Origin of the sequence: Pleomorphochaeta sp. DL1XJH-081 (genome assembly GCF_049310885.1) — a bacterium.
Taxonomy (GTDB): domain Bacteria; phylum Spirochaetota; class Spirochaetia; order Sphaerochaetales; family Sphaerochaetaceae; genus CAYZJV01.
The window spans coordinates 1-54,366 of the sequence record NZ_JBMDYO010000010.1 but is presented as its reverse complement, the minus strand read 5'-3'; the positions used below and the strand labels follow the sequence as shown (position 1 = coordinate 54,366).

Below are 54,366 nucleotides of genomic sequence, written 5' to 3'. Positions count from 1 at the left end.
TGGTGTGCGGCGATATATTCGATACCATCTCTCCAGGAAACAAAAGCCAAGAGATCTACTACTCGTTCTTACGTAAGGTGATCGATTCTGGTTGCACTCATGTAGTCGTCACAGGAGGAAACCACGACTCACCCTCGATGTTAGATGCCCCCAAACAGGTTTTGGAAAGCATTGGTGTCCATGTCTTCGGTTCTTGCCCAAAGGAGCCCGAAGAAGAGGTGATCCTCCTTAGTGATATACATGGTCAGCCTCAGGCTATTGTTTGTGCGGTTCCCTTCCTTCGTGATCGTGACGTCCGCGATAGTATTGAAGGCTCACCGAATGAGAAAGCCCAACGTCTGGTTGCGGGAATAGGCGCCCATTATGCTCTTATCCAGGAGAAAGCGAAGGCTCTGCGGAAAAAGATCGGTAAAGATCTTCCTCTTATCGTGACAGGTCATCTTTTCACGACAGGAGGTAAGATCGCCAATGGTGATGGGGTACGAGACCTGTATGTGGGAACAGCGGCTGAAGTGTCCTCATCCTTATTCGATTCCGAGGCCGATTATGTTGCCTTGGGACATCTCCATGTACCACAAATCGTGGGGAAAAGGGAGACGGTGCGTTATTCGGGGTCTCCACTTCCCATGGGATTCGGCGAGGCTAACCAACAGAAACAGGTAGTACTAGTCGATTTTCAACCCGATTCACTTTTTCCTGTTATCGAGACAATCGATGTTCCCACATTCCAGAAGCTACAGAAAATATCTGGAAGCCTGGAAGAGATCGAGACCCAATTGCAAACATTGACCGCTGTAGATCGTAGTGTGTGGGTCGAAGTCTCCTACGATGGGACCCTTTCTCCTTCAGTCCTGAGAGAACATCTGGATAGAATTGTCGAAGGCAGTGGTGTCGAAATCCTTCGTTTGGAAAATATCAGGCTGACCGACCATGTCCTGCATCCCGACTCTTGGCAGCAAACCTTGGATGATCTAGATGAGCGGGAGGTTTTCCGAAGAAGATTGTCCTCTGAGGATTTGGAGAATGGGGAGGCTGAATTGCTTACTACTTTGTATGAGAAGATTCTCTTCTCTCTTCAGGAGGAGCAAACGTGAGAATCCTGGGATTACGTTTTTCCAACCTAAATTCACTATACGGAGAATGGGAGATTGACTTCAGTTCCAGGGAGTTCGTGAATGATGGGATCTTCGCAATAATTGGACCCACCGGTTCGGGAAAATCGACAATTTTGGATGCCATCTGCCTTGCGCTCTATGGGAGAACACCACGATTGGAGTCTATAGGTGGGCAGTCGAATGAAATCATGAGTAGGCAGCGGACGAATTGCTATGCCGAAGTCACATTCGAAACTCGTCACGGTGTTTACCGATGTTCGTGGGAACAACATAAGGCAAATAACAGAATCGATGGTAACCTAGTGAATTCCCAGCACGAGATTGCCGATATTACAGAGGGAAAGATTCTCCATAGCAAAAAACGGGAAGTTGCCCAGGCCGTAGAACGCCTTACCGGAATGACCTTTGAACGTTTCACTCGATCCATGTTGTTGGCCCAAGGAGATTTCGCCGCATTTCTCCATGCCGATGCAGACCAAAGGTCTCCCATCCTAGAACAGATTACCGGTACAGAGATCTATTCTCGGATTTCGCAGCTAGTCCATACGAAGCGGCGGGAACAGCTGGAGGAGCTTGAAAAACTGATAGCGGAGGCGAAGGCTTTCAAACCATTGGCGCAGGATGAACGCGAGAATCTGGATAACGAACTGACCATAATCTCTCATTGGGAGCAGGCTATCGAGCGCTACTATACCGCTGTGAATTCCGCCATAGGAGTATTGGATCTAATAACATCTTTACAGCGTGACCGTGATAGCCTATATGCTGTGCGAAAAGAACTGGAATTGGAGGAAAAGAGTATTCTTCCAATCCGTGAATCTTACCTACTCTCACTGCAAGCCCTTGAAATTCAACCTCTGTACGATTCGTTGCAAGCCCTTCTTGATTCAGAGAGGAGAGAGTGTGATCGACTACAGAAAATCAATCTCGAGTTATCCACTACCACAGATCTATTGGATACGGCACAGGCCGAGGCGGACAAGACAGAAAAAGAGCGGGATGAAGCGCGCGGTAGATTGATAGAAGCACAGCCTATCTTGTTACAAGGCCGCAAGCTTGCCAACGATCTTTTACACATCCAAACGAATGCCGATGAAAAAAGAAGGGATCTCACGGTAGCGCTGGTAAAACGAAGGACCTTGCTGCATAAAATATCTCGGTATTCACATGAACAACAGGAATCGGAAAAGACTATAAGTCGAATCCGCTCGTGGTTGGGATCACACATCGAAGACAGACAGCTCGATTCGCTATTACCTAAGATAAGGGAGCTCTCGGTGCGATTGGTTGCATTACAATCACAGCTTTCTCTTGAAAGAGAAAGATCCGAATCCATCGAGAGAACGTTGGCTATTCTGAGGTCTGATAGGGATGAGCTCTCTGTAGCGATTGGAAGAACGGACGATGAAGAGAAAATTCTTCTTCAACGGATGGAAGGGATAAAGAATCATATTTCCAACCTTCTTGCCGATACAACAAGGGCAGAACTTGAAAAGGAGATGGAACACCTTCAGGAGAAAATTCTCCTTCTGGCTCGGATAACAGCACTGGAAAAACAACGCGAGCAATTGGAAGCGGGAAAGCCTTGTCCCTTATGTGGCTCAATCGAGCATCCTTTCCTTGAGGGTAATGCTCCCAACCATGATGAGAGTAACTCCCGTTTGCAGGAAATTCATGTATTGCTAGGCCAGCTGGGAAAAGAGGAGAAAAGTCTCCAACAATTGGAACAGTCATTAGGCCAATTGAGACAATCGGGTAGCGGACAGAAGGCGACGCTATCATCGCTCGAAAAGCAGATCGCGTCATTAGATATTCAGGTTCAAGACACTATAAGTCATCAATCGGAGAGCCAGAGGCAGTGTGACCACCTCTGGGATCAGATTCGTGTTATGATCGCTCCTTTTGTCGATGGAAATCCGACAGTCGAATCCCTCGAATCTACTATCCAAATACTTGACCAACGAGCCCAATCCTACGGTGATCAAAGTAGGGCTTTGGAGGTGGAAGTGGGGAAGAAGGCTCAAGCCGATAAAGAGCTTTCCCTGCAATATGAATCCAAAGTCGATTCTGATAAAGGCATTGCAGTTATTCGTAGGCGTTTACGAGAATATAGATCTGAAGTAGATGCACTGAGTCACTCCTTATACGAGTTATTTGGAGAGAAGAGTGTAGGGGTATGGGAACAAACGCTTCAAGAGGCTCTCAATGAAGCCGATACTGCCAATGAGAAGCAGCAGAAAGCGCTATCCGAACTTTTGCAAAAGAAACAATTGGCCGAACAAGCGTATTCTACGACAAAGGAGCGACTTTCGGATTACTCGGTGTCTGTCGGACAAGCGAAAGAGATGTTCGAAAAAGCTCTGCTTGGGAACGGATTCGAGAAAGAAGAGGATTTTATCCAATCGAGGATTGATGCTGAAAAGCGCCAGGAGTTGAAAAAGACGATCGATGATTTCGATCAACGTAGGATTGATACCCATAGGCGGATCTCACAGATCGAGCGGCAACTTGCTGATACAGAGTCAAAAAAAGATGGGCATTGGACAATGGAGAAACTCCAAGAAGTGCTTGCATATGCCAAGAATGAACGTTCTCGGCTAAGCCAGCGTAAGGGAGCTATCAGTGAACGACTTGCCAATGATGGGGAAATGCGGACTCTGTATTCCCAAAAAGGCGAAGCGATTGAAAAACAGAGACAGGTTTTCTGGGAATATGATCGTCTCAATACACTTATTGGCAGTCATGATGGAAAGAAATTCCGAAACTTTGCCCAAGGTTTGACCTTTGAACTTCTCATTGCTCATGCGAATGAGCATCTGAAAACCCTAACAAACCGCTATCTTTTATCCCCGGACCCCGAGAGGCCTCTTGATGTTGCGGTAGTCGATCTCTACCAGGCAGGACAGATTCGTTCATCCAAGAATCTTTCGGGAGGAGAAAGCTTTCTCGTCAGCCTTGCCCTTTCTCTCGGACTCTCAACGATTGCTAGTAGTAAAGTGCAGGTCGATTCACTGTTCTTGGATGAAGGTTTCGGTACGTTGGATGAGCAAACACTGGAAATGGCTCTTGATGCACTCAGTGCACTACGCAACCAAGGCAAACTCGTGGGAATCATCAGCCATGTAGGGGCTTTGCAAGAACGGATTCCTGTCCAGATTTCGGTAGTCCCCCTATCGGGAGGAATGAGCCGGCTACAAGGTCCAGGTTGCTCTCTGTTATCTTGAAGATGTTACCTTTGGACTTCTCGTACCACGGAGAAGGCTGAAAAGTTGTACACGGTTAGAGACTTCCAATTTTGTATAGATATTCTTTACATGCGTCTTCACAGTATTTTCGCTGATGAAAAGTCGTTCGGCGATTTCTCGGTTTGTCTTTCCCTCCACCAAGAGAACTATGATTTCCTGTTCCCTAGCTGAGATTCCGTGTTCATCCAGATAGTGTTGGGGAATCTGTCCTTCTGGACATGGTTTGTCAAAATCCTGAAAGTAGTGTCGACTTATGAAGAAATAGAGGTACACCACGAAGACCGAGAAGCTCAGATAGGCAATCTTGAAGGTATGGTCACGGAAGAACAGGAGATCGAGCGGAAATGTCACGATAAGGGGAAGAAAGGTGAAACTGATACCGCTAAGCAGTTGTTCCTGTTCCCATCCACTAGAGCGTTTCCTATATATCAAGGCTACTACGCCATGGATGACCATTAACATGCTACCTGAGAAGAAATGGAAACCAAACGTATAGTTCATAGCAACGACCCAATTGCCATTGCTTCTTCCCAAGATGAAGAACAAGCTGAGGATGAGAAATGCCAAAATAATGATATTCAGCGTGCGATGGCCAATCTTGCGTTGCCGTGTTTCAATGGGAAGCAGTCCGATCATATAACGGCTCATCACATAGAGTAGTACTGTGGTAAGGAGTATGGAGACCAGTGTGATCCATAATGCAAAGATCTCATATAATCTCCCAGTCAACTGGTCCATTTTACCGTGGAAAATGGCACAATAAGTATTTCTATGTTAAAGAAATATCAAAGATGCACCTTTAGTTTTAATGATGCAAATTAGTAAACATATGTTAAGTAATTAATTACTCTTTGTCACCTCTATTCGATTAGTTCTTCAACCTTTTTATCACTTTGCTCCATGTTGCAATGGGTGTTCTTACGGACCCTGTTCCCGTGCTCATCAACCTCGATGTTGGCTCTAATTTTATTCATTTCTTGGACAATGTCGAAGATCTACTTTCTTGTTGGTTGGGCTTTAGCAGTTGCGGCATCTACCAATTTTCCTGCTATTATGTTGGTTCTGTTTTGGAAAAGGACAACTTCAGTGGGAATTACTAATTCAATTTTCGCTGGGATTGTAGTATCGATGGTGGTCATCATAATTGGACCGGATATGTTTGAGTTGTACGGACTAGGCAGAGAAAATGCGATCATTCCTCTTACTCAACCAGCAATCATTGCCATGCCAATAAGTATGATTGTTGGTATTGTTGTATCCTTATTCACTTTTAACAAATTTGATAAATCAGAGTAAAGTATCTTGCGTAGAAACTTAAAAATGGTGATAAATATTTAATTAGTATGAGTTTATATAGTAATGTTCAGACTTGGGGAACAAAGGGGAAAGCCTAAAACAACAAGAAATATTGCGCTTGTAGGTTGATACCGAAGTACCGATGATCCGTGCGGATTCGTCAAGGGATGATACTTGTCCCTTGACGATTGTCCGCAATGCTCCCGACGATAATGGGAAAATGTTCTCTTCTAGACCACCTTGGCGAGAAAATACTGCAAGACCTGCAGGTTTGCGGTCAACTCCGGATGAAAGGCCGTCACCAACATGGTTTTGTTTCGAGCCGCTACCTTGTTGCCGTCGACCGATGCCAGTATTTGGATATCGGGACCTTCCATCTCGATGATGGGGGCACGTATGAAGGTCATGGGGATATCTCCGATTTCCAAGAACTCGCCGGTGGTGTGGAAACTTCCCATCTGCCGCCCGAATGCGTTCCTTTTCACCGATATGTCCATGCTGCAAAAATATGGCTTCGGCTCATGGGTTATCTGTCTCGCAAGGAGGATCATCCCGGCGCAGGTTCCGAAAACGGGAAGACCGGTATCGATCATCTTCTTGAGTGGAAAGAACAATCCTGTTTCATGAAGGAGTCTTCCCATGACCGTGCTCTCGCCACCGGGGATTATCAATCCGTCGGGGCCTTTGTTCAGATCCGTTGCCTTTCTGATTTCAAAGTTCGGTATACCCAAAGTGTCCAAGGCACGAGAGTGTTCGGCAAATCCCCCCTGAAGCGCCAATACCCCGATTTTCATGCCCCGCGCTCCGCCATAAGCAGGCTGATTTCCTGCTCATTGATGCCGACCATCGCATCCCCCAGGCCTTCCGATACGTGTGCCAGCAGGTCCGGATCATCGAAGTTGGTAACAGCTTTGACTATCGCCTGGGCGCGTTTCGCCGGGTTGCCCGACTTGAAGATACCTGAACCGACGAAGACGCCCTCCGCACCCAATTGCATCATAAGCGCCGCATCTGCCGGAGTGGCTATTCCACCTGCCGCAAAATTGACGACCGGGAGTTTCCCTAGATCAAAGACCAGACGAACCAATTCGTATGGTACCTGCAATGTCTTCGCGGCCTCGAAGAGTTCATCCCCCCGCATGTTCCGGATATTCCGGATCTGTTGGTTGATACGTCGCATATGGCGGACAGCTTGGATGATATCGCCTGTTCCCGGTTCTCCCTTGGTTCGGATCATGGACGCACCTTCTCCGATTCGTCGCAGGGCCTCACCCAGGTCTTTTGCGCCGCACACGAACGGAACATCGAACGTGCTCTTGTCGATATGGAAAACATCGTCCGCTGGAGAAAGTACTTCACTTTCGTCAATGAAGTCTATTTCGATAGCTTGCAGTATTTGTGCCTCGACAATATGCCCGATCCGCACCTTCGCCATGACCGGGATTGTGACTGCCTCTTGGATTCTTTTGATCATGCCGGGATCGCTCATGCGTGATACACCGCCAGCAGCCCGAATGTCGGCGGGTATCCGCTCAAGGGCCATGACGGCGCATGCCCCCGCATCCTCGGCAATCTTCGCTTGGTCAGGTGTCGTCACATCCATAATCACTCCACCCTTGAGCATTTGCGCGAGATTCTTGTTGAGTTCGTATCTGTCGTTCATATCGTTACGTCTCCTTTGCATATCCCTACTGTTGCACAATTGCCCTACTATAGGGTAAGACTGAGTGTATAAAAAGTATCAGAAATAGTATATTTTATGGTACCAGATTGGGAGTTGAAGAAATGGAACACGTCCTCCTGCAGCTAGAAAGAAGAGGAACAATGAATCTGTCGGATCAGATATACTCGTGGATGAAAAGCGAGATTGCCTGTGGCAATTTCGCCTGCAATGAAAAATTGCCATCGAAAAGGAAATTGGCAGCCAGCCTGCAATGCAGTCTGAACACGGTCCAGGCGGCGTATAACCAGCTTGTCGATGAGGGATATCTGATTTCGCGGGAAAAGAGCGGTTATTTCGTAGCCGAAATGGACGGTGTGGTGGATCTTGGCGAGCGATTCCAGGATGTGCCAAAACATATCCCAATGCAGCAACGATTCGACTACGACTTTTCCTACCAAGGGGTGGATCGGGAGCATTTCCCTTTTGCACGTTGGCGGAAAGTCATGCGTGAGGGTATCAATGGGGATGACGCGGATCTGTTGGGAGTGGGAAATCCCAAGGGACAATTTGGATTGCGGACCAGTATTGCCAGATATCTTCGGTATTCCAGGGGAGTTGTCTGCTTGCCCGAACAAATCGTAGTAAGTTCGGGAACAGAGTCCCTGCTGCAGTTGATCATGCAACTGTTCGAGGCTTCGACCGTGTATGGCATAGAAAACCCTGGATATGAAAAGCTCAGTCTGCTCTTTAGGAGCAATCGTGCACGTTACACACCATTGCCCCTCGATGAACAGGGATTGCTGCCCGAATCATTGGAGCAATCTCCGGTCGATGTCATATGTATCACCCCGTCGCACCAATTCCCGACCGGATGCATCATGCCTATCGGAAGACGTATCCAATTGCTCAACTGGGCCTATGGGAATGCGGGAAGATTTATCATTGAGGATGATTATGACAGCGAATTCAGATATTCGGGCAATCCGATTCCATCGTTGCAAGGACTTGATCGGCAGGGAACGGTTGTGTATCTCGGTTCATTCTCAAAGTCGTTGTCCCCGGCACTACGAATCAGCTACATGGTGTTGCCCGAGAAACTTGTGGGAATATTCGACGAGAAATTGAATTTCCATGTATGTCCGGTGCCGACTTTCGAGCAGAAGGCCCTGCAAGAATTCATGGACAGTGGACAATTCGAGCGCCATCTCAATCGGATGAGGAATACGTACGGGCGTAAGCGTGAAACGTTGGTCTCGGCCATACGGGACATGCTGCCGGGTTCAGAAATCGATGGTGTTGCGGCAGGCTTGCATATCGTCTTGCATGTATACAATGGCATGGATGAAACGGAATTGGTTTCTTCAGCGGAGAAGAATCGGGTGAAAGTGTACGGAATGTCCCGGTATTATTCCGATTTGTCGAAACAGGAAACCACCAACACGGTGTTGTTGGGGTATTCTACGATGGGTATCGATGATATCGGGAAGGCGGTTTCCTTGCTTCGGGATTCATGGTTCCCTCCCATTTGATACCCGAGCGGGTACAGGGAACGTAGCCACTTATTAAATTCACAGTGTTTTTCCGTGGGAATGAGGCGATCACGATGTTTGACGTTCCCGACCATCGTCAATGGTGTCAGTCAAAGGATTCAGATTCACGATGCCCGCCCATTTTGCAAGTGGCTAACTTACCTAAATCAGTCACATTCTTCAGTTTCGATCAACCTTAATAATTTTCTGTGAAATCACACTTGAATGAAACTGTTGGGTCATTCTGGTGGATACGCAAGTTGTTGAGAAATTGACAGTTGATGTTTATCGGCATGTCCACCATCTCATAGTTATTTCCGATGGAGGCCCTGAAAGCCGGCCAGTATCCATTCATATGTGATAGTGTGCTGATGAGACCCCTACCAACACAGGATGTCCACAACTTTACCATTGCAAACCGATCGCAGTGCATGGAAAGAGAATCCTCGAACCTCTTTTACGAAAAATGAAAGTTTGGAATATCGTCGGGTTTGTTCCGATAGTTGTCCGTGTCGGAATTATCGTGAAGAACCCTTCTGCAGCCACTTTACCAGCGATATTCTGCAAGAGATCATTGAAGATTTGGAAGCCTGATTTCTTTTGCCCGTCCACTCCAGATTACCACTTACCCTACAGTCTATTTTATGGAGAACCCACTTCAGATTATTTCTGACCGGCTACTCCAATAAAATTTTGAATTCCATAATAGCTGGCGCATCCAGGGTAAGTGATGGGGGGGAGCGTTTCGTTACCATATTCTCCATCATCGATACTTGCCGAAAGAACAGCATCGCTCCAATAGATGCTCTGTTCCAGATCTTTGCAGGCACTTTTTCGTTTGATTTACTCAATCAATTTGCAGAGTGGCCTGAGTAGTTACGTGGTTCTTATGTATTTGGGATGGATATCCATATTGAGTATCCATTATCTTCACGTTAGTATGTTTCCCTACGGTATCAACAAGGATACAGGAGAAGTCAATGTTTTTCATAACTAAAGAATTTACTTTTGATGCGGCACATTTTTTAAGCGAATACCATGGCAAATGTGAGAATTTACATGGACATACATATAAACTACACGTAACCGTTGAGGGTGAGCGTGATAATGAGGGTATGGTTCTTGATTTTTTATCTTTAAAACTTATCGTAAAAGAGCATATACTGTCCATTTTAGACCATAGCAATTTGAATGATATTTTTATCCAGCCCAGTGCGGAGAATATTATTTATTGGATATGGGAAATACTTAAAGATAAATTGAGAGGACAAAATTATAATCTTAGCGAAATGAAATTATGGGAAACTCCGACAAGTTTTGTTACCTACCGAGGAGATTAAATAGTGATAAAAAATTGTCTTAAAGATACTCAGAATGAAAAAGATTACAGAAATATTGACATAGATAATGTTGGAATTGAAGATTTGGAATATCCCATACGTATAAAAGATAAACAGAATCAAATCCAATCGACAGTTGCGAAAATTAAAATGTCTGTTGCTTTGCCAAAACAATTTCGTGGTACTCACATGAGTCGTTTCCTAGAAATAATCCATGAGTACTTTGACGTAATCTCAACAACAAAGCTTAAAGAAATTGTTCAAGCAATGCTCGATAAATTTGATGCCGATGAATCATCAATTGAAATAAGTTTTCCGTATTTTATTGAAAAAGAAGCACCTGTTTCCAAGATTAAATCATTTCTTTCCTATCGATGCCGTTTAATTGCAGAAAAGAAAAAGAATTTTGATTTGATTCTCGAAGTGACCGTTCCTATTCATTCATTTTGCCCATGTTCACGGGAAATAAGTAAATATGGCGGCCATAATCAGCGAGGTGCGATAAAAGTACAGGTAAGAATGAATCATCTGATACTGATCGAAGAATTAGTTCAGCTGGCCGAAGAATCAGCATCCGCCGAAATTTATTCATTGATGAAAAGAATGGATGAAAAATATATAACTGAAAAAGCATATGAGAATCCTCGTTTTGTTGAGGATATAATAAGAGAGATGATTATTAAACTTGAAAAGGATGATCGAATCTCTTGGTACAATGTACGAGTGAAAAATTTCGAAAGCATACATAATCATAATGCTTTTGCATCACATGAAAAATGGAAAATAAACTTATGACGAAGCGTAAAATGAATCTTTTTCTTCCTAGGCTGCAAAAAGAGCTCGATGTTTGGACGAAACCACTATTGATGGGCATTATCAATCTCACCCCTGATTCTTTTTATCCTGGTAGCAGATTTAGGGACAACGATTTATTATTAAGAAGAATAGATGAAATGGTTAACACCGGCGCGGATATTATCGATCTAGGCGGAGAATCAACCAGACCTGGTTCTGAAAGCATCAGTTTGGATGAAGAATTGCAGAGATTAATTCCTGCTGTTGAAATTATTCGTAAAAATTTTGATATCCCCATTTCTGTTGATACTTATAAATCAGAAGTTGCCAAGCAATCGTTGGAGAGCGGAGCTGATATAATAAATGATATAAGCGGTTTAAATTTTGATACGGAAATGGCTAGCATTGTTTCTGAAGCTGGAGCGCCAATTATTATCATGCACATGCAAGGCAGGCCAAAGAGCATGCAGCAAGACCCATATTATGAGGACGTGATAGAAGAAATATGTAAATTTTTTGTTGAAAGGATTGATTTCGCTGAGAGCCGCGGGATCGTAAGGGAACAGATTATACTTGATCCAGGAATAGGTTTTGGTAAACGGTTGCACGATAATCTAATGATTATTACCTTTTTTGATAAACTACATGTCTTTAATTTGCCATTATTGATAGGAGCCTCCCGTAAATCTTTGATTCAGGATGTATTAAACTTACCTGTTGATGAAAGGCTGGAAGGTACACTTGCAATACACGCAATAGCAATTGATAGGGGCGTAAATATTCTGAGGGTGCATGATGTTGCGGAAAATAGACGTTTTGTTGATATGCTTCAGGCAATTGGGAAGGCATAGAGAATACAATGAATAAAGAGAAAATATTTGTAGCATTAGGTACAAACATCGGCAATAAGCAAGAAAATTTACAAAAAGCACTGTTATTAATGGATGAAAAAGGAATTAAGGTTGTTAAATCTTCTTCTTGGTATATTACAGAACCATACGGGTTCATTGATCAGGATGTTTTCTTAAATGGAGTTGTAGAAGTCGCTTTCCCCGGAGAGGCTAGACAACTGCTTGAATTATTATTGAACATAGAAGAAGTGATGATGCGGAAAAGGAAAATTCATTGGGGACCAAGAATTATTGACTTAGATATTATTTTATTTGGACAACAAACTATAAAAGAGCTGGATTTGACAGTTCCTCATCTTGATATGCATAACAGGGATTTCGTATTAAGGCCTTTGGTTGAAATTGCACCAGAAACATTCCATCCCATTTTCAAAAAAACTATACAACAATTGTTTGACGAGATACAGAGTACATAAATGGTCTGCCTGATATGATGATGTTTTACACAGCCTCCAAAGAAGGTGACCCGAAATATGCCAACGCATTTGTTGATACGAAGAAATAAATATTCATCCAAAGTGTATGTGACTATCTGACCCTGCCTCCTGACCATGTGGGTCTTAAGCGGGGGATGTCAAAAGTGTAAGAAATCCACAGAATGAGCCTGTAATTCGATTGGTGGTTATCTATTTTCATTGTTGTTTGATGATTGTCCTATTTCGATGATGGCATATGATCTGGGGACCATATCGGCTGAGAAGTTGGAAACGATACAATGAACACAGCCGATACGCCTCATGTGTCCATTCTCCCGTGCAAACTCCATCCTGCATGCCTTCCGGTACACCGGCCACCGGGACAGACGGAAAAAACCTGAAGGCTCTTTACATTTCTCTCTTCCTGCCCTATATTGATATAAAATTATCGAGTTCCTGCGGTAAGGGAGAGCGCTTCGTGTCTGAAGATTACGGTCATGAGCCTCCTCAGCTTGGGGAATCATCTGTTGTGATGTGTAACGAGGAGACACTGCGTATCGGTGTCCATGAGGGAGCTTTTTACCCGAAAGCTGCTGAGTGGTTGTTGGTTCCATTGCTGTGAAGTCCTCACCCCGTACCTTCAGTGATGTTCTCATGGCGTTCCCTGTGCAGGTGTACAGGAGGATTGTGATATGGACACGAGACTTGGATTCATCGGGATCATCATTGAGAACCGGGAAGAGAGTGCCGATGGGGTGAATCATCTTCTCTCCGATTACGGACAGTATATCATCAGCAGAACCGGGGTCCCCTACAGAGAGAAACAGGTGTCGGTCATTACCCTGATTGTGGATATCTCAAGCGATGCACTCGGTGCCCTCACCGGCAAGCTCGGTGCGATCGATGGTGTTTCAGTGAAATCGAACCTTTCGAAGAAATAGGGGAGAGCCGATGTTCACAACACCGAAATCGTTGAGACTTCACATAGGCCTGTTCGGACGGACCAATGTCGGCAAGTCGAGCGTCCTGAATATGATTGCCGGTCAGCAGGTGGCGATCACTTCCTCCCATGCGGGAACGACGACAGATGTTGTGGAAAAGAGCATGGAACTCCTTCCCCTCGGTCCTGTCGTCTTTCTTGATACCGCCGGTATCGATGATGAGTCCGCCCTCGCCTCGAAGAGGATCGCCAGAACCAAACAGATCTTCTCCCGTGCCGATATCGCAGTCCTGGTAACCGAGGCCGGCCACTGGGGACTTTGCGAAGAGCGCATCAGGCGGAAAGCGGAGGCTCATAACCTCCCCGTCATCGTTATCGCGAACAAGTGTGACCTGCACGGTGGGGTCAGTGCGGGTGAGAACGTGGATCCTTCCATCCCTCCTGAACGAATCCTCGGTTTCTCTGCAGTCGACACGGTGAACCGGGACAGGTATATCGATCAGTTCAAACAGATTCTCATCACCCTCGTACCCGAAGACTTCCTTGCGCCCCCCCCACTGCTCGGTGATCTGCTGCCGTCCGGCGGGCATGTGATATTCATCATACCCATCGATATCGAGGCCCCGAAGGGGAGGCTCATCCTTCCTCAGGTCCAGGCGATCCGCGATGTGCTCGATCACGGCTGTCAGGTGACGGTGGTAAAGGAGAGTGGATACCTCAGTGCTCTCAAGCGTTGCGCGAGCCCTCCCGATCTTGTGGTGTGCGACTCCCAGGTCGTAGACCGGATGGTCGCCGAGACCCCTGAGAGCATTCCCTGCACGACCTTCTCAACGCTTTTCTCCCGCAGCAAGGGAGACCTGGAGGTGCAGGTGGAAGGAGTACGCACGCTTGAAACGCTTTCCCCCACCGATAGGATCCTGATTGCGGAGTCTTGTTCCCACCATGCGATGGATGACGATATCGGACGGGTGAAGATCCCGAAGTGGCTCTCCGCCTTCCTCGGGTTTGAGGTGAAAGTCGACGTGTACAGTGGGCGTGACTATCCTGATAACCTCGCTGAGTATGCCCTTGTGATCCACTGCGGAGCGTGTATGCTCACCCGGCGTGAGATGCTGATGCGTATCGAGAAAGCCCGCACCGCCGGTGTTCCGATCACGAACTATGGGATAGCCATTTCCGCTATCCACGGAAGGCTGGAGAGGATTCTGTCCCCCTTCAAGGGGCTGAAAGAGATCATGGAGAGAGAAGGAGAGAAGCAATGCATATAAAGGATTGGGTACAGACCAGGATAAGACAGGACGAGATCGATCGCTACAAGGAGGAGAGTGAAAAGGATTTTATCGATGATGAGCTCATCGAAAGCTGTCTTGATGGGATGAGGGAGCCGGATGTGGCATATGTTCGTCAGATCATCGCGAAATCCCTGAGAATCGAAACACTTTCCCTTAGAGAGACTGCAGCTCTCCTGTACGTGAAGGACCCCGTCCTCATCGCCGAGATGGAGGAGGCTGCCATCAGGATCAAGAAATTCGTGTATGACAACCGTATCGTCACCTTCGCTCCGCTGTACCTGAGCAGCAAGTGTGTAAACAGCTGCAGATACTGCAGCTTCAGAGCTGAAAACGGTGAGATGGAACGCAGAATCGTTCCCCGTGACGAATTGAAGAAAGAGGTGCAGACCCTCGCAGGAGAGATCGGTCACAAACGTCTTATCGTCGTGTACGGAGAGCATCCCGACAGTGACATCGGTTACATCGTCGATACCGTGAAGGAGATCTACGGGAGCCACTTCACGACTCGAAAGGGTTCCGGTCAGATCAGACGGGTGAATATCAACGCGGCTCCCATGTCGATAGGTGACCTGAAACGTCTCAAGGAAGTGGGTATCGGCACGTATCAGGTGTTCCAGGAGACGTATCATAAGAAGACGTATCGACAGGTGCATCCGCAGAACACCCTGAAAGGGAACTATGACTGGAGACTGTACACCATGCACCGCGCCTTTGATGCCGGGATAGACGACGTCGGAATCGGGGCGCTCTTCGGCCTCTATGACTGGCGCTTCGAAGTGATGGGATTGATCAGCCATACCCATGAACTCGAGAGAAGATTCGGGGTAGGGCCTCATACGATCTCATTTCCCCGACTAGAACCGGCCAGCAATGCACCGTTGGCAACTGAGTCGAAGTATCTGGTGAATGATGAAGACTTCAAGCACGCAGTGCTTACCCTTCGCCTTGCCGTTCCCTACACCGGTATGATCCTCACTGCACGGGAAGATGCCCCGCTCAGGCGCAGGATTCTCCCCCTCGGAATTACGCAGACCGATGCATCGACGAAAATCGGTCTCGGTGCCTATAGCAGAGACTCTCAGGAACAGGATTTCAAGCGGCAGCAGTTCGTGATCGGCGACTCCCGCTCACTTGACGAGGTGGTGCGTGACATGGCCGAGATGGGGTTCATCACCTCGTTCTGCACTGCAGGGTACCGGTGCGGGCGAACTGGTAACAAGATCATGGATATGCTGAAGTGTGGTACCGAAGGAAAGTTCTGTAAGCTCAATGCGATTATCACCTATCGGGAATGGCTCGATGACTTTGCAAGCGAGGAAACCCGCCGGACAGCTGAACCTCTGATCCAGAAGGAGATACGCGAAGTGAGGGAGCAGAATCCTGACATGTTCGATATGCTTATGGCCTACTATGAGAAGACAGCTCAGGGATCCCGAGATCTTTACTTCTAGGAGACGGCTATGACCAGAAAGGAGCTCATCGAAATCCTCTCCATTCCCCACACCGATACTTCGGCAATCGAGGATCTGAAGCGGCGCGCGGGGGAAGTGATGGTGAAGGAGGTAGGGACTGATGTCTACTACCGGGGAATCATCGAGTTCAGCAACATCTGCACACTCGACTGTCATTACTGCGGGATCAGGCGAAGCAACAGCCGTGTCACCGATCGATATACGCTCTCAAAACAGGAGATCATCGACACTGCACTGTGGTGCAGGGATGCAGGGTACGGCTCTCTCGTTCTTCAGTCCGGTGAGCGTCGGGATCAGCCGTTCATCTCCTTCGTTGAGGATCTGATAATGACGTTACGTCGGGAAAGTGTCTCACCACGCCTGCCGGAGGGCCTCGGGATCACCCTGGGTGTCGGAGAGCAGGATGAACACACCTATCAGCGTCTGGCTGACGCAGGAGCACACCGCTATCTTCTTCGTATCGAGACCACCAATGAAGCGCTCTACCGACGCCTTCACCCGAGCAGTCAGAGACTGTCAGAGCGCATATCCTGCCTGAGATCTCTCAGGAAGATAGGTTTTCAGGTAGGAACCGGCGTGATGATCGGTCTGCCCGGACAGAGCATCGACATGCTCGCCGATGATATCCTGTTCTTCAGGGATATGGACGTTGATATGATCGGGATGGGGCCGTATATCGTCCATGAAGATTCCCCGATGGCACGTCAGGGAATGATGGAGAAAGAGGCTCTCATGCAGCTCTCACTCAATATGATAGCTGCGGTACGCCTTGCCCTGAAGGATGTGAATATCGCATCGACCACTGCGCTGCAGGCTCTCTATCCCGATGGAAGAGAAAGGGGGCTCGCCTATGGGGCAAACGTGACAATGCCGAACCTCACTCCTCAGGATGTGAGAAAGGGGTATCAGCTGTATCAGGGGAAGCCCTGTGTTGAAGAATCGAAGAACGAGTGTCGCGAATGTCTTCTCGGGAGAATTACATCCATCGGCAGAAAAGTCGGCTTTGATGCCTGGGGAGATTCTCCCCATGCATTACAACGAACACAGGCCAGACAGGTTCTCAGCTAAACAAGGTGTTCGCTTTCACCCATCTTGATCAGTGGATCAATCTCCCAAGCACTTGAATCATTGACGATTCTCAGCAGGTTATCCATAAGACCATCGATATGTTGTGGTTCTAGTGGTAAGTAGACTACCTCTCCAGTGCGGTCGTTCACCAAAGATGTACTGGGAAGTTTTCTGGATCCAGCTTGATTTTGCTCAATTATTTCCTGTATCTCAAGCAAAGCAGTACGAGAAATCGAGCCATATTTCAATAATCCAAGATAGAGGTTCTGATCCGGGATTAACTATATTTGGATCTCCATCCCATTCTTGAAGATGAACCGCACATCCTCTTTGTTGTAGATCACAGCATGATCGGCAAGCGAATGCCAAAGGTGCTCGGTGAACTCGGTAACCACACCCTCCTGCTTCTTCAAACCTTTGAGAAACAGTTCTGTTTTGGTTTTACGGGATTTTCGCTCACGTATTGAATCTTCCAAATTTGTCAGATGTTTGTTGACCACGGAATACTGATTTGAAAGTTGATCAAACCGGCTCTGGTACGTTCGTTGGTCCATTACTGTACTGGCATGCTCAGTATTGAGTTGTTCCATGCGTGAGACAATTTCGCGACGTTCTACTCTCACCGCTTCCAGCTGTGCTTCATCTTGGGAAGTGTCGAAGATTTCTTCGGTGATCTTCCCAAAGTTTCCTATGATTTCATCCTTACGAGAGATGATACTGTTGACCGCTTTTACGAACAGGTCTTGCAATGCATCCTCATACAAGTGTGGAGAGCTGCACTTGTGGTGCCTCTGGGCATACTTTTCGTTGCATTGCCATACCACCTTGCGGTATCGATCCTTGGAATGCCAGACCTTGGGTCCGTAGGTACCTCCACAGTGGCCACATCGGATCCGACCGGAAAATAGGTACTTTCCTTTCATCGCCTCAGCATTCTCCTTGCGATGCTTAATTTCCTTCTGCACCAGATCAAAGACTTCGGGGGCGATAATCGCCTCATGATTCTTTTCTACATAGTATTGGGGGACTTCCCCTTTATTCACTATGGGTTTTTTGGTAAGAAAGTCGGCGATGTAGTACTTCTGCAACAAGGCATCACCTTTGTACTTCACATTGGTGAGTACCTGGTGGATGGTCGATGAGTGCCATAAGCTCTTGCCGGTCACGGTAGTGTACCCTTCGTCCCCGAGACGCTTGGCAATCCCATGGAACGTCAAACCTTGCAGGAATAGTGAAAAAATGTACCGCACCAGCTTCGCTTGCTCGGCATTCACCACCAGGGAGCCATTAGGACCTTTATCGTATCCTAGGAATCGCGTAAATGGCACAGTCACCTGTCCATCGGCGAAGCGTTTCCTTCGCCCCCATTTCACGTTCTCGGAGATACTGCGTGATTCTTCCTGGGCTAGGGAGCTCATGATCGTGATCAACAGTTCTCCCTTGCTGTCAAAGGTCTTTATCGATTCCTTCTCAAAGTAGACCTCCACTTTGTGTTCTTTGAGCTTTCGTATTGTCTGTAGGCTATCCACGGTATTGCGTGCGAAGCGACTGACGCTCTTGGTGACGATCAGGTCGATCTTGCCTGCAAGCGCGTCATCGAGCATCCGCTTGAAGCCCTCTCTCCTGGTGGTACTGGTACCACTGATGCCCTCATCGGTATAAATACCGACGAACTCCCACTCGGCATTGGCCTTGATCATACTCGTGTAATAATCCACCTGCGCTTCATACGATGCGTATTGGTCATCACTATCAGTGGAAACGCGGGCATAGCCTGCGACCCGGCGTTTTGGCGCGAAGGAATCCGTAGCCTGTCCAGTGGAATAATCCCGTACTGCCGGGATTACGCGTACTGCTCTCATGATAGTACCTCTCTGTTGTTCTTTTCTTGTTGCTGTGCCAATGCCTGTCGATATGCCCAGGCATCTCGCTTGGCAGTGTTCTTCCAGGCAGTGGTGATCACTTCGTTGTTCTTGAGATGGAACTCAAGGGTGTCGACGAAAGCCACGATATGATCAACATGGCTGTAAATCCAAGCTTCTTCGAAGGGATCATCCGGTGATGCACCATCTAATGGTCCAATAACCGAACAACATACCTGGCGTAGGGTATAGACCGGTAGGCTCTTTGACTGACAGGCCTTGGCTCCACGCTTCCTCTTGAGGGAACACTGGTAGTGGCCTTGTTGGAACGCTGTGAGCTCACCGCTCCACGTGTTCGGAGTATAGGTGAACGTGCTGCCGCAATAGCCACAGACAATCTTGCCAGTAAAGCAGGTGGCACGCCGCCATCTCACCGCACCTGATCGGCGTCGGCGTTCACGCTCTGCTTTCACTTTCTGGTGCAATTCTTCATCAATGATTACCGGGTGGGTGCCCTGTACCTCGAATCGGGGAAGTTGACCATGATTCATCAGCTTACGATGGGTGATGTGGTCGTCTGTGAAAGTACGCTGCAGGATGCTGAACCCTTGATATTTCTCCTGATTGAGGATCCGATGGATCGAAGACTTACCAAATGGAAGACCTTTTCTATTGAAGATGCCCTGCCTTGCCAAAGTATCAGAGATTTCGGTGAGCATCATGCCGTCAGCGAAAGCACGGTACATGAACCGAATTGCCTCGGCTTCCTTTTTGATGATCTCGAAATGGTCCTCAACCCACTGGTATCCATAAATGTTGTAGGCAAGGAAGCGCCCTTGGGAGAAGCGTTTACGAATACCCCATTTGACGTTCTCACTGATCGAATAACTTTCTTCCTGTGCATAGGAAGCGAGGATGGAGAGCATCAGCTCCCCATCACCGGTGAGCGAGTCGATATTTTCCCGCTCAAAACGCACCGAGATGTTGCGTTCCCTCAGGCTTCTCACAGTCTTGAGCAAATCGACGGTATTGCGCGCAAAACGACTGATGCTCTTGGTGAGGATGATGTCTATCTTGCCTCTCTCACAATCGGCTATGAGCCGTCTGAACTCGCTGCGATGTCTCATCCCCGTACCGGATATTCCTGCATCAGCATACACCCCGGCATATTCCCAAGAGGGATTGGCTTGGATGAGCGTACTGTAATGGCTGACCTGGGCTGCTAGGGATTGCATCAATTCGTTCGAGTCGACTGAAACGCGTGCATAGGCTGCCACCCGCTTTTTCGTGGGAAGGGAAGTGATGGTACGCTGGATCTTGGTTATCTTTGGCATGGTCCTGCGTCCCCTCCTGTTGGTTCATCCTTTGTTGAAAAACTGATCATATCTTTCTCCTGCAAGTAATTGATTGTATTGTATCAATCGCTCGTATCGCCATGATAGTCAACCAACCTCAGCCAACAATATCCCGATCGGAGGACGATACCTTTCAAGCAACAAGGTCCTAGCCGCAGTGAACTCCTCGTTGGTGAGATACCCCGACCTACGCATGCTTTCGGCTATGGACAACGAAATCTGGTAGTCCAATTCTGATGCAAAGAGGTCATTGTCCATCGGAAGGCCCCTGGTAGTAGCGTGCGTTGATATAGCACTCGTGGCTGCAGTACTTCCGGTCGGCATTTCCGTACACGGAGTACCGCTTTCCACAGGTTGGACAAGTGAAGTGGTGGAGGGCCTTTGAGGAACGATCCACCAGATACAGGTGGGTGTTCCACCACTTCTGGCTGCAAGCCTTCGAGCAGAAGGTTTTCCTCTTGCGCTTCGGAACCTGTTCGATATGTATGCCACACTGTTTGCAGGAGCTTTCTTGGGTTGGGACAATTGCAGGAAGGATGCCCTTCCTTGTTGTCCGTATGCAGTAGGATTTCACCGTCCCCTCGGGCAGGCAAAGGGTTGTTGCTATGCGTTTGTAGTTCCAACCCAGCTGCCGCATCTCTTGGATTTGTCTCTTCTGGGGCTCAGTCATGGAAAGCCCCCATGAGAGGCTTTTGTGTAGAAGGTCTTGGGGAAAAGGGTATATTCCACTGTTCGGTCATTTGGTCCTCCGGTATGAAGGCTCAATGATTGGCCCTCAGTACCTTCCGGACACGAGATGGGATTTGACCGATAAAAAGTGCAAAAAACATGATCTTCGCTTCCGAAGGAAGAACAGCAAAACGAAATGTCTGCTGAAAAGCGGAAAGGAATACGAAGTCCCATGGAGCCCTATTACAATAGGGTTGCCACAACTCAGCTGCCAGTCTTCTTGCCTGGAGAGTCTAAAAGGCAATTGAGCTTTTTGGCAATAGGGCTAGGCGCTTCCAGCAAACATTCCCAGCATGACTCTCTCCATTGATTCCTATTGGTTTGTATGCAATTGGCTTACATACCATTGTGCAAATGAATTTCGATCAAAGGCAACCCAATCCCCGATAGCCAACGTGGGGATGGCTTTCGGGCGATTTTCAATGGATTGGATCAAACCCAATAAATCGAGACCGAACATATCAGCCACCTCCTGTATGGTCAGGATTCTCATTCGATCCAAAAAAGAGGGGGAGGGAATACCAGGTTTTGGTACGTGATCATAGGTATGGGTAAGTTTTGCAATTGCATTCTCCCAGGCTTGTCTATCCAATTCTGTCAGGGGACCCCCGGGTATTTCCAGTGGTTTCCCTGTTGTTGCATTGCCAATGATGATCTGAAGTTCCTTCCTTACCTGTCCATCCAACAATTGGTCAAGAGTCCCTCTGGAAATGAATTCGATTGGCTTCATGGATTACCCCTTGCTTGTAACATATATAGGTAAAGGGAAGGACTACCCGGTTTCGCTTCAAGTATCTTACTAAAAAAGGTGATGGAGAAAAAGAATCAACCTCTATTCGATTATCACCCAATGGTGTACATCTGTTCGCCCTATGCGGGAGATATTGATGAGAACATAAGAAAGGCTCAACGATATAGTCGCTTTGCTGTTGAGAAAGGGTATCTTCCAATAACCCCTCACTTACTCTTTCCCCAGTTCCTCGATGACGGCCTGCAGAGTGAGCGCGACCTGGGCATGTTCTTCGGTATCGTCCTCATGAGCAAATGTGCAGAAGTTTGGGTGTTTGGGGAAGAAATCAGCCTGGGGATGAAAGGTGAAATTGATATAGCAGAGCGTAAGGGGTATAAGGTAAAATATTTTAGGAGTGATTGCATAGAAGTTGATCCGAAATCATCTTGATTGCACTACATTCGATCATACCACCAATCAAAGGCTGGATACTCCGAAAGGCTGCACTGTCATCGTAAATATTATTGCAAGTCAACCTTCGTTACGCTTGAAACGGCGATCAAGCTTCTTGAGAAAATAGGCATGCACCCTGAAATCTCCTGTCAACTCAGGATGGAACGCGGTCACCAGAATGTTTTTCTGTTCGGCGGCAACGACGCGTCCATCAACTGTGGCAAGGATCGTGACATCATCTGCAGCTCTCGCGATTACCGGGGCACGGATGAAAATCATCGGAATTTCACCAATTCCCAAGAAGGTTCCTTCGGTTTGAAAACTGCCCAACTGTCTACCGAAGTCATTCCGTCTCACCATGATCGGTAGCGTTCCGAAATGGACAGTTCTTTCGTTCTCGATACCAGCAGCCATCAAGATCATTCCGGCACAAGTGCCAAACACGGGTAACCCACTATCCACCATGGTTCTAATCGGATGGAAAAGTTCAGTCTCATGAAGCAGTATCCCGATAACAGTACTCTCCCCGCCGGGAAGGATCAGCCCGTCAATACCGTTATCAAGATCGGATTTCTTCCTAATCAGAAAGCTTTCGACCCCCAACTTGTCAAGTACAACGATGTGTTCGGCGAATCCACCTTGAAGCGCAAGCACCCCGATTCTCATAGTCCTCGCTCCGCCATCAACAACTCAATCTCTTGTTCATTGATCCCGATCATTGCTTCTCCCAAATCCTCCGAAAGGACCGCGAGGATATCAGGATCATTGTAATTAGTAACAGCCATGACGATGGCCCTGGCACGTTTTGCAGGATCTCCTGATTTGAAAATCCCCGAACCAACGAACACCCCCTCCGCACCGAGTTGCATCATCAATGCAGCGTCAGCTGGAGTGGCTACTCCACCGGCGGCAAAATTCACCACTGGAAGTCGTCCCTTCCGTGCGACATCGAAAAGCAGTTCATAGGGAACCTGGAGCTTCTTCGCCTCTTCATACAATTCATCCTCGCGCACATGTTCCAAACTCTTGATCTGTCGATTGATGAGCCGCATGTGACGGACCGCCTGTATAATATCGCCAGTACCTGGTTCCCCCTTGGTACGGATCATCGATGCCCCCTCAGCGATACGACGGAGGGCTTCGCCGAGATCCTTAGCACCGCACACAAACGGTACATTAAATTTCCTTTTGTCGATATGATACACATCGTCGGCAGGGGATAGCACTTCACTCTCATCTATATAATCGATCTCGAGAGCCTGCAATATCTGAGCCTCCACGAAATGTCCGATTCGAACTTTCGCCATGATCGGTATGGTTACTACTTTCTGGATCCCTTTGATCATTTTGGGATCGCTCATCCGGGAGACCCCTCCAGCTGTCCTGATATCAGCCGGAATGCGCTCGAGGGCCATCACGGCACAAGCACCGGCATCCTCGGCAATCTTCGCCTGTTCCGGAGTTGTCACGTCCATGATCACTCCACCCTTGAGCATTTGTGCAAGATTCTTATTCAGATCATATCTGCTTTCCATACCGCATTCACTCCTCTGCTATTGATTCATTTATAAGGCTGCTTTATTCTATGGATAATCTGACTGTATGAAAAGTGTCAGATTATGATAATTCTATGGTATCAGATAGGTGGTGGCTTGATGAATGAAATTGCCTTGCATCTCGATCGGAACGACGGACAGACGTTGACTGAACAGTTGTACACATTTCTGAAAACCGAAATCATGAACGGGAATATTTCGAAGAATGAAAAGGTGCCATCGAAGCGGCAGTTGGCCTTGAATCTGGAGTGCAGCATCAACACGATACAAGGGGCATACAACCAACTCGTCGACGAAGGGTATCTGATCGCAAAAGAGAGGAGCGGCTACTACGTGGCCGAACTGGACGGCATTCTGAACCTTAAGAAGATTCAGAGAGTCCCGAATATGGATACGAAGCTGACGGAAAGATACCGGTACGATTTCTCGTACCATGGTGTGGATCTGGAACACTTTCCGTTCCGTGAATGGCGCAGGATCACACGGGATGTGATCAACGAGGACGACAAGGATCTTCTATGTGTGGGTGATCCGAAGGGATTTCTCGGGTTGCGAACGAGTATTGCACGGTATCTTCATCATTCCAGGGGGGTGGCGTGCTCGATACGACAGATCGTGGTAAGTTCCGGAACTGAATTCCTACTCCAATTGCTCATCCAACTGTTTGATCCCTCCACACAGTATGCGATTGAGAACCCTGGGTACGAAAAACTCAATCTTTTATTCAAAAGCAATCGTGTGAAAATCAAACCTTTGCCACTGGATGACCAAGGCTTACGACTGGAGGGGCTCGAACAGCACTTGGTGGATGTGGTGTGTATCACTCCTTCGCACCAATTTCCCACGGGGTGCATCATGCCGATCGCAAGGCGACTCCAACTGCTCGGTTGGGCAGGCGGAAAACCAGGTCGTTACATCATAGAGGATGATTATGACAGCGAGTTCAGGTACTCTGGAAAACCGATACCCTCTTTGCAGGGACTGGATCAGAACGGTCGGGTGATCTATATGGGAGCTTTCTCGAAATCCCTCTCTCCCGCTTTTCGAATCAGCTACATGGTCTTGCCTGAACATCTAATTGATTCGTTTGATGAAAAGTTAAATTTTTTCAATTGTCCTGTCTCGATAATCGCACAGAAGACTTTGGGGGAATTCATGAACAAAGGTCATTTCGAGCGCCATCTCAACCGTATGCGCAATCTTTATGGACAGAAGAGAGAAGCACTTGTTTCCGCGATACATGAACATCTTCCCTTTGCTCAAATTGAGGGAGCTTCGGCCGGGTTGCATCTAACTGTTCGGATCAACAACGGCATGAATGAGAATGAGTTGGTTGCCTTCGCAGAGCACCAACAGGTAAAGGTCTATGGACTATCGCGTTATTATTCGAATTCCCCGCATGATAGAAACGATGGCAGATTGTTGCTTGGATTCGCCACGATGAAGATCGATGAGATAAACAATGCGGTTGCATTGCTAAAAAAAGCCTGGTACTAATACACGTGCCGACATATGGATGCAGAGGGACAATAGATCAGCGAAGACCTGGCGCATCAAGTAAAACGGCGTGTCAATGAGGATTTTTCACGATGTCGAAGTTATCCAATGAATAATCTCAATACAATTGTTGGGTTTTAGATATACCACTTATGCTCAGGAAGAAGTTTTCCTCAATGCCTCTCAAAAATGCATACTATTCACCGAAACCTGACAGTTGGTTTACCAGGGCTGAATGCGAACTCTCGGTTTTGACCACAATGCATCGACACAAAAGGCTACCCAACCAGGATTCTTTCTTCGTGAAGATTTCCCCATGGTGTCGAGAGAAAAGTTCTTGACAAAAGGAGATCCATTGGTGGATGACGCTATATCATACACAAAGTCAAATATAGAATACATTTAGTTTGAATTATTGTACATTGAGATTTCCAGAGATAGTATTTGTACTATTTGTCCGCGATATAGTGGCAGCCGATAGAGCGGGTATTGTGCAGTGCCGCATTAACAATGATCCCGGCACAAATAACGGCATTTCTCAGCTCGATAATTTCTTTATTCATTGCCGAGCTCTGGTAAAAATCGAATATTCTGTGAGAAAAGTAACTTAAATCAGCTCGTGCACGGGTCAGCCCTTTTGTGGTTCGTACAATTCCGGCGTAATTCCACATAGTCATCTTTATCTCCTGCCAATCCTGTTTCAAAAGAAGGGGATCAAATTCTATTCCGGATGCCGGACTGCTCCATTCCGGAATAGCACTGAACCTATTTTCTGATATCCGGTTTCTGCTTTTACTAATAGAGTCAGCACAATTTTTACCCCATAACAAACCTTCCAGTAAAGAAGTTGAAGCAAGCCTGTTTGCACCGTGCAATCCAGTGCAGCTTACTTCACCGATTGCAAAGAGATTCTTTATTGATGTTTTTCCACTTTCATCCACTTTTATCCCACCGCAGAAATAGTGAGCAGCTGGAACGACGGGTATAGGCTCCCGGGTAATATCTATTCCTCCGCCTAAACAGGTTGTGTATATTTTTGAGAACCGCTTTTCTATGGGTTCAGTTCCGGTATAATGGTTTGCAAGGTCAAGAAGGACATATTCAGAACCATCTTTTCCCATTTTATCGTAAATACTTCTTGCCACCACATCACGGGGTGCAAGATCCCGTAATTCTGAATAATCCTGCATAAATTGGCGCCCGTTAAGATCTGTCAGTCGTGCTCCTTCCCCTCGTAAGGATTCCGAGATAAGAAAACGTTTTATATTACGGTGAAAAAGCGAAGTCGGATGAAACTGTACAAATTCAGCATTTATAATATCAGCACCAGCCCTGTAGGCCATGGCAATACCATCTCCTGTTGCGGATTTTGGATTTGTTGTATGCTGATAGAGATTCCCGATTCCGCCGGTTGCAAGGACAACTGTATGGGCTGGAATCTTTATGACCTCACCGGATATATTATCCAGAGCATATACCCCCATAACTTCCCTTGCAGTATACAGCTCCTGAGTATCGAGAGAGTGATGGTTATTGGTTATAAGGTCAATAGCCGTGGTGTCAGTGAGAATTTGCAATCCTATTTTTTTCGCATATTCAATTAAAGATCGTTGAATCTCTTCTCCAGTCAAATCCTGATAATGTATAATTCTTCTCTGTGAATGAGCAGCCTCTTCAGTGTAGTCCAGCTCCCCGGCATCATTATAGTCAAATTTAGTTCCGGTATGGTTAATAAGAAAATCGAAGACCAGTTTTGGACCGTTTTTACTAAGCTCCCGCACAGCCTGAGTGTTATTATATTTACATCCAGCCTCAAGAATATCGTTTACCAGACTGTTTGCTGTATCACCATCACGCCAGGCGATAATACCGCCTTGTGCATGGTGTGTATTGGTGTCAGATACTGCCGGCTCCTTTGTAATAAGCAAAACATTTTTCCCGGCCTCTTTCAAAGCGATACCACAGGTGAGACCGGCAATTCCCGTACCGATAATAACTGCGTCATATATTGTTTTCATATTTAATTTTCCTGGACTATAGAGATCATATTGTTGAGGGATAGGGCCGCATCTTTCCGGATAGATTCAGGAACAGAAATAATATGATCCGGGTATTTTAGCAGCAAGGTATCGTCAGCAATGGCCTCAAGCATGTATTGAAGGTTATTAATGGTAGTTTTTTCCATATTACTGCAGTGTGATTCAAAAATGGGGAAAATGGATTTTTCAGGAAAATCTGCGGCAACCCGGGATACAAAATTATACTCAGTTCCAACTCCCCAGATGGTACCGGCAGGAGCTTTTTGAATGGTGTTGTAAATATACTGGGTGGACCCGGCATAATCGGCTGCTGCCGCAACTTGCTCCCTGACTTCCGGATGTACAATGACTCTTATTCCGGGATGTTCATCCCGGATACGTTCAATATGTTCTGTAGTAAATCTCTGATGTACCCGGCAGTTTCCATCCCAGAGAAACAGTTTGATATCCTCTGGTTTTCCAGTGGTCTCTATGGTGCAGTCCTGCCGCACTATTGCAATCTGTTCATCGGGTATGGAAAGTTCTCTAGCGGTGTTTATGCCCAGGCAGTAGTCGGGTAGAAAAAATACAGGAGTATTATTCTGAAGATAGTGGGTCATGATTTTTTGTGCATTCGAGCTGGTGCATACCGAACCTCCGTATCGCCCGCTGAGGGCTTTTAAATCGCCGTACGCATTCATGTAGACGACGGGTATGGCACTCTGTCCGCAGAACTCGTGTATATTCTGCATGGCAGTTTCCGCTTGATCAATCGAAATCATATCAGCCATCGGACATCCTGCATTGGAAGCAGGAAGAATGATTCTCTGGTGTTCTTTTGCCAGAATTGCTGCTCCCTCGGCCATAAACTTGACTCCGCAGAATACAATATACTCGGCATCGATGCTACTGACATCAACGGCAAGTTTGTACGAATCACCAATAATATCAGCACAGGCAATGATCTCCTGCTTCTGATAATGGTGAGCAGGAATTATAAGCTGATCCCCAAGCTGTTTTTTTAGTTCCCTGATACGTTTATTCATAATCTATTATTCCTCTATAGCTATTTTCGAAGAGAAAAATCAAAGGCGGTAACCGTATGTGTCAGTCCCCCTACAGAAATGAAATTGACACCTGTATCGGCGATTGAGGGGAGTCTTTCAATGGTAACATTTCCAGAGGCTTCAGTTTCTGCTGTTTCACCAACCATACGTACAGCTTCCTTCATCATCCGGAGAGACATATTATCAAGCATAATTCTGTCTGCGGCCGAATCGAGTGCCACTCTGACCTCTTCAAGCGTACGGGCTTCTACCTCAATCCGATAGGTATCACCCCACATATCCCGAATTCGCTGTACTGCCTGGGGAATACCGCCGGCGGCATCTATATGATTATCTTTAATCATTACCATATCATACAGCCCCATTCGGTGGTTTTGACCGCCGCCGCAGGCAACAGCATATTTTTCCAGTTCCCGCAGACCGGGAATAGTTTTTCGGGTATCAAGAATTACCGCTCCCTTTGCAGCGAGTGTATACTTATGAGTCTTTGTGGCTATCCCACTCAAATGCGAGAGGAAATTCAAGGCAGTACGTTCAGCGGTCAGGATGGAACGGACTTTTCCGGAGATGACTGCAACAAGAGCACCGGGAGATAACTCATCGCCGTCATTTTTCAGGAAATTTACTGATATTTCTGCATCAACTTCGTTAAATACTTCAATTACTGTCGTGGATCCGCAAAGGATTCCGGAATCTTTTGATACCAGGTTGAAGATATCTTTCTCAGTGGTAAATATTGCTTGACTGGTTATGTCTCCTGTTTCGGAAAGATCTTCTTTGAGTGCACGAGTAACTAATTTTGTCATAGGTTTTCCCTCCGATACTGTTTAAAGAAACAGTATATGGTATTTGACAAATATAGGGAATAGTGTCAAGAAAAAATCGGTAATAATAGCAATAATATATAGTGAAATCCTCTTTTTTGATGAACCAACAAGAGGAATTGATGTCGGTGCAAAAAGTGAAATTTATACCTTGATGAATGAACTGGTTAAAGAGGGAAAATCAATAATCATGATCTCTTCCGAGCTCTCGGAAATTCTTCGAATGAGCGATCGGATCGTGGTTATGTGCGAAGGGGAATAGCCAGGAAGTCTCCTTTGAGGTTTCGGATCCCGGAGAACGGCCGGTATTTTGTAATAGTTGATACGAATGGAATCGGTGGGAAAGTAAATGCATCAGTGCAGACTTTTCACCCATTACCTGCAGTTAAACACAAGCCTGATGAACTTGTAGCAGTTGAGCTGCCGGAGAAACATAGTAAGATAAATATAAGATGGTAATGAGTATATAGTTCCTGCTATCAAATACTTAGATTGCTAATTATGAGTAACTGTTAGGAGAAGTATGTCAAAAAAGTTTTGTTTATCATCTCTGGTTATTGTATTGCTTGTCCTTGTCGTTACGAAAATAGTATAGGGGCAGTTTCTATTACTGTCAATTTTCACCTAGAATACACAGATTCTTCCTGTCTTGGATGAACTCCAATGTGGATAGCTGGCTTACGATGTTATCATTATATACCGTCCATCTCCAATGCGCAGGTTCTCCATCTGGGCACCGAGTCCTTTCAGCTTGCTTAGCTATAGGCCCTTTTCCTTTGGGAGTACCTTTGGGCAATAAAGAGTGAGGCAATTACCAGCTCTTGTCATTGCCCTCCCATATTGGTATGCTTTGTATGAACACCGATCCCGTTGGGACGATGATTCAAAGCCCACTGGTTTTTTACAAAAGCTTACCCGATCAGACTTGATCCAAAAGGACAGGTACTATGGACACTACTCAGAAAAAGGATGGAGTGAAAAACTCCATTACCTTAACCGCCCCTGGTTTTATAAAACGTAAGAAAACCCATCAAAAAATCTCAATGGTCACTTGCTATGATGCCGCCTTTGCGAAAATAATCACAAAGACCGACATTGACTGTGTATTGGTAGGAGACAGTTGTGCCATGGTGGTGTATGGTGAAAAAACCACTATTCCAGCTACCATAAACATGATGAGGGACCACACCAAAGCAGTGCGAAACGGTCTTCCAAATAAGTTCCTTGTAGCCGACATGCCGTTTCTCAGTTTCCGCAAAGGGATCCCATCCGCTGTAGAAGCCGCTGGAGAGCTCATGCAAGCCGGAGCGGATGCGGTAAAGATCGAGGGCCTCACTGGTCATGAGGATACTATCACCCATCTTATTCATTCGGGGATCCCCGTCATGGGTCACCTTGGCCTTACCCCACAGTTTTATCATAGCCTTGGCGGCTATAAAGTCCAAGGCCGAGAAATACAGGCTGCGCAAGACATCAAGTCCCAAGCGCTCAAATTAGAAGAATTGGGATGTTTCTCTCTCGTTCTCGAATGTATCCCCGAATACCTGGGAGGCGAGATAGCACGATCATTGACCATCCCCGTTATAGGAATAGGGGCAGGTCGAGAAGTTGACGGTCAGGTTCTGGTTCTGCATGACCTTCTTGGGCTATCTGATACTAAGACTACTTTCGTCCGACAGTATATTTCTGGAGCTGATTTGGTAGCCAACGCCCTTAATTCCTACTGCAGCGATATCTCCGACGGTTCTTTCCCCTCCGAAAGCGAGGTGTTCAGCGTATGAAAATTATACGGACACCCAACGAATGGCAAAGGGAACGACAAAGAATGGGCTCTGCCACGGTAGGATTGGTTCCCACCATGGGAGCCTTACATGCTGGGCATCTTTCACTCATTCGAAAATGCCGGTCAGAAAACTCCATCACAGTGGCCAGCATATTCGTGAATCCCACTCAGTTCAACAATAAACAGGATCTTAGTGCATATCCCCGCACGTTTGAAGATGACTGCCGACTTCTTGAGCAGGAAGGGACCGATATTCTTTTTTCCCCCGACTATACCGATATGTATCCTGATGATTTCCGTTACCAGATTAGGGAAACAGAACTGAGCACCCGCTTATGCGGCGCGACGCGACCTGGACATTTCGATGGAGTCCTTACCGTAGTCATGAAGTTGCTTACTATCATAGGACCAACACGGGCTTACTTTGGTGAAAAAGACTATCAACAGTTCCTGCTGATAAAAGGCATGGCGGAGGCCTTTTTTTTACCGACCCAGATTATGGACTGTCCGTTGGTGCGCGAGGCTTCCGGTCTGGCATTGAGCTCCCGTAATCGGCTGTTATCCGAAGCAGATCGACGCAAAGCCCCCAAATTTTATCAGGCGCTGTCCTCAGGGAAACCACTAGATGAGATACAACAGCTTCTTGAATCAGACGGTTTCACGGTGGATTATGTCGAAGAATATGACGGAAGGGTTTTTGGAGCGGTATTTTTAGAAGAAGTGAGGTTGATTGATAATGTCAAAAGGTAATATTCTCATCCACTTATCGGGATCCATCTCCTGCTTCAAGACCTGCACGCTGGCCTCGCTTTTAGTCAAAGCCGACTATTGCGTGCAGACCACGGCTTCGCAGGCGGCGTTACAATTCATTGGCAAGGCGACTCTCGAAGGCATAACCGGACGTCCGGTCCTGACCGACCTTTTTGGTGGGGTTCCTGACTTTACTCCCCATATCACGCTTGCCCAGAAATGGGCTGACCTTATCTTGGCCTATCCGGCCTCGGCCAATCTTTTGAACAGACTTGCCGCAGGTCTTTGCGATGATCTGTTCGGCAGTATTTGTCTTGCCAACAATTTCAACAAACCTTTGTGGCTCGCTCCAGCTATGAACAGTGAGATGTTCGCTCACCCCTCTGTCTGTTCTTCGCTACAAAAACTCCAGGATTGGGGGGCTTTGATTTTCCCCACTGAAGAAGGTAGGCTTGCCTGCGGTACGATAGGAAAAGGAAGGCTGATCGCCCCGGAATTTGTCTTTGCACAGATTGAGAGTGCTCTATGCGTATCCTAATTACCGGGGGAGGTTGCGAAGAACCCATCGACGGGGTGCGTAGCATTTGTAATTTCTCCTCAGGAAAAACGGCGGCGTTTCTTTGTGACCATCTTGTTGCAAAAAACTTTTCGGTGACGGCGGTTTTCTCCCAACGTGCTGTAAAGCCACAAAAATCCGTCATCCTGTATAGCTACAGGACATTTCAAGACCTAGCAGGCACCCTTCAACAGGTCCTTGGCCAACACTCGTTCGATATGATCATCCATGCCGCAGCGGTGAGTGACTTTAGTGTAGACACCGTCACGATCAATGGCATTGGGTATCCCTCAGGCAGTGTAGGTAAAATAGAATCGGGCTCGGATGTGGTGATCCGTCTGAAAGGGAACCCTAAGATTATCGATAGTCTTGCATCGTGGTCAAGAAACAAAGCTTGCAGAATTGTCGGCTTCAAGTTGACCAATGCCGCCCCTGGCAAAGTGCGGGAAGAGCTAGCATATGCCCTTCTTAAGAGGACGGATATAGACTTTGTGGTATCAAATGACCTATCTGAAATAACCGGGGACCGGCACCCGGTCTGCATATATCGAAAAAAGAGCGGTAAGGACCTGGAATGTAGGTATCAAGGGCAGACGAAACAGGAATTGGCGGACATCCTGACCATGATAGCCAACGAAATACAAGGAGACAGTGTATGATTCTGACGATAGATGTAGGCAACACCCAATTGTTGGGAGGCCTTTTCAAAGATGACAATCTTATCCTTCAATTCAGGAGGATAACGAGTCTGGGAACCAGCTCCGACGAGCTTGGGATATTCCTAAGAAGCGCCATTAGGGAAAATGGATACGACCCCTTTGAGGTCAGCGAGATTGTTTGCTGCAGTGTGGTTCCTTCCCTGAACCATTCCCTGGGGAGCGCGTGTTTGAAATATTTTAAGAAAGAGGCCTTCTTTGTGCAGACTGGGATAAAAACCGGGCTAAAGATTCGTTACAACAACCCTAAGGATGTGGGTGCTGACAGGATAGCCAATGCTATCGGTGGTATTTCGTTGTACCCCAATAGAGACCTCATCATAATCGACTTGGGAACCGCCACCACATTCGATGCCATCACATTCGATAGGAATTATCTGGGAGGGGCTATCGCTCCTGGACTCAAGATGTCTATGCTCGCACTTGAAACCGGGACTGCAAAACTTCCTTCCGTTGAAATCATATGCCCTGAAAAATCCTGTGGTAGTTCAACAATCGAAGCGATTCAGTCAGGTCTATTCAATGGTCATATTGGATTGATCAAGGAGTTTATCCAGCGGTTTGAAAGTGAATGTTTCAATGGGCGAAAACCTGTTGTTCTAGGAACAGGGGGCTTTTCCCGACTCTTTGAATCGACAGGGCTTTTTACAGAGATTCAACCCAATCTGGTTTTGCTTGGCTTAAAGAAAGCACTAGAACTCAATACATAAGGCTGCCAAGATGGCAAGCGTATCTCATAGGAGTACTTGTATGATAATTGAAGTCCTAAAATCCAAACTACATCAGGCGACGGTGACCGGAGCGAATATCAATTATGAAGGATCAATTTCCATAGATCCCTTTCTCTACAAAAAGGCTGGTATGTTTTTACACGAAAAGGTGGATATCCTCAATATGAACAACGGGGCCCGCTTTTCCACCTACATCATCAATGGTAAGGAGAGTGAGATCTGTCTAAATGGCGCCGCGGCCCGGTTGGTGGTGGCAGGCGATAAAGTGATCATCGTTGCGTACACGCATATAGAAAGCAAGGATGCAGAATCGTGGCAACCCAAGATTGTTATCCTTGGAGAGAGCAACAGCATCAAGGAAAATATTCCAAAAGCATGACAGGGAATACTTGTCCAAATAGTTCTTGCCCAATATACACCTGCTCGTTATGGCAGCTCAGAAAATCTTTTGCTGGCTGGTTTCCCAAAAGGACCGTACCCCTTCAAATATATCTTACTGCCAGCAGTATAGGTAGATCACTTATCAGCTTTAGGGAGAATCAAATCGATGCTCTCATGAGCGGTTTCATTTGTTTTCTCCTTCTCCAGTAGACCGCTTTGCCCTGGGAATTCTTCTTCGCACCCCAACTGCAGTTCTCATCGGGCGCGTTGTCCGGAAGGGGATTGCCTATTGACATGATTTTACTGAAGTGATTAACTATTATAGAATCAATCGTCAGTATAGATGATTGATTGAAACAAAGTTCTTCAGGGTCAGGTGTAATTCCTTACCGGCGGTAGGCAGCCATGCTGCAAGCCCGCGAACCCGTTTGGGTTGATTCGGTCAAACTCCGAAGCCGACAGTCAAAGTCTGGATGGAAGAAGAATTGAAATTTCTCCGATACAGGATTACTCCTGTGTTCGGTTATTTTTCTTTTAATCCATGCAATGTATTACCCTTGAAAGAATTGTTTCAAGGGGTTTTTTTATGAGCAATGAAGAACAATTTATGAGTAGGGCACTCGAGCTTGCAGAAATGGGAAGGGGATATACAAGTCCCAATCCGTTGGTGGGTGCTGTACTTGTAAAAAATGGGAAAATTATTTCTGAAGGCTATCACCAACGTTACGGAGGGCCACATGCAGAGATTCATGCACTCCAAGCAGCAGGGAAGGAGGCTGAAGGGAGTACTCTCTATGTTACGCTGGAGCCTTGTTCTCATCATGGCAAGACCCCACCCTGTTGCGAGGCGATTGCTGCAGCTAAAGTGCAAAGGGTCGTATGTGCTCTTCCCGATCCAAACCCGTTGGTCAATGGGAATGGGTTTGCATATCTTGAAAGACAAGGGATTGAGGTATCTTGTGGCCTGCTCGCAGAACAAGCCCAAAAGCAGAATGAGGTATTTCTCCATTTCATAAGCACAAAGACTCCCTTCGTAATCATCAAGACTGCAATGAGTCTTGATGGCAAGATTGCCACAAAAACAGGCGAAAGCCGTTGGATCACTTCCAAGTACTCTAGAACCTATGTGCATCGGCTACGGAATACGATTTCCGCCATCATGGTGGGTGTTGGAACTGTTTTGAAGGATAATCCACTCCTTACCACCCGTACTGAGGATGGTCATCCCAGAAATCCTGTCAGGGTGGTGATGGATTCGACCGGGAAGACCCCCTTGGACGCCAAATTATTCCAGACAATCAATCAAGCCCCTCTAATCATAGTCGCTACGACAGCGATTTCATCTAAGAAGGTTGAGTCCTATCGTTCTGCAGGAGCGGAAGTAATTGTGATTGCTGCGTCCGATCGGTTGCAACAGATAAAACATACATTGGAGGCCTTGGCTGAAAGAGGAATAGACAGCCTGCTTGTTGAGGGAGGGGGAACTCTTGCGGAATCCTTCGTCCGTGCAAACGCCGTACAGAAAATGTTGGTATTCATCGCTCCTACCATCATTGGAGGCAAGGATGCGCGTACACCTGTAGAGGGGGAGGGCATCAGTAAACTGGCAGAATCTAGCAAGTTCGAGATTGCAAGTGTATCTACCATTGGTTGCGACATCATGATTGAAGCATATCCGAGAAGGAGGACCTCATGTTTACCGGGTTGATTGAAGAAGTCGGTTCTGTTAGGGGACTTCAAGGAAATATATTACATATTGGCTGTCGAATGATGCAGGACAGTCTGGCACTTGGTGACAGCATCGCTGTAAATGGGGTCTGCCTTACGATTGTAGGCTACGATTCACTGGAAATTGGTGCGGAGATCATGCCAGTAACCATGAGCACTACAAATTTGGGTTTCTTGAAACCAGGCATGCAGGTGAATCTCGAAAGGGCTGTCCGGATGGGGGACCGGTTGGGTGGCCATCTGGTATCTGGCCATGTTGACGCAACGGCTACCATAGTGAATTCCAGACAGGAACAGGACGCCAGATTGGTTACGGTCAAAATTCCCTTGCATCTTGAGCCTTACGTCATCGAAAAGGGCTCCATCGCCATCGATGGCATAAGCCTTACCGTTGCCCATCTCGATCATACCCAAGTAGCGATATCCCTTGTCGGACATACGAAAACCCATACTACGCTTGCCAGCAAGAAGGTCGGAGATTTGGTGAATGTTGAGTGTGACCAGCTTGGCAAGTACGTCCAACGGTTGTTGACCACAGCAGGAAACAAAAGGGCAAGCCCTACAAAGGATACGATGAGTATGACGTTTTTACAAGAAAATGGATTCACGTTGTAAAGAGGAATTAGGAGAAAGGAATATGAATTTTTCTAGTATTGAGGAAGCATTGGCCGCTATCCGTAGCGGAAAGGTTATAGTGGTTGTCGATGATCAGCATAGGGAGCACGAGGGTGACCTCATCGCTGCCGCTGAATTGGCAACACCTGAGATCATAAATTTTATGGTAACGTACGGAAGAGGGTTGGTTTGTGTCCCATTGGCTAAGACCATTACTGATCGACTGAAGCTGTTTCCGATGATTGGCAGGAACGGGGATTCGATGATTGAGAGGCTTAAAGATCCTATGGGGACTGCCTTTACTGTGTCAGTGGACCATATCGAAACCACAACAGGGATAAGCGCTACTGATAGAGCCTTGAGCATCAGACAATTGGCAGTGCCTGCTTCGAAGGCTGAGGATTTCCATGTTCCTGGACATGTGTTCCCGCTTATCGCTGCTGACGGTGGAGTTTTGGTTCGTCCGGGTCATACAGAAGCAGCGGTGGATCTGGCTCGCTTGGCTGGATTGCAACCTGCAGCTGTCATTTGTGAGATTCTCAAAGATGATGGGACCATGGCGAGAACTGAGGATTTGAAAGTGTTCGCCGAGGCCCATGCCTTGCCAATAATCACGATGGCTCAATTGGTTGCGTGGCGGAAAATAGGGAAGGAATATGTCGTTCGGGACTCAGAAGTATCATTGCCTACGGAATACGGTATGTTCAAGGCTTATACATATTACCAATTCCCTTCAGGAAAACATCACATGGCGTTGGTCATGGGAGATCTTGAGGAATTGTCTTTAGATCCGTCGGTTTTGGTCAGGTTGCATTCAGAATGTCTCACAGGCGATGTGTTCCACTCCTTGCGTTGTGATTGTGGAGAACAGTTGCAGAGATCCATGAACATGATTGCAGATGAAGGGAAAGGAGTCCTGCTCTATCTTCGTCAGGAAGGACGAGGAATCGGTTTTCCGAACAAGATGAGGACATATCGTCTCCAAGAGACTGGTCTTGACACGGTGGATGCGAATCTTGCTTTAGGCTTTGATGCAGATGAGCGAGAGTATTTTGTTGGCGCTGCCATGCTAAAGGATCTTGGAGTACAATCGATACGACTTGTCACCAACAACCCACAGAAGCTGGCTGGATTGGAAGCGTATGGGATCAGGGTTGTTGATAGGGTTCCTGTTGTTATTCCCTCCAATGATACAAATAAGAACTATCTGGATACAAAGGCAAGAAAAATGGGACATCTTCTCTGAAGATACATCTCTAGACTTGATTAAGGAGCAAATGTATATGAACGAAAAGCAAATTTTTTCAGGAAATCTGGTCGCACAGGGAAAGCGATTTGGAATTGTTGTTGCAAGATTCAATGATTTTATTACCTCTCGTCTTGTCGATGGTGCCCTGGACTCACTATCCCGCCATGGGACACAAGACAGCGATATTGACATTGCTTGGTGTCCAGGGGCTTTCGAAATCCCCTTGGTAGCCAAGCGGATGCTCATGACAGAAAAATATGATGCAATCATCTGTCTCGGATGCGTGATTCGTGGGAGCACACCTCATTTTGACTTTGTGGCGAATGAGGTTTCAAAAGGGATCGGCAGGATTTCACTTGATTTTGCCAAGCCTGTGATTTTCGGGGTCCTCACTACCGATACAATCGAGCAGGCGATTGAACGGGCCGGTACCAAGGCTGGAAACAAAGGCTTTGATGCGGCCACATCAGCCGTAGAAATGGTCAATCTCTTGGAGTCCCTGTAATTCTTTTGTTTACTTTGTTTGGCAGATGATAAGTGTGAGGATTTGCTTCCTGCTTTATCATCTGCTCTATATTTAAGCGCATGGATTGCGAATTAAAATCTAGCAATCACCCAAGATCCCTGTTTGATGCGGTCTTGCTTCCCAGCAGCGAGCCCTCGTCGCCTTTCTCGACGGCCACCTTGATGCTTTCGCTGGTCAGGTCGACCAGCGTCGTGGGACTGGCAGCCTGGGCGAAGGAGCTTTCCTTGCCTGCCTGCAGCCGCGATCCCGTTCCTGTGTAAAATGCCATATGCGTTTCCTCTCTTGTTTAGAATTCCTTGGACCACTGCAAATCGATGCTTGCCTCGATGGCCGTGATGGTCGCCGAAGCGGTGACGGCAGGGTAGTAGTCCATGTCGGTGATGCGTGCGTCCTCGATGAAGCCTCCCAGGGTGGGGTCCCCTCGTAGGAGCAGGTACAGGGCTCCATACAGTGCGAATACACGCTTGACCAGAATCGCGTTGGGTGCACTCTTGCACAGGAGAAAGATGGTTGCGCGCATGGTGGCCAGGTCGCTATGCATCCCCAACGGCTCGAGGTTCTCATAATCGGGTTGGATGTAGAGCATCGTGGGACGCCGCATGGCATCCACATCGGGGAAGTCGATCTCTATGTTCTTCTCATCGAAGTGCTCGATGGAGATTCCTTCCTCCTGCTCCTGCAAGCCCGCCAGGTCCCGCGCGATCACATCCTTCAGCCTTTCGAGCACCTGCATCTCTGTCTTCATCGTGTGTTCTCCTTCTCGATGCGTGCCACCTCCCGCTGCACCAGCTGATCGAGCTTCGTCTTGAAGGCCGTCGTGCTCAGGTATTTCTTCACTGGGGCGGCCACGAAATCGCGCTCGGGAAGCTTCACCGAATGCACCCGCATCCACTTGCCGTCCTTTTGGAAGGTCAGCCAGCCTCCATCCTTGGCAGTGATCCGGGCTCCCTTGGCCAGGGCGTAGCCGTAGAATACCTTGTTCTGCTCGGAGGAAGCCTTGGCTTCGACGATCACCGCCTTGCCGCTACGGATCACGCGGCGGCTGATGCTCTTGTACAGCGCCCCGGTGCCCTTTGAGAGCCCGTGGGACTTGTAGGCCTTGCGCACCTGGGCTCTTGCGGCCGTGCCGATGCCGCCCAGGATGCGACGCATCGCCTTGTCCCGCTTCGCCCCGAGGCCCTGGAGGTAGGAGAGTGCTTCAGCCAGGTCAGTCTCGACCGATACGCTTTCGGTGCTATAGCTTCTTCGCATCCCCAGCATGTCAGAACCCCAGGATGCGCAAGCTGTCCAGCGGCTGCAGGTACTTGCGGTAGTTGCTGTAATTGACGAACGTGCGGCTGTTGTCGGCAAAGCTCTTGCCCGTCAGGCCGATGTTGCCCCCGGTCTCGCTGAGCATGAGCGTGGCGATGCGCAGGATCGAGACGACGATCACCAAAGGCATCTCTTGTGCGTCCCATCCCGCTGTGTAGCTCAGGCGGATATTGTCCTCGCCGACGGGGAACTTGGTAGTGTGATCCACAAAACGGATATGGTCGTCGCATGCGGCCACCAGGGACATGTCCACAGCGGCCGTTCCTACGGTGAGGGCTTGGACAACGGTGATGTTGCGACAGGGTAGGTACAGGCGCCTGGAACCGGTCCCCGAGACGACCACATCGGCATGCTCCTGCTGCTTCGGATCGAAGCCCAGGTACGAGCTCACGATATCCTCGGCAGTACAGAGGAAGGCGCCCTTGAGCTCTGCGGCCTCGGGAGCGTCCTCGTAGTTGCCGCTGTAGGTGTCGAACATGGCGATGCTGGCGATCATGCGCTTCCTCCCTAATCAAGGTGACGGACACCCCGACTTGCGCCGGGATGCCCCCATAGAATTTCTAAGCCTCGGTGACGGTCACCGTGCACGCCTCGGTGGCGGCATCGGCGAACGCCTTGGTGGCACCCGCGGTCGCATCGGACACGACGCAGTAGTAGTACGCGGTTCCTGCGCTCGACGTGGGTGCCTCATAGGTACTGGCCGTCGCACCGCTGATGAGTGTCCCCCCGGTGTTGGTCGCCCCCGTATTGGAGTACCATTGGTAGGCCAAGGCCCTGCCGTCCGAGGCTTCCGCCTGGACCGACAGGACGGCCGCCTCGCCGACGAGGGAAGCCACTTCGGTTTCCAACATGGCCACCTGAAGCGTCGGTATCTCAGGCTCGATCAGGCCCGCCTCCTTCAGGTGCCCGATCAGGACGTTCAGGTCCTTGACCGCGTTCGCCGCGGTGGAGGCCCCCGATGCCGGAATGTAGGGTATCGGGCACGGGCGCTCGTCGGTGATGATGCAGTCGGCAGCGAGGATGACCTCGCCGCCGATGACCGTCTTTTCACCGCCTTGTTCGCGGTAGTTTTTCGTGTTGTATCCCATCAGGTGCCTCCCTTAGGCTTTCTGCACGAGGACCTTGACGGCCTCGCCGAGGATCAGCCGCCCGTCCACGCGCTGGGACCCGAGGAATCCCACCTGGCCGGTCGGGGCGAACAGTTCTCCCAAACGCTTGAAGGTGCGTCCCTGGCGGTCGGCGATCCAGTAGTACGAGAAGTCCCCGAAGGCCACCGTCTTCGCACCGCTGGCGATCTCGGGCATGTACGCCGAGGTCCTCACCGGGCGGCCGAGGATGGTGTCGGGCTCCTTGGCCACCAGCGAGGGTTGCCAGATGTACTGCCCGTTGCCGTCCTTGAGCTTGCGGATCGCCTTGATGGTGGCGTCGTTGGTCAGCCACACCGCGTTCTTGCGGTACGGAGACCGAAGCGCATGGTACAGGTCGATGACCTCGTCACAGGTCAGCGCGGTGGCCGACGCGGCGGTGACTCCCACCTGAGCTCCTCCTGTGGCCGCGAGGATGCCCAGCGGCTTGCCCGATCCGTCCCCGGTGAAGAACGCGGCCTCCTCCTTGGCCCCGATGCGGCGGGCGAACTCGGTGGCAATGTAGGACTCGATGTCGAACACGCTGTCGTTGATCAGCTCTTCGGATACCTTGATGATCGTGCCCAGCTTGTAGGCGCTGATGGTCACCTGACCGAAGCTGTCGTCGCTCTCCGGATACGTTCCCTCCTCGTCGATCCATGCCGCCTCGCCCTTGGATGCGGAGATCGGGATCTTGCGGTCGCCGCTCGCGGTCTGGATGAGATGCGCGATCGAACGGAAGATGTTCTCATCCTTCAGCGACTCGACGATGGTGCGTTCGAACTCGTCGGGGACGAGGTAGCCGCCCTCGGTGTCGGTGCCCACCTGCAGCGCGTTCTTCACCTCGAACTCGTTGCCCTGGCGCCGCATGTGGTTCCAGAATGCCGAGCGGTACTCCTGCGATGCCCGTCCCGCCTTCATCTGGGCCTTCGGGGCGTTCTCTGGGCGGCTGGTGATGGGAGAGCCCACGTGTGCGTTCAGCTCACGCTCGAACGCCTCGATGCGTTCCTGCCGCTCGATCTCGTGTCCCAAATCCACGATCTCCTTCTCCATCCGCTCGTACGTCGCGGTATCCTCGGCGCCCAGGATGCCCTTGTCGTTGCGTTTCGCATCGAGGAATGCCTTCGCCTGTTCCCAGGCCTTCGCGCGCTGGGCGCGCATGTCGTTGATCTTTCCCATGTGTTCTCTCCTAGTGGGGTTTGATGAGATTCAGCCGTGTCTCGAGTTCGTCGAGGGCGGCTGTGCCTGCTTCAGGTGGCGCCTGGTCCGTCGTGTGCGCATGCGTTGTGGTGATCTTGTTCAGAAGCGAGAGCTGCGAGGTGCGCATCGAGAACGCGTACGATGCCTCGTTCGAGGCCTTCTTCGCATCCTCGAGGATCGCATCGGCGAAGCCCAGCTCGATGGCCTTCTTCGCGTTCATCCATGTCTCGTTGTCCATCAGGTGGCTGATCTTCGCGCGGGTGAGGTTCGTCTTGATCTCGTAGGCGTTGATGATGCTCTCCTTCACCTCGTCCAGCATGCCGATGGCCTTCTGCATGTCCTCATGGTTGCCGTAGGCTCCGGTCATGGGGTTGTGGATCATCATGAGCGCGGTGGGTGCCATGAGCACCCTCGTGCCCGCCATCGCGATCACCGAGGCCGCGCTCGCGGCGATCCCGTCGATCTTCACCGTGATGGCTCCCGGATAGTCCATGAGCATCGCGTGGATGCGGCTGGCCGCGATGCAATCCCCTCCGGGGCTGTTGATCCAGATGGTCACCTCGCCGCTGTCGGCGAACAGCTCATCGCGGAACTGCTCGGGGGTGACATCATCATCGAACCAACTCTCCTCGGCGATCGTGCCTGAAAGCTCAAGGATCCTCGGCCTGCCTTCGTCTTCGCCCCGGTTTTTCCATTGCCAGAACTTCCTGTTCTTCATTACTCTCCTCCTGGGATGTGTCCGTTGACTTGTCTGCGAATGCCCCGGCCCGCGAAAGGGGGAGCATGTTTCCGTTGATGAGGTAGAGGTTCCCCCCGTCCCCGTCGGCGATGAGGTCCATGTCCTCCAGGGAGCGGATATCGTTGGCACTCATCCACCCGTTCTGTCTTGCCGTCGCATACCCGCCCATGCGGCTCTGGTAATCACCGCGCAGCAGCCCCTCGACATTGAAGCGGAAGAAATGCGTCTGCTTCTCTCCAGCATCCAACAGTGCACGCGAGAGGGATTGCTCCCAGCGGATGACCCACGGGTCGAGGGTGTATTTGACGAACTCCAGCGACTGCTGCTCGATGTTGCTGAACGAGGATTTTTCCAGGTCTCCCACCATGTGCGGGGGAACGCGGAAGATGCGTGCGATCTCGTTGATCTGGAACTTGCGTGTCTGCAGGAACTGAGCCTGCTCAGGTGAGATCGAAATCGGCGTGTATTTCATCCCCTCCTCGAGCACCGCTACCTTATGTGAGTTGGACGAGCCCCCGAACTGGCCTTGCCACGTATCGCGCAGGCGTGTGGGGTCCTTCACCGTTCCCGGGTGCTCCAGCACCCCGCTCGGGGCGGCCCCGTTGGCGAAGAACTTCGCCCCATACTCCTCACAGGCGATCGCCATGCCGATGGCGTTCTTGGCCATCGCGATCGGCGAGTAGCCCACCAACCCGTCGAAACCGAGTCCCGGGATGTGCAGCACCTCGGAGGCGTCCAGGACCACTGAAGTTCCCTTCATGGTAGGTGCATCCTCGGCGCTGGTGGTGTATTGGTAGTAGAGCTTGCCACTCTTGTCACGATCGACCTGCATGCGGTTGGGCATCAGGGGGTAGAGTGCCGCCACCTGGCCCTTGCCGTTTCGGATGATCTGCGCATAGGCGTTGCCCCAGAGCAGCAGGTGGGTCATCAGCGTCTCGCGGAACACAAAGCTGGTCATCTCCGCATTCGGCTCTGCGTGCAGCAGGGGGTATAGCGGGTGCTCCTTCGCCTTGTGCTTGCTTGCATCGTCGTCATGGCGGTAGAGGTGAAGCGGCAGTCCTGCGATCGCCTCGGCGAGGATGCGCACGCAGGCATAGACGGCCGTCATCTGCATCGATGAGCGTTCGTTGACCGCCTTGCCTGATGTCGATCCTCCGAAGAGAAAACTGTATGAGGACCCGCTGGTCCTGTCCTGGGGCTTGTCACGTGATCTTGTGAATATCTTGCTGAAGGGATTCATTATTTGCTCTCCAATTATTCTTTTTTAGTAAAAACTTGAATAAGAAGCTTGACATCTAATTAGGACCATAGTAAATTAAACACGAGTAATTAAAGGCCATGTAAAAGGAACCCGTATATTTTTTAGATTACTATCCTAAGGAGGATTGTTATGAAACCAAAAAGAGTCGTTCAAACCAGTGAAATTCTTGAAAGAATCACTTCAGGTTTTGGTGTTGAGAAATACCAAAATGCGAAACCATTTATGGGTTCCGGTCCATTGTGGGATTTTTGTATGAGGACAATCACAGAACCCACATACATGTCTTGCATTGCTTTCGCCAATGATCTTGGGGTTCCTCCAGTAAAGTCACTGATGACCATCTACGACCGGAATATGAAAAACGCTGATGAACTCAAAGTCAATGCACAGGAAAGCCAATGGATTGGCTCTCTTATGGGGTATGTCTTTAAATTCATCCTTGATTATCAAAGTCAAAAAGAGGGTAATTCTGTGAACATGCATGGTGTAAAGACTGCAACCCGCTTCCTTGACGGCCCGATTCTTGAATTCATCAAGTGATCAGATGAACAGGATGCCCCGGTTCTCGTATACCGATTCACGTAGATCGTTGCCACACCTGATCGCCCGATCCAGTGCCATGATCGCGGCCACCGCACCATCGATCTTCTCGGTAGACTTCTGTTTGTCCGGTTTGATGTTCCCCGCCGGATCGGTACGGATGAAGATGTTGTCCACCATCCAACGGAGCACCGGGTGCCCCGCATGAGCGAAGGTACGTTCGAGGACCAGTTTCATCAGTTCCTTGGTCGGTGGGCTCATGTCCTTGAAGCCCTGGCCGAAAGGAACCACGGTGAAGCCCATGCCCTCGAGGTTCTGCACCATCTGCACTGCTCCCCAGCGGTCGAAGGCGATCTCACGGATGTTGTATCTTTTGCCCAGATCCTCGATGAAGGCTTCGATGTACCCATAGTGGACCACATTGCCTTCGGTGGTTTGGATGAACCCTTCGCGCTCCCACACGTCGTAGGGTACATGATCACGCCGTACACGTAGGTCGAGGGTCTCCTCGGGAAGCCAGAAGTAGGGCAGCACGGAGAACTTGTCCTCCTCATCCCGCGGTGGGAATATGAGAGTGAAGGCGGTTATATCGGTGGTGGACGAAAGATCGAGACCACCGTAGCAGACCCTTCCTTCCAATGCCGTCTCATCCACCGGGAAATCGCACTGGTCCCATTTCTCCATCGGCATCCAGCGGATGGCTTGCTTGACCCATTGGTTGAGCCGAAGCTGGCGGAAACTGTTCTCCTCGGCGGGATTTTGGCGTGCACTCTCACACGCTGCCTTTACCTTCTCCAAGGCAATGGTATGTCCCAGCGACGGATTGGCCTTCTTCCAGGTCTTCGGGTCCGTCCAGTCGTCGTTTTCATCAGCTCCGTAGATGAGGGGGTAGAAGGTCTTATCGTGTTTTCTTCCCTCGAGAATGTCCTTGGCCTTCTGGTGCTGCTCGTAGCAGATCGAGTGCTGGTCGGTTCCCGCCGTGGTGATCAAAAAGAACAGCGGCTGTGCTCTGGCATCGCCCGAGCCCTTGGTCATCACGTCAAAGAGCTTTCTATTCGGTTGGGTGTGCAGTTCGTCGAAGACCACCCCGTGGATATTGAATCCATGCTTGGAGTAGGCTTCGGCGCTCAGCACCTGGTAGAAGCTGTTGGTCGGCAGGTACACGATGCGCTTGGTGGCTGCCAGGATCTTCACTCGTCGATTCAGCGAGGGACACATACGAACCATGTCCGCTGCCACTTCGAATACGATCGATGCCTGTTGGCGGTCGGCTGCGCATCCATAGACCTCGGCGCGTTCCTCGAAGTCGGCGCAGGTCAGCAGCAGTGCCACCGCGGCGGCGAGCTCGCTCTTGCCATTCTTCTTGGGAATCTCGATGTAGGCGGTGTTGAATTGCCGATATCCGTCGGTCTTGACGATACCGAACAGGTCGCGGATGATCTGCTCCTGCCAAGGAAGCAGCAGGAAGGGCTTTCCCGCCCACACTCCCTTGGTATGATTCAGGCACTGGATGAAGGCCACCGCATGGTCGGCCAGGGTCTTGTCGTAGGTCGAATCCTTGGCCATGAATGCAGTGGGTTGGTATTTCTTCAGTTGTTTCATGGCATTCCTATGTATACGAAAAGAAGACCCCGGAGGGTCTTCACTAAGGCGTTCAAGCGGCTTGTGTCAGCCTTCGCCGGTGAGGATGAAGTGGGTGTATTCTGTACTGTGATCTTCGCTCAGGTAGTGTACCAGGTCAGCAAGATCCATGCGCATGGCGATCCACTTCACCGTAGGGATGTCGAACATGTTCGTCAGGCCGCTCTCACGTACCTCGAGGATCTGCTGTTTGATCTTCTCAGTCATCAAGTACCTCCATCATGTGTATTACCGCCTGCTTGAGGATTGCTTCATCAAAACCACAGTCGCGGTAGCCGTGTAGGATGGTCGCGTAGTAGTACGCATCCGGCATCGCCAGCAGAGGGCCTTCGTTCATGACGTAGGCCATCGCCACCAGCTCATCCCCATCCAGGTTCACCATCAAGCGCTTTTTACGGTACAGGTGTGGATGCCCCTCGTAGCGGTCCAGTGCCTTCTCACATTTTTCGGTGATCTGCCAGAGCAGCACCGGTACGCTTGCTCCCCGTTTCATCTCGATAGTGGCCACGCCACTATGTCGGCCCCCTCTGAATACAAGGTGGTAATCGTGCAGTATCGTTGTTCCGATGACCGCTGCATCGGGGCATCGGTATCCCATTTGCTCGAGATTCAGATTGCTTCCATAAGCCAGATAGACTTTCTTCATCGTTGCTTTACTCCTTCACTTGGTCTTCTACCACCTGAAAGGGCGGTCGTCCCGCCCTCAAGGTCTCATCAGGTTGCCCCTTCAGGCGGCAACACGCCGTCTCCATGCGGCTGATCCGCTAAGGCGCTTAGTCAGGTGCTCGCGGCAAGCCTTGAACTCGTCGCCGATGAAGCCGATGCGGTTGAGGTAGGTGCGCATCGCGAACTTCTCGTTCTCGGCTTGGGGCTTCTTGGTGCTCGCCGAGCTTTGGGAGAGCGCTTGGGTGTTCAGCGCAAGGGCAAGGACGATGTAGCTTCTGACCTCTCCGGCATGGAGGGTGCTGTTGAAACCGCGTAGCTCGACGGTCTTGTGGCCGTGGAAGAAAGAGTGCAGGTTCAAGAAATGGTAGCGGCTTTCGTGGTAGTGTGCGTCCCGGTTTCCCCGGTAGCCTTCGTACCAGATGCTCTCGATCTTAGCGAAGGTGGTGGGCTTTTGGCGGTTCATGGTTGCCACAAGGTGTTCGTCCATCCTCTTGCAATACCGTGCCCGCTGGGCTTCAATGCCAAGGGCTTTATAGAACAGGTCGTTTCGGGCGTAGATGATGTTCACGAAGTTTCTGATCGAGCGCGGTGTGTGGTCCTGCCCGTCGAGGTGGATGTGGATGCCGCATGAGCTGTTGGTGAAGGCTCCGGCCTTTCTGAGCGCCCTGATCACCTCCTGCAGGTTCTCGATGTCCGCTTCGTAGGTGAGAATCGGGCTGACCAGCTCGACGCTGTAAAGCCTTGTGGCGGTTTCCCTGATTCCGTTTCTCTTGGTCTCGCATCGAATGGATCCGTCGTAGGTGAACCTCCATGTGCGGCCATCGAAGGTCTTCAGTTCGTAGGTGTCGTAGTAGGAGCCACCGTAGGCTAGAGTGCCACCGAGGACCGTCTGGGCAGCCTGGGCTGCGTCCTTGCGGGTGATGCCTGTCATCTCTACCTCGATTCCGAACCGTGTTGTCTTTTCCATGCCGTCTACCTCTCTTTGGTGTGTTTTTCTTCGTACTGTAGTAATCACTCAAAGAGGGATATATAGCAAGTGTATATATGCAAATAAGATACACTATTTTGCAGGTATTTCTTCGTCCAGGCGTCTCACCATGTCGACCCCCGGTACCACTCCCAAAGTCGAGCCGGTTTCCCATGCAATGTGGATGGTTCCAATGTCGTCCACATGGGCCACTGTCCCCTTGGTGCCCGCCGGCGGTGCGTACTCATCATCCATGCTCACCAGCTCGACGGTACACCCGCTTGGGTATTGCTTTTTGAGGACCTCGACTCTCTTACGGTTCATCTCATCCATATGTATCCTCCCTGTCAGTGTGCATTGATCGCTCAGCTTTGCATGAATAGCAAGTACAATGATTCAGGGTTTCGCCAACGCATCCAAAATGAGGCGCATCTGGCGCACGTACTGACCATAGCGGTGGGCAAACAGCGGAAGTTCGTTCTCCCCGTAGTCCAGAAGCGCATCCGCATCCGCCTCTTCTATGCAGTACAAACTGTTCTCGTATGACCAACTCAGGGTAGGAAAAACCGGGATCGGTGGAGCTTCGGGAGCCATCGAGACCAAGATCTGGCGATACGGGTCATTCTCCTCCACCGTTGGCACGCTTGTGCAGCCGATTAAGACGATCAAGACGACCAGCAGTATCACCGCTTGCAGGAGGTTCGATCGTTTCAGGAGGTTTTTCTTGGGCGATGGTGGTGATCTTCTGCTGTACTTCATCGATCTTCTCCAATTGCTGTTCTCGTTTCTTTACCGTTTCCCGCTCTTGTTGGATATCCTTTTTCAGGTCCTTGGTCTTGTGTGCTTGATAGCGGGTGATCCCCAACAACCCCAGGATGATGAGGATGAGCATCTGCATGATTTCATTCATCGACTTTACTCTCCATGAATTTTTTGACCAGTGGTTTCCAGAACGCCATGCACGCAGGAAGCTGCAGCAGGTAGATCGCTATCGTGTACAGGACCACCAGATAGGGTGTACTGTTCAGCTCCCCAGTCGGTGTAGCTGCCGGTACTACTTGGTAGGTCACGTACGCGAGAGCTGCCGAGCAGGCGAGGGCGACCAGCTTGATCTCGTTCTCGCTTGCCCTGTCACGACGAACGCTCTTCTTGTACAGTTCCATCACCAGCCCTAGGAACGCGGCGAAGGTAAGTAATATGGCACTGAGGATCATGTATGTTCCCCCTTGCTGCCAAGCAGTGACAAAAAGTAATCGTCCATTTTCTTTTCCTGCTCCTCGCTCTCCCCGTTGATCTCGTGGGTCCTCAGCGACTTGAAGATGACCTTGTCATTCTCCAGTGCCATGACCAGACCCATTTGGACTCTGGTGATGGTGGTCTTGATCTCCTTGAGGTCCTTCGCATAGAGGTGACGGTCATCACTTTTCTTTGCCAGTCGGTTCAGCAGCCACAATACGATACCTCCCGAACCGAACAGGCATACCGCGAGCGTAGTGATCAGGGTCAGCTCATCCATCAGTTGCCTCCAGGGAGGAGACTTCCTCGTAGGAGTAATCCAATCCGTCGCGCTGCACGGTGACATCAGCTGAGGAACCGGTGAGTTCGATATAGCGTTTGACGATGACGTCGCAATACTTCTCATCCAGCTCGATGGTGGCACAGCTCCGTTCGGTCTGCTCGCAGGCGACTAGCGTACTGCCGCTGCCACCGAACGGATCGAGCACCAGCGTGTTGCTCATCGAGGAGTTCATGATCGGGTAGGCAAGGAGGGCCACCGGTTTCATCGTAGGATGCTCGCCATTTTTCTTTGGCTTGTCGAATTCCCAGATGGTCGATTCCTTGCGTCCGGTGTACCACTGGTGCTTGCCCTTCTTCTTCCACCCGAAGAGCACCGGTTCGTGCTGCCACTGATACGGTGAGCGTCCAAGCACCAGCGACTGTTTCTTCCAGATGCAGGTGCCCGACAGGTAGAAGCCTGCCTCGCTGAAAGCCTTACGGAAGTTCAGCCCCTCGGTATCAGCATGGAAGACGTAGATGGAGGCATCGTCGGCCATGTGGGAGGCAGTGTTGGTGAAGGCATCGAGCAGGAACTGGGCGAAGGCATCGTTACCCATGTTATCATTCTTGATCTTGCCCGCTGTGCCCTCGTAGTTGACGTTGTAGGGGGGATCGGTGACCACCAGGTTCGCTTTGGATCCTGCCATGAGCAGCTCAAATGTCTCGGCTTTGGTGCTATCTCCGCATACCAAGCGGTGTCTTCCCAGTTTCCACAGGTCCCCAGTTTTGGTGATCGCAGGCTTCTCGAGCTCGGCATTCACATCAAAATCATCGTCATGCACCCCGTCGGCAAGAGCATCCTTGAACAGGTCGTCAATCTCAGCCGGGTCGAAACCGGTGAGCGAGATGTCGAAATCCTCGCCCTGCAACTCAGTGATGAGCAAGGCTAGCTTGTCCTTGTCCCACTCGCCGCTGATCTTGTTCATGGCGATATTTAGGGCTTTCTCTTTGTCGGTATCTAATTCGACTAAAATGCAGTCCTCTTCGGCTACTCCCATGTCCTTGAGGACATTCAGCCGTTGGTGGCCGGATATGACAGTGTTGTCGTTGGCGATGTTGACTACGATAAGTTCGACATAGCCGAACTGCTCGAGCGATCGTTTGAGCTTCTCATACTCGGGATCCCCACTCTTGAGCGCTTTACGTGGGTTGTATGTCGCCGGATTCAGATCCGACAGTCTCATCTTTTGGATTCTCATATTATTTTCCCCAACCTTTCTGCAACGAGTAAATGAACGACTTCCCAATCACCTAATAGTGTGACTAGTTTCTTCTGCTGTTGGTCGACAATTCCATGACACGAGTCACAGAGAACTACTAGGTTTGCTTTTTCCCTCGTTCCTGATTCGGAAACTGGAACAATATGATGTACACATAAGTTCTCAGAGCCTCCGCATCGGATGCATGAGGAACCTCTCCGCAATTCGGAACTGAGTTTTTGCCAATCATAGTCGTAAGGACCGTGTGTTTTCTTATGCCTCGCATTCGAGCGAAGGATGTCAAGAAGCCGAATTTTTGTGGCATCATCATAATTCTCCCAGTGCAGGAGTGTGGCTCTACCAATTTTCCGTTTTGTTTCCATGGAATGGTAACTGTCTCCAAGTTTCAGCTTCCTCCGCTTAAGCCCGGAGCTCACCTTTTTCCGAAATTCAGGATCTTTATTCTTTTGAATGATGTCTTCTCTTGTCTTCTGCCATTCATTCTGGCATTGGACCGAGCAAAAAAAGTGAGAAGGTATTCTTCCTTGCGCATACTTTCTCGAGCTGGATTTGCCACAGGTTTCACAGCTGAAATCTATGCGCATGTTCTTCCTCTTTGTTCTCTTGTTTCCTGCGTTGGTTGTAGTCTGCAGGCAGCAGCTCATCGATGTGTTTCTGTTCAATGGTCATGATCCAGTTCTCCCTTGAGCGCCTCTATATACCGCTCGCTCACCTGTTCCCATGCAAACAGCGCATTACCGAAATGGCCATAGCAGGAGGTGAGGTTGTATACAGGACTACGTAGTCCCAGCTGATCGATGATGTCGCTTGGCTTAAGACTGAAGATCGTGCGAACAGCCTTGGCGAGCTGCTCATCATCCACTTTGCCGGTAGCGAAGGTGTGTACATTTACCGCAACCGGTTCGGCCTTACCGATGGCATACGAGATGGCGACTTCACATCTACTGGCCAACTCTGCTGCCACGATGTTCTTGGCGATCATGCGCGCCATGTAAGCCCCGCTTCGGTCCACCTTGGTCGCATCCTTGCCGCTGAAGGCGCCACCTCCGTGGAGTGCCAGGCCCCCGTAGGTGTCCACCATGATCTTGCGACCTGTCAGGCCGGTGTCGGCGGCAGGTCCGCCCTCAACGAAACGGCCGGATGGGTTGATGAGGATACGGGTGTGTGCATCGATGGGGAAGTGAATGAAGGCAGGCTTGAGCACCTTCTCAATGATCTCTTCCCTAAGTGTTTGCAGGTCCTTGTCCCGCTCATGCTGGACCGAGACGATGACGGCGGACACCCTGACGGGCTTGTCATTCTCGTACTCCACCGATACCTGTGCCTTGCCGTCGCTGCGGATTCCCATGATGGTTCCGTTCTTCCTGCACGTGTCCAGGATGCTGCAGATGCGGTGGGAGAGCTCAAGCGGCAGAGGAATGCAGGTGGGTGTCTCATCGGTTGCATAGCCGTACACCGTCCCCTGGTCCCCGGCTCCCAATTCATCCACTTTACCCTCGGCATCCCTGATCTCCAGGGCGGTATCGACGCCGCCTGCAATATCCGAACTCTGGTTGTGGAGGAATACGCTGATGGTGAATTCCTTGGGGTTGTAGCCACACTCTGCAAGGGCGGTCCGTACGGTTTGGCGTATGTTGACCTTGGTGCGGCTGGTGATCTCTCCGGCGACGATGATCCGGCCCTTGGTCGCCATGACCTCGCAGGCCACGCGCGAATATGCATCGCTGCTGAGGCAGGCATCGAGTATCGAGTCGGCGATGTAGTCGCATAGCTTATCTGGATGTCCGCAGCAGACACTCTCGGATGTGAGGTGGTTTTTCATGTTTGAATTCCTTTGATTGTTTGATTTCCTAGCGGCTGCGCCTGGAAGTGAGCAGCCGTTCCATCAGGTCGTCCTGAGGATTTGCTCCTTGGTATGAGGTGGCATTGTTCTCCTTCACGATCTGGAAGATCTGGTACCATATCTGGTTCACCTGTTTCATGTATTCACGGCTCATCGCCACGTACGGAGAAGCGATCGCAGCACCGGTGGTAGGGTGCTTTGCGAGGAATCCGTACTCGCTGACTGCCATCTCGCACTGGATCCACCTGGCCACTGCCATCGCGTACTGGTGGATGATCTGGCTGCTGACTAAATTCTCACAGCGTCTGGTCTTGAGCCAATCCCATGTCTCCTGGAAGACCTCTGCGGCATCGAGTTCAATGCCACTCTTCTGAGTGACTGTCATGTAATACTTTACCGGTGGCATATCCGCGCCTTCGAGCTCGGCAGCCTCAGGCTGTTGCACCACGCTGGCAGCTCTGCCTTCGTGGATTTTCTCTGAGAGAGCCTTGGGTTTGCGCCCTGCACCGACGCGGGCACCACCACGGTTGGTACCGTCTTTTGCCATGTTGCACCGCCTTCGTATGATGAGGGGGTCAATCCCCCGTTTGAATTCCAATTTTTACGCGTGATTGCCCCTGCCCGTTGTACGCTACATATGGTGTAGAGATTGACAATCCCCTAGGGGGTACACCACCAGTAGTAACCTTTTAACCTTTCCATCGGTCCTTTTGACGCCCGTGGAGGGCCGAGTGGCACCTGTTACATAGTGCCATAAGGTTCTCCTCGTCATCAGTACCACCATATCTAGTGGCCTTGATGTGATGGGCAACCGTCGCTCGTGTAAGTCTTCCCTGCCTGCGACACAGCTCGCAGAATGGATGCTCGGCGAGGAACTTACTGCGAGCTTTTCTCCAGGAGGAGCCGTAGCGCTTGTGGGTGCCGGGATCCCGCTGGTTGCGTTCGTAGGTCTTTGCAGCCTCTTTCGCATGCTCCTCACAGTACCGACCTTCGGTGAGTCGTGGGCAACCCGGATGGCTGCACGGTCGCTTGGGCTTGTAGGGCATGAGAGGTTCTCCTGTGGAAATGAAACAGTTCTTATTGGCTAGGGATAATGGATATCACAGGGATATTCACAGCAATGTATACGATAAGGAGTATCGCAAGGATGATTTTTTCTGATGCGATGAACTTTACTGGTTTCCAAAATTCCTTGCTGATCAGATATCTGTGTCGAAACAAACCGTATAACAACAGTAGCACGACTCCCGCTAACAGGAGGGACATCTGGAGGATCAAGAAACCCTCATAAAACAAGCCCGTGAATTCCGAGAGCATCTTGACCATGATGAAGATCAATATCCATGAACCGTAGGAATTCAGTTCATTATCTCGTTGAGAGCGGTGTATGCTCTTTGAGAGAATCAGGAAGGCAGCAAGGGTAAGGATGTTGATAACGAGTATGCGTATGCTCAGGAGAAAAGTCTTCCCTGCCTCGACTCCTCTCAACACAGGAATAACTTGTGGAATGTTGTTATAAAGGACCACATTGAGTACTAAAAGAATAATAGATAAAACGCTAGCTCCGACAGCAAGTTTTCTCATGATTCCTCCCTAATCTCACGTGTACGGAATTCGAACAAATTCTCCGACACACCATCATACAGAATCTTCGTGCTGATAGTTCAAACGCAAAAGTACTCAAGAATATGTTTTCGGGCAATTCTTAACTCCACTGGCTGCACGGTCGCTTGGGCTTGTAGGGCATGCACTGATCTCCTTCGGGCAAAAAGAAAGCCCGGGAGGAATTCCCGAGCTCTTTATGGACTTGTCTGAGTGTACAGTAGCGTGAAAAGCAAACTGAGCACAACTGTTATTTTCTGATATTTTAACGATTGGGTTTCATGCATATCGTGAACATTCCAGCGCAGTTCATGCACCCTGTGCTAAAGGCACAGCACCTTGCTCGCCTAGTCCTCACAATGGAATCAATCTTACGGTTGAGTCTTCTCCCTGTTTTGTGTGGTTTAGGTTGTGAACGTAACGTAAAAGGCCTCCCCAGCGGTACCCTCGGGCGTTACCTGCCAAGAAGAGCCCTTGTGGCGTGACG

66 protein-coding genes, 1 pseudogene and 1 riboswitch (1 of these 68 only partly in view) are annotated in these 54,366 nt (G+C 49.4%); of the genes and pseudogenes, 30 read left to right on the top strand and 37 right to left on the bottom strand.

The features are described from left to right. Positions 1–1,094, top strand: the 3' portion of a protein-coding gene (locus tag ACODJP_RS12675; protein WP_422482072.1) for an exonuclease SbcCD subunit D C-terminal domain-containing protein. 130 nt of this gene lie to the left of the window's left edge; 1,094 of the gene's 1,224 nt are visible here — the last part of the coding sequence; its start codon lies off the left edge, out of view; the stop codon is at positions 1,092–1,094. Next, positions 1,091–4,339 (top strand): AAA family ATPase, encoded by a 3,249-nt coding sequence (locus ACODJP_RS12670; protein ID WP_422482070.1) that lies wholly within the window; start codon positions 1,091–1,093, stop codon positions 4,337–4,339. Before ACODJP_RS12675 ends, ACODJP_RS12670 begins: the two co-directional genes overlap by 4 nt. Here ACODJP_RS12670 and ACODJP_RS12665 read toward each other — a convergent pair. Beyond that, on the bottom strand, positions 4,331–5,098 hold the full coding sequence (locus ACODJP_RS12665) for a helix-turn-helix domain-containing protein (RefSeq protein ID WP_422482068.1): 768 nt from the start codon (positions 5,096–5,098) through the stop codon (positions 4,331–4,333). The two genes, ACODJP_RS12670 and ACODJP_RS12665, sit on opposite strands and share 9 nt — an antisense overlap. Positions 5,099–5,344: 246 nt before the next feature. Between ACODJP_RS12665 and ACODJP_RS12660 the strand changes: the two genes are divergently transcribed. After that, positions 5,345–5,656, top strand: a complete 312-nt coding sequence (locus tag ACODJP_RS12660; protein WP_422482066.1) for a hypothetical protein — start codon at positions 5,345–5,347, stop codon at positions 5,654–5,656. Between the two features lie 230 nt (positions 5,657–5,886). On the opposite strand, the gene pdxT (ACODJP_RS12655) is transcribed toward ACODJP_RS12660, so the two are convergent. Both pdxT (ACODJP_RS12655) and pdxS (ACODJP_RS12650) read right to left on the bottom strand, forming a co-directional pair. Beyond that, a complete protein-coding gene (gene pdxT, locus ACODJP_RS12655; protein ID WP_422482064.1) occupies positions 5,887–6,450 on the bottom strand; it encodes a pyridoxal 5'-phosphate synthase glutaminase subunit PdxT in 564 nt (187 codons plus the stop codon). Further along, on the bottom strand, positions 6,447–7,319 hold the full coding sequence (gene pdxS / locus ACODJP_RS12650; RefSeq protein WP_422482108.1) for a pyridoxal 5'-phosphate synthase lyase subunit PdxS: 873 nt from the start codon (positions 7,317–7,319) through the stop codon (positions 6,447–6,449). Before pdxS (ACODJP_RS12650) ends, pdxT (ACODJP_RS12655) begins: the two co-directional genes overlap by 4 nt. Positions 7,320–7,441: 122 nt before the next feature. On the opposite strand from pdxS (ACODJP_RS12650), the gene ACODJP_RS12645 reads away from it, so the two are divergent. From ACODJP_RS12645 to hydE, 11 genes are all read left to right on the top strand, one after another. Continuing rightward, entirely contained in the window at positions 7,442–8,848 is a 1,407-nt protein-coding gene (locus ACODJP_RS12645; RefSeq protein ID WP_422482062.1) for a PLP-dependent aminotransferase family protein, read from the top strand. 393 nt (positions 8,849–9,241) lie between these two features. After that, positions 9,242–9,442 (top strand): hypothetical protein, encoded by a 201-nt coding sequence (locus tag ACODJP_RS12640; protein WP_422482060.1) that lies wholly within the window; start codon positions 9,242–9,244, stop codon positions 9,440–9,442. A 386-nt stretch (positions 9,443–9,828) separates the two neighbouring features. Continuing rightward, positions 9,829–10,188: a 6-carboxytetrahydropterin synthase QueD gene (gene queD, locus ACODJP_RS12635; protein ID WP_422482058.1), complete on the top strand. Its 360-nt coding sequence runs from the start codon at positions 9,829–9,831 to the stop codon at positions 10,186–10,188. Between the two features lie 3 nt (positions 10,189–10,191). Next, complete coding sequence (gene folE2 / locus ACODJP_RS12630) at positions 10,192–10,983, top strand: GTP cyclohydrolase FolE2 (protein ID WP_422482056.1); 792 nt, start codon at positions 10,192–10,194, stop codon at positions 10,981–10,983. After that, positions 10,980–11,834, top strand: a complete 855-nt coding sequence (folP, locus tag ACODJP_RS12625; protein WP_422482054.1) for a dihydropteroate synthase — start codon at positions 10,980–10,982, stop codon at positions 11,832–11,834. Before folE2 ends, folP begins: the two co-directional genes overlap by 4 nt. An 8-nt stretch (positions 11,835–11,842) precedes the next feature. Then, a complete protein-coding gene (gene folK / locus ACODJP_RS12620) occupies positions 11,843–12,310 on the top strand; it encodes a 2-amino-4-hydroxy-6-hydroxymethyldihydropteridine diphosphokinase (protein WP_422482053.1) in 468 nt (155 codons plus the stop codon). A 478-nt stretch (positions 12,311–12,788) separates the two neighbouring features. Further along, entirely contained in the window at positions 12,789–12,932 is a 144-nt protein-coding gene (locus ACODJP_RS12615; RefSeq protein WP_422482051.1) for a hypothetical protein, read from the top strand. Positions 12,933–13,002: 70 nt separating this feature from the next. Next, positions 13,003–13,251, top strand: a complete 249-nt coding sequence (locus tag ACODJP_RS12610) for a TM1266 family iron-only hydrogenase system putative regulator (protein ID WP_422482049.1) — start codon at positions 13,003–13,005, stop codon at positions 13,249–13,251. 10 nt (positions 13,252–13,261) lie between these two features. Continuing rightward, positions 13,262–14,518: a [FeFe] hydrogenase H-cluster maturation GTPase HydF gene (gene hydF, locus ACODJP_RS12605; RefSeq protein WP_422482047.1), complete on the top strand. Its 1,257-nt coding sequence runs from the start codon at positions 13,262–13,264 to the stop codon at positions 14,516–14,518. Beyond that, entirely contained in the window at positions 14,509–15,993 is a 1,485-nt protein-coding gene (hydG, locus tag ACODJP_RS12600; RefSeq protein WP_422482045.1) for a [FeFe] hydrogenase H-cluster radical SAM maturase HydG, read from the top strand. The genes hydF and hydG overlap by 10 nt, the downstream gene beginning before the upstream one ends. A 9-nt stretch (positions 15,994–16,002) precedes the next feature. Beyond that, the gene (gene hydE, locus ACODJP_RS12595; protein WP_422482043.1) at positions 16,003–17,082 is read left to right on the top strand and encodes a [FeFe] hydrogenase H-cluster radical SAM maturase HydE; all 1,080 of its coding nucleotides are present in this window, start codon (positions 16,003–16,005) and stop codon (positions 17,080–17,082) included. Here the strand turns inward: hydE and ACODJP_RS12590 are convergent. The 6 genes from ACODJP_RS12590 to ACODJP_RS12565 all read right to left on the bottom strand — a co-directional run bounded on the left by ACODJP_RS12590 (position 17,079) and on the right by ACODJP_RS12565 (position 21,758). After that, on the bottom strand, positions 17,079–17,300 hold the full coding sequence (locus ACODJP_RS12590) for a hypothetical protein (RefSeq protein ID WP_422482041.1): 222 nt from the start codon (positions 17,298–17,300) through the stop codon (positions 17,079–17,081). The two genes, hydE and ACODJP_RS12590, sit on opposite strands and share 4 nt — an antisense overlap. 63 nt (positions 17,301–17,363) lie before the next feature. Next, a complete protein-coding gene (locus ACODJP_RS12585; RefSeq protein WP_422482039.1) occupies positions 17,364–18,944 on the bottom strand; it encodes a recombinase family protein in 1,581 nt (526 codons plus the stop codon). After that, positions 18,941–20,278, bottom strand: a complete 1,338-nt coding sequence (locus tag ACODJP_RS12580; protein ID WP_422482037.1) for a recombinase family protein — start codon at positions 20,276–20,278, stop codon at positions 18,941–18,943. Before ACODJP_RS12580 ends, ACODJP_RS12585 begins: the two co-directional genes overlap by 4 nt. A 108-nt stretch (positions 20,279–20,386) precedes the next feature. Continuing rightward, on the bottom strand, positions 20,387–20,557 hold the full coding sequence (locus ACODJP_RS12575; protein ID WP_422482035.1) for an SHOCT domain-containing protein: 171 nt from the start codon (positions 20,555–20,557) through the stop codon (positions 20,387–20,389). Then, a complete protein-coding gene (locus ACODJP_RS12570; protein ID WP_422482033.1) occupies positions 20,547–20,969 on the bottom strand; it encodes an RNA polymerase subunit sigma-70 in 423 nt (140 codons plus the stop codon). The genes ACODJP_RS12575 and ACODJP_RS12570 overlap by 11 nt, the downstream gene beginning before the upstream one ends. A gap of 372 nt (positions 20,970–21,341) precedes the next feature. After that, entirely contained in the window at positions 21,342–21,758 is a 417-nt protein-coding gene (locus ACODJP_RS12565; RefSeq protein WP_422482031.1) for a hypothetical protein, read from the bottom strand. A gap of 81 nt (positions 21,759–21,839) precedes the next feature. Here ACODJP_RS12565 and ACODJP_RS12560 point away from each other — a divergent pair, with 81 nt between their 5' ends. Then, a complete protein-coding gene (locus tag ACODJP_RS12560; protein WP_422482029.1) occupies positions 21,840–22,208 on the top strand; it encodes a hypothetical protein in 369 nt (122 codons plus the stop codon). Positions 22,209–22,289: 81 nt separating this feature from the next. Here the strand turns inward: ACODJP_RS12560 and pdxT (ACODJP_RS12555) are convergent, their stop codons facing one another. Both pdxT (ACODJP_RS12555) and pdxS (ACODJP_RS12550) read right to left on the bottom strand, forming a co-directional pair. Continuing rightward, complete coding sequence (gene pdxT / locus ACODJP_RS12555; RefSeq protein ID WP_422482027.1) at positions 22,290–22,877, bottom strand: pyridoxal 5'-phosphate synthase glutaminase subunit PdxT; 588 nt, start codon at positions 22,875–22,877, stop codon at positions 22,290–22,292. Beyond that, complete coding sequence (pdxS, locus tag ACODJP_RS12550; protein WP_422482025.1) at positions 22,874–23,746, bottom strand: pyridoxal 5'-phosphate synthase lyase subunit PdxS; 873 nt, start codon at positions 23,744–23,746, stop codon at positions 22,874–22,876. The genes pdxT (ACODJP_RS12555) and pdxS (ACODJP_RS12550) overlap by 4 nt, the downstream gene beginning before the upstream one ends. Before the next feature lie 120 nt (positions 23,747–23,866). Here pdxS (ACODJP_RS12550) and ACODJP_RS12545 point away from each other — a divergent pair, with 120 nt between their 5' ends. Then, positions 23,867–25,264, top strand: coding sequence for a PLP-dependent aminotransferase family protein (locus tag ACODJP_RS12545; RefSeq protein WP_422482023.1), 1,398 nt, complete (start codon positions 23,867–23,869; stop codon positions 25,262–25,264). A 449-nt stretch (positions 25,265–25,713) separates the two neighbouring features. On the opposite strand, the gene nadB is transcribed toward ACODJP_RS12545, so the two are convergent. Genes nadB through nadC form a run of 3 tightly spaced genes read right to left on the bottom strand, consistent with a single transcriptional unit; the run spans position 25,714 to position 29,155 of the window. After that, positions 25,714–27,282, bottom strand: coding sequence for an L-aspartate oxidase (gene nadB, locus ACODJP_RS12540; RefSeq protein WP_422482021.1), 1,569 nt, complete (start codon positions 27,280–27,282; stop codon positions 25,714–25,716). A gap of 2 nt (positions 27,283–27,284) precedes the next feature. Continuing rightward, positions 27,285–28,328, bottom strand: a complete 1,044-nt coding sequence (nadA, locus tag ACODJP_RS12535) for a quinolinate synthase NadA (protein WP_422482019.1) — start codon at positions 28,326–28,328, stop codon at positions 27,285–27,287. 20 nt (positions 28,329–28,348) lie between these two features. Further along, positions 28,349–29,155, bottom strand: a complete 807-nt coding sequence (gene nadC, locus ACODJP_RS12530; protein WP_422482017.1) for a carboxylating nicotinate-nucleotide diphosphorylase — start codon at positions 29,153–29,155, stop codon at positions 28,349–28,351. 103 nt (positions 29,156–29,258) lie between these two features. Here nadC and ACODJP_RS12525 point away from each other — a divergent pair. The 12 genes and pseudogenes from ACODJP_RS12525 to ribE all read left to right on the top strand — a co-directional run. Next, a pseudogene (locus tag ACODJP_RS12525) lies at positions 29,259–29,429 on the top strand (D-xylose ABC transporter ATP-binding protein); the annotation flags it as partial. After that, on the top strand, positions 29,420–29,632 hold the full coding sequence (locus ACODJP_RS12520; RefSeq protein ID WP_422482015.1) for a DUF1883 domain-containing protein: 213 nt from the start codon (positions 29,420–29,422) through the stop codon (positions 29,630–29,632). The pseudogene ACODJP_RS12525 and the gene ACODJP_RS12520, both read left to right, overlap by 10 nt. 488 nt (positions 29,633–30,120) lie before the next feature. Next, the gene (gene panB, locus ACODJP_RS12515; RefSeq protein WP_422482013.1) at positions 30,121–30,954 is read left to right on the top strand and encodes a 3-methyl-2-oxobutanoate hydroxymethyltransferase; all 834 of its coding nucleotides are present in this window, start codon (positions 30,121–30,123) and stop codon (positions 30,952–30,954) included. Then, complete coding sequence (gene panC, locus ACODJP_RS12510) at positions 30,951–31,706, top strand: pantoate--beta-alanine ligase (RefSeq protein ID WP_422482011.1); 756 nt, start codon at positions 30,951–30,953, stop codon at positions 31,704–31,706. Before panB ends, panC begins: the two co-directional genes overlap by 4 nt. Further along, complete coding sequence (locus ACODJP_RS12505) at positions 31,693–32,244, top strand: flavoprotein (protein WP_422482009.1); 552 nt, start codon at positions 31,693–31,695, stop codon at positions 32,242–32,244. The genes panC and ACODJP_RS12505 overlap by 14 nt, the downstream gene beginning before the upstream one ends. Beyond that, a complete protein-coding gene (locus tag ACODJP_RS12500) occupies positions 32,232–32,921 on the top strand; it encodes a phosphopantothenoylcysteine decarboxylase (protein ID WP_422482007.1) in 690 nt (229 codons plus the stop codon). Before ACODJP_RS12505 ends, ACODJP_RS12500 begins: the two co-directional genes overlap by 13 nt. Further along, positions 32,918–33,688, top strand: a complete 771-nt coding sequence (locus ACODJP_RS12495) for a type III pantothenate kinase (RefSeq protein ID WP_422482005.1) — start codon at positions 32,918–32,920, stop codon at positions 33,686–33,688. Before ACODJP_RS12500 ends, ACODJP_RS12495 begins: the two co-directional genes overlap by 4 nt. Positions 33,689–33,728: 40 nt before the next feature. Next, the gene (gene panD / locus ACODJP_RS12490; protein WP_422482003.1) at positions 33,729–34,088 is read left to right on the top strand and encodes an aspartate 1-decarboxylase; all 360 of its coding nucleotides are present in this window, start codon (positions 33,729–33,731) and stop codon (positions 34,086–34,088) included. 360 nt (positions 34,089–34,448) lie between these two features. Then, a riboswitch (FMN riboswitch) is annotated at positions 34,449–34,579 on the top strand. Positions 34,580–34,676: 97 nt separating this feature from the next. Next, entirely contained in the window at positions 34,677–35,798 is a 1,122-nt protein-coding gene (ribD, locus tag ACODJP_RS12485; protein ID WP_422482001.1) for a bifunctional diaminohydroxyphosphoribosylaminopyrimidine deaminase/5-amino-6-(5-phosphoribosylamino)uracil reductase RibD, read from the top strand. After that, entirely contained in the window at positions 35,783–36,433 is a 651-nt protein-coding gene (locus ACODJP_RS12480) for a riboflavin synthase (RefSeq protein ID WP_422481999.1), read from the top strand. Before ribD ends, ACODJP_RS12480 begins: the two co-directional genes overlap by 16 nt. A gap of 22 nt (positions 36,434–36,455) precedes the next feature. Then, positions 36,456–37,679: a bifunctional 3,4-dihydroxy-2-butanone-4-phosphate synthase/GTP cyclohydrolase II gene (locus ACODJP_RS12475; protein WP_422481997.1), complete on the top strand. Its 1,224-nt coding sequence runs from the start codon at positions 36,456–36,458 to the stop codon at positions 37,677–37,679. A 37-nt stretch (positions 37,680–37,716) separates the two neighbouring features. Further along, positions 37,717–38,187, top strand: coding sequence for a 6,7-dimethyl-8-ribityllumazine synthase (ribE, locus tag ACODJP_RS12470; protein ID WP_422481995.1), 471 nt, complete (start codon positions 37,717–37,719; stop codon positions 38,185–38,187). 106 nt (positions 38,188–38,293) lie between these two features. On the opposite strand, the gene ACODJP_RS12465 is transcribed toward ribE, so the two are convergent. From ACODJP_RS12465 to ACODJP_RS12430, 8 genes are all read right to left on the bottom strand, one after another. Then, positions 38,294–38,476 carry a hypothetical protein gene (locus ACODJP_RS12465; protein ID WP_422481993.1) on the bottom strand — a complete coding sequence of 61 codons (183 nt, stop codon included), beginning with the start codon at positions 38,474–38,476 and terminating at the stop codon, positions 38,294–38,296. An 18-nt stretch (positions 38,477–38,494) separates the two neighbouring features. Then, positions 38,495–38,953 carry a hypothetical protein gene (locus ACODJP_RS12460; protein WP_422481991.1) on the bottom strand — a complete coding sequence of 153 codons (459 nt, stop codon included), beginning with the start codon at positions 38,951–38,953 and terminating at the stop codon, positions 38,495–38,497. After that, a complete protein-coding gene (locus ACODJP_RS12455; protein ID WP_422481989.1) occupies positions 38,950–39,468 on the bottom strand; it encodes a hypothetical protein in 519 nt (172 codons plus the stop codon). The genes ACODJP_RS12460 and ACODJP_RS12455 overlap by 4 nt, the downstream gene beginning before the upstream one ends. A gap of 1 nt (position 39,469) precedes the next feature. Further along, positions 39,470–40,015, bottom strand: coding sequence for a hypothetical protein (locus tag ACODJP_RS12450; RefSeq protein WP_422481987.1), 546 nt, complete (start codon positions 40,013–40,015; stop codon positions 39,470–39,472). A 64-nt stretch (positions 40,016–40,079) separates the two neighbouring features. After that, positions 40,080–40,607, bottom strand: coding sequence for a hypothetical protein (locus ACODJP_RS12445; protein ID WP_422481985.1), 528 nt, complete (start codon positions 40,605–40,607; stop codon positions 40,080–40,082). 12 nt (positions 40,608–40,619) lie between these two features. Then, positions 40,620–41,822, bottom strand: a complete 1,203-nt coding sequence (locus ACODJP_RS12440) for a phage major capsid protein (RefSeq protein ID WP_422481983.1) — start codon at positions 41,820–41,822, stop codon at positions 40,620–40,622. Positions 41,823–41,832: 10 nt separating this feature from the next. Beyond that, positions 41,833–42,561, bottom strand: coding sequence for a head maturation protease, ClpP-related (locus ACODJP_RS12435; protein WP_422481981.1), 729 nt, complete (start codon positions 42,559–42,561; stop codon positions 41,833–41,835). Continuing rightward, positions 42,494–43,822, bottom strand: a complete 1,329-nt coding sequence (locus ACODJP_RS12430; protein ID WP_422481979.1) for a phage portal protein — start codon at positions 43,820–43,822, stop codon at positions 42,494–42,496. Before ACODJP_RS12430 ends, ACODJP_RS12435 begins: the two co-directional genes overlap by 68 nt. Positions 43,823–43,972: 150 nt before the next feature. Here ACODJP_RS12430 and ACODJP_RS12425 point away from each other — a divergent pair, with 150 nt between their 5' ends. Continuing rightward, the gene (locus ACODJP_RS12425) at positions 43,973–44,383 is read left to right on the top strand and encodes a hypothetical protein (RefSeq protein ID WP_422481977.1); all 411 of its coding nucleotides are present in this window, start codon (positions 43,973–43,975) and stop codon (positions 44,381–44,383) included. On the opposite strand, the gene ACODJP_RS12420 is transcribed toward ACODJP_RS12425, so the two are convergent. The 14 genes from ACODJP_RS12420 to ACODJP_RS12355 all read right to left on the bottom strand — a co-directional run bounded on the left by ACODJP_RS12420 (position 44,384) and on the right by ACODJP_RS12355 (position 53,125). Beyond that, on the bottom strand, positions 44,384–45,985 hold the full coding sequence (locus tag ACODJP_RS12420; RefSeq protein WP_422481975.1) for a terminase large subunit: 1,602 nt from the start codon (positions 45,983–45,985) through the stop codon (positions 44,384–44,386). A 66-nt stretch (positions 45,986–46,051) separates the two neighbouring features. Beyond that, positions 46,052–46,231 (bottom strand): DUF5049 domain-containing protein, encoded by a 180-nt coding sequence (locus ACODJP_RS12415; RefSeq protein WP_422481973.1) that lies wholly within the window; start codon positions 46,229–46,231, stop codon positions 46,052–46,054. Then, a complete protein-coding gene (locus ACODJP_RS12410) occupies positions 46,224–46,670 on the bottom strand; it encodes a gamma-glutamylcyclotransferase family protein (RefSeq protein WP_422481971.1) in 447 nt (148 codons plus the stop codon). The genes ACODJP_RS12415 and ACODJP_RS12410 overlap by 8 nt, the downstream gene beginning before the upstream one ends. An 81-nt stretch (positions 46,671–46,751) precedes the next feature. Continuing rightward, positions 46,752–47,657, bottom strand: coding sequence for an amidoligase family protein (locus ACODJP_RS12405; protein ID WP_422481969.1), 906 nt, complete (start codon positions 47,655–47,657; stop codon positions 46,752–46,754). Positions 47,658–47,750: 93 nt separating this feature from the next. Next, entirely contained in the window at positions 47,751–47,990 is a 240-nt protein-coding gene (locus ACODJP_RS12400; protein WP_422481967.1) for a DUF4314 domain-containing protein, read from the bottom strand. Positions 47,991–48,053: 63 nt separating this feature from the next. Beyond that, positions 48,054–48,290: a hypothetical protein gene (locus ACODJP_RS12395; protein WP_422481965.1), complete on the bottom strand. Its 237-nt coding sequence runs from the start codon at positions 48,288–48,290 to the stop codon at positions 48,054–48,056. Beyond that, positions 48,277–48,567 (bottom strand): hypothetical protein, encoded by a 291-nt coding sequence (locus ACODJP_RS12390; protein ID WP_422481963.1) that lies wholly within the window; start codon positions 48,565–48,567, stop codon positions 48,277–48,279. Before ACODJP_RS12390 ends, ACODJP_RS12395 begins: the two co-directional genes overlap by 14 nt. Continuing rightward, positions 48,560–48,871 carry a hypothetical protein gene (locus ACODJP_RS12385; protein WP_422481961.1) on the bottom strand — a complete coding sequence of 104 codons (312 nt, stop codon included), beginning with the start codon at positions 48,869–48,871 and terminating at the stop codon, positions 48,560–48,562. The genes ACODJP_RS12390 and ACODJP_RS12385 overlap by 8 nt, the downstream gene beginning before the upstream one ends. After that, positions 48,868–49,173, bottom strand: a complete 306-nt coding sequence (locus tag ACODJP_RS12380; protein ID WP_422481959.1) for a hypothetical protein — start codon at positions 49,171–49,173, stop codon at positions 48,868–48,870. Before ACODJP_RS12380 ends, ACODJP_RS12385 begins: the two co-directional genes overlap by 4 nt. Beyond that, entirely contained in the window at positions 49,166–50,413 is a 1,248-nt protein-coding gene (locus tag ACODJP_RS12375; protein WP_422481957.1) for a site-specific DNA-methyltransferase, read from the bottom strand. Before ACODJP_RS12375 ends, ACODJP_RS12380 begins: the two co-directional genes overlap by 8 nt. Next, a complete protein-coding gene (locus tag ACODJP_RS12370; protein WP_422481955.1) occupies positions 50,410–50,796 on the bottom strand; it encodes an HNH endonuclease in 387 nt (128 codons plus the stop codon). The genes ACODJP_RS12375 and ACODJP_RS12370 overlap by 4 nt, the downstream gene beginning before the upstream one ends. 296 nt (positions 50,797–51,092) lie before the next feature. Continuing rightward, positions 51,093–52,256 carry a methionine adenosyltransferase gene (gene metK / locus ACODJP_RS12365; protein ID WP_422481953.1) on the bottom strand — a complete coding sequence of 388 codons (1,164 nt, stop codon included), beginning with the start codon at positions 52,254–52,256 and terminating at the stop codon, positions 51,093–51,095. 28 nt (positions 52,257–52,284) lie between these two features. Continuing rightward, a complete protein-coding gene (locus ACODJP_RS12360) occupies positions 52,285–52,824 on the bottom strand; it encodes a P27 family phage terminase small subunit (RefSeq protein ID WP_422481951.1) in 540 nt (179 codons plus the stop codon). 142 nt (positions 52,825–52,966) lie between these two features. Then, entirely contained in the window at positions 52,967–53,125 is a 159-nt protein-coding gene (locus ACODJP_RS12355; RefSeq protein WP_422482106.1) for an HNH endonuclease signature motif containing protein, read from the bottom strand. Between the two features lie 66 nt (positions 53,126–53,191). Between ACODJP_RS12355 and ACODJP_RS12350 the strand changes: the two genes are divergently transcribed. After that, positions 53,192–53,365 carry a hypothetical protein gene (locus ACODJP_RS12350; protein WP_422482110.1) on the top strand — a complete coding sequence of 58 codons (174 nt, stop codon included), beginning with the start codon at positions 53,192–53,194 and terminating at the stop codon, positions 53,363–53,365. Here the strand turns inward: ACODJP_RS12350 and ACODJP_RS12345 are convergent. Then, entirely contained in the window at positions 53,355–53,861 is a 507-nt protein-coding gene (locus ACODJP_RS12345; RefSeq protein WP_422481949.1) for a hypothetical protein, read from the bottom strand. The two genes, ACODJP_RS12350 and ACODJP_RS12345, sit on opposite strands and share 11 nt — an antisense overlap. Between the last annotated feature and the right edge of the window lie 505 nt (positions 53,862–54,366).

What these genes read in the sequence shown, in the direction of transcription:
- ACODJP_RS12430 (WP_422481979.1), bottom strand. Translation starts at nt 43,822, where the DNA reads ATGAATCCCTTCAGCAAGATATTCACAAGATCACGTGACAAGCCCCAG.
- ACODJP_RS12435 (WP_422481981.1), bottom strand. Translation starts at nt 42,561, where the DNA reads ATGAAGAACAGGAAGTTCTGGCAATGGAAAAACCGGGGCGAAGACGAA.
- ACODJP_RS12465 (WP_422481993.1), bottom strand. Translation starts at nt 38,476, where the DNA reads ATGGCATTTTACACAGGAACGGGATCGCGGCTGCAGGCAGGCAAGGAA.
- ACODJP_RS12505 (WP_422482009.1), top strand. Translation starts at nt 31,693, where the DNA reads ATGTCAAAAGGTAATATTCTCATCCACTTATCGGGATCCATCTCCTGC.
- ACODJP_RS12475 (WP_422481997.1), top strand. Translation starts at nt 36,456, where the DNA reads ATGAATTTTTCTAGTATTGAGGAAGCATTGGCCGCTATCCGTAGCGGA.
- ACODJP_RS12545 (WP_422482023.1), top strand. Translation starts at nt 23,867, where the DNA reads ATGAATGAAATTGCCTTGCATCTCGATCGGAACGACGGACAGACGTTG.
- ACODJP_RS12400 (WP_422481967.1), bottom strand. Translation starts at nt 47,990, where the DNA reads ATGGATGAGATGAACCGTAAGAGAGTCGAGGTCCTCAAAAAGCAATAC.
- nadC (WP_422482017.1), bottom strand. Translation starts at nt 29,155, where the DNA reads ATGACAAAATTAGTTACTCGTGCACTCAAAGAAGATCTTTCCGAAACA.
- ACODJP_RS12450 (WP_422481987.1), bottom strand. Translation starts at nt 40,015, where the DNA reads ATGATCGCCAGCATCGCCATGTTCGACACCTACAGCGGCAACTACGAG.
- ACODJP_RS12610 (WP_422482049.1), top strand. Translation starts at nt 13,003, where the DNA reads ATGGACACGAGACTTGGATTCATCGGGATCATCATTGAGAACCGGGAA.
- panC (WP_422482011.1), top strand. Translation starts at nt 30,951, where the DNA reads ATGAAAATTATACGGACACCCAACGAATGGCAAAGGGAACGACAAAGA.
- ACODJP_RS12345 (WP_422481949.1), bottom strand. Translation starts at nt 53,861, where the DNA reads ATGAGAAAACTTGCTGTCGGAGCTAGCGTTTTATCTATTATTCTTTTA.
- ACODJP_RS12500 (WP_422482007.1), top strand. Translation starts at nt 32,232, where the DNA reads ATGCGTATCCTAATTACCGGGGGAGGTTGCGAAGAACCCATCGACGGG.
- ACODJP_RS12640 (WP_422482060.1), top strand. Translation starts at nt 9,242, where the DNA reads ATGTCCACAACTTTACCATTGCAAACCGATCGCAGTGCATGGAAAGAG.
- ACODJP_RS12360 (WP_422481951.1), bottom strand. Translation starts at nt 52,824, where the DNA reads ATGGCAAAAGACGGTACCAACCGTGGTGGTGCCCGCGTCGGTGCAGGG.
- hydG (WP_422482045.1), top strand. Translation starts at nt 14,509, where the DNA reads ATGCATATAAAGGATTGGGTACAGACCAGGATAAGACAGGACGAGATC.
- ACODJP_RS12645 (WP_422482062.1), top strand. Translation starts at nt 7,442, where the DNA reads ATGGAACACGTCCTCCTGCAGCTAGAAAGAAGAGGAACAATGAATCTG.
- nadA (WP_422482019.1), bottom strand. Translation starts at nt 28,328, where the DNA reads ATGAATAAACGTATCAGGGAACTAAAAAAACAGCTTGGGGATCAGCTT.
- ACODJP_RS12455 (WP_422481989.1), bottom strand. Translation starts at nt 39,468, where the DNA reads ATGCTGGGGATGCGAAGAAGCTATAGCACCGAAAGCGTATCGGTCGAG.
- ACODJP_RS12480 (WP_422481999.1), top strand. Translation starts at nt 35,783, where the DNA reads ATGTTTACCGGGTTGATTGAAGAAGTCGGTTCTGTTAGGGGACTTCAA.
- ACODJP_RS12585 (WP_422482039.1), bottom strand. Translation starts at nt 18,944, where the DNA reads ATGAGAGCAGTACGCGTAATCCCGGCAGTACGGGATTATTCCACTGGA.
- pdxS (WP_422482025.1), bottom strand. Translation starts at nt 23,746, where the DNA reads ATGGAAAGCAGATATGATCTGAATAAGAATCTTGCACAAATGCTCAAG.
- ACODJP_RS12415 (WP_422481973.1), bottom strand. Translation starts at nt 46,231, where the DNA reads ATGACTGAGAAGATCAAACAGCAGATCCTCGAGGTACGTGAGAGCGGC.
- hydE (WP_422482043.1), top strand. Translation starts at nt 16,003, where the DNA reads ATGACCAGAAAGGAGCTCATCGAAATCCTCTCCATTCCCCACACCGAT.
- ACODJP_RS12460 (WP_422481991.1), bottom strand. Translation starts at nt 38,953, where the DNA reads ATGAAGACAGAGATGCAGGTGCTCGAAAGGCTGAAGGATGTGATCGCG.
- ribD (WP_422482001.1), top strand. Translation starts at nt 34,677, where the DNA reads ATGAGCAATGAAGAACAATTTATGAGTAGGGCACTCGAGCTTGCAGAA.
- ACODJP_RS12445 (WP_422481985.1), bottom strand. Translation starts at nt 40,607, where the DNA reads ATGGGATACAACACGAAAAACTACCGCGAACAAGGCGGTGAAAAGACG.
- pdxT (WP_422482064.1), bottom strand. Translation starts at nt 6,450, where the DNA reads ATGAAAATCGGGGTATTGGCGCTTCAGGGGGGATTTGCCGAACACTCT.
- ACODJP_RS12420 (WP_422481975.1), bottom strand. Translation starts at nt 45,985, where the DNA reads ATGAAACAACTGAAGAAATACCAACCCACTGCATTCATGGCCAAGGAT.
- pdxT (WP_422482027.1), bottom strand. Translation starts at nt 22,877, where the DNA reads ATGAGAATCGGGGTGCTTGCGCTTCAAGGTGGATTCGCCGAACACATC.
- panD (WP_422482003.1), top strand. Translation starts at nt 33,729, where the DNA reads ATGATAATTGAAGTCCTAAAATCCAAACTACATCAGGCGACGGTGACC.
- ACODJP_RS12405 (WP_422481969.1), bottom strand. Translation starts at nt 47,657, where the DNA reads ATGGAAAAGACAACACGGTTCGGAATCGAGGTAGAGATGACAGGCATC.
- ACODJP_RS12580 (WP_422482037.1), bottom strand. Translation starts at nt 20,278, where the DNA reads ATGCCAAAGATAACCAAGATCCAGCGTACCATCACTTCCCTTCCCACG.
- folK (WP_422482053.1), top strand. Translation starts at nt 11,843, where the DNA reads ATGAATAAAGAGAAAATATTTGTAGCATTAGGTACAAACATCGGCAAT.
- ACODJP_RS12495 (WP_422482005.1), top strand. Translation starts at nt 32,918, where the DNA reads ATGATTCTGACGATAGATGTAGGCAACACCCAATTGTTGGGAGGCCTT.
- ACODJP_RS12385 (WP_422481961.1), bottom strand. Translation starts at nt 48,871, where the DNA reads ATGATCCTCAGTGCCATATTACTTACCTTCGCCGCGTTCCTAGGGCTG.
- pdxS (WP_422482108.1), bottom strand. Translation starts at nt 7,319, where the DNA reads ATGAACGACAGATACGAACTCAACAAGAATCTCGCGCAAATGCTCAAG.
- ACODJP_RS12665 (WP_422482068.1), bottom strand. Translation starts at nt 5,098, where the DNA reads ATGGACCAGTTGACTGGGAGATTATATGAGATCTTTGCATTATGGATC.
- queD (WP_422482058.1), top strand. Translation starts at nt 9,829, where the DNA reads ATGTTTTTCATAACTAAAGAATTTACTTTTGATGCGGCACATTTTTTA.
- panB (WP_422482013.1), top strand. Translation starts at nt 30,121, where the DNA reads ATGGACACTACTCAGAAAAAGGATGGAGTGAAAAACTCCATTACCTTA.
- ACODJP_RS12410 (WP_422481971.1), bottom strand. Translation starts at nt 46,670, where the DNA reads ATGAAGAAAGTCTATCTGGCTTATGGAAGCAATCTGAATCTCGAGCAA.
- ACODJP_RS12375 (WP_422481957.1), bottom strand. Translation starts at nt 50,413, where the DNA reads ATGAGAATCCAAAAGATGAGACTGTCGGATCTGAATCCGGCGACATAC.
- ACODJP_RS12440 (WP_422481983.1), bottom strand. Translation starts at nt 41,822, where the DNA reads ATGGGAAAGATCAACGACATGCGCGCCCAGCGCGCGAAGGCCTGGGAA.
- folP (WP_422482054.1), top strand. Translation starts at nt 10,980, where the DNA reads ATGACGAAGCGTAAAATGAATCTTTTTCTTCCTAGGCTGCAAAAAGAG.
- ACODJP_RS12660 (WP_422482066.1), top strand. Translation starts at nt 5,345, where the DNA reads ATGTCGAAGATCTACTTTCTTGTTGGTTGGGCTTTAGCAGTTGCGGCA.
- ACODJP_RS12390 (WP_422481963.1), bottom strand. Translation starts at nt 48,567, where the DNA reads ATGAATGAAATCATGCAGATGCTCATCCTCATCATCCTGGGGTTGTTG.
- ACODJP_RS12425 (WP_422481977.1), top strand. Translation starts at nt 43,973, where the DNA reads ATGAAACCAAAAAGAGTCGTTCAAACCAGTGAAATTCTTGAAAGAATC.
- ribE (WP_422481995.1), top strand. Translation starts at nt 37,717, where the DNA reads ATGAACGAAAAGCAAATTTTTTCAGGAAATCTGGTCGCACAGGGAAAG.
- ACODJP_RS12370 (WP_422481955.1), bottom strand. Translation starts at nt 50,796, where the DNA reads ATGGAAACAAAACGGAAAATTGGTAGAGCCACACTCCTGCACTGGGAG.
- hydF (WP_422482047.1), top strand. Translation starts at nt 13,262, where the DNA reads ATGTTCACAACACCGAAATCGTTGAGACTTCACATAGGCCTGTTCGGA.
- ACODJP_RS12565 (WP_422482031.1), bottom strand. Translation starts at nt 21,758, where the DNA reads ATGAAGCCAATCGAATTCATTTCCAGAGGGACTCTTGACCAATTGTTG.
- ACODJP_RS12380 (WP_422481959.1), bottom strand. Translation starts at nt 49,173, where the DNA reads ATGGATGAGCTGACCCTGATCACTACGCTCGCGGTATGCCTGTTCGGT.
- ACODJP_RS12575 (WP_422482035.1), bottom strand. Translation starts at nt 20,557, where the DNA reads ATGGACAATGACCTCTTTGCATCAGAATTGGACTACCAGATTTCGTTG.
- nadB (WP_422482021.1), bottom strand. Translation starts at nt 27,282, where the DNA reads ATGAAAACAATATATGACGCAGTTATTATCGGTACGGGAATTGCCGGT.
- metK (WP_422481953.1), bottom strand. Translation starts at nt 52,256, where the DNA reads ATGAAAAACCACCTCACATCCGAGAGTGTCTGCTGCGGACATCCAGAT.
- ACODJP_RS12570 (WP_422482033.1), bottom strand. Translation starts at nt 20,969, where the DNA reads ATGACTGAGCCCCAGAAGAGACAAATCCAAGAGATGCGGCAGCTGGGT.
- ACODJP_RS12560 (WP_422482029.1), top strand. Translation starts at nt 21,840, where the DNA reads ATGGAGAAAAAGAATCAACCTCTATTCGATTATCACCCAATGGTGTAC.